This window comes from Maridesulfovibrio ferrireducens (assembly GCF_900101105.1).
Classification (GTDB): Bacteria; Desulfobacterota; Desulfovibrionia; order Desulfovibrionales; family Desulfovibrionaceae; genus Maridesulfovibrio; species Maridesulfovibrio ferrireducens.
Genome location: NZ_FNGA01000003.1, coordinates 634,386 through 691,010, shown reverse-complemented (window position 1 = coordinate 691,010; position 56,625 = coordinate 634,386). Strand labels below are relative to the sequence as shown.

Genomic DNA, 56,625 nt, shown 5'->3' with positions numbered 1-56,625 from the left:
TAAATATCAGCCCGCCGAGTACGTTTTCAGTCAAGTGCGACAATATTTCCTGCTGTGGAGAAAAAAGATAGCTCATGATTACGAGTAGAGGCGTGGCTGACGCAGCCGCAAGTGCTCCGGCAATGGCGAACCATGCCGGAGACTTGAGGCGAAAGATATTCCGCCGGAATGCCGGAGGTCGAATTCCGACTGAATTTCGGGAGTTCTTTAAAGACATGTTATTTGTATCCGGCTCTATCCATCAGCTTGATAGCTTCTGCCTGATATTCACCGTATTTGGATACGTTCATAGGATTACCTTTGAATTCTCCCCAAGTTTCAACAATCGGGTCTGGCTTAACTTCTGGGTTAACAGGGTATTCCATGTTCAGAGATGCAAATTTACCTTGAGCTTTGTCAGAGGAAAGCCATTCAAGCAGCTTAACAGCTTCTTTTTTGTGCTTAGCATTTGCAGTCACGCCTGCTCCGGAAACATTCATGTGAACGCCGCTTGTTTTCTGATTAGGCCAGAATATAGCGAGCGGGAGATCTGGATTCTTTTTAAGCAGACGACCAAAATAATATGTGTTGACTATTGCAACATCACCAACGCCAACTGCAACTGCTTCAAGAGCTTTGGTGTCGCTGGAGAAAGGGGCTACAGACAGATTCGCCACCCATGATTTAACAATTTTTTCCGTTTCAGCTTCACCTTTGTCGGCGATAATTGATGCTACGAGAGACTGGTTGTAAACTTTTTTAGATGTTCTGAGCAAAAGACGTTTATTCCATTTGGCCTCACCGAGCGCTTCATAGGTGCTCAATTCCTCAGGGGAAACTTTGTCTTTATTATATACGATAGTACGAGCGCGTACCGAAAGACCAACCCAGCGGTTCTGGGGATCTCGAAGATGCGAAGGTACGTTCTTTTCAAGAGTAGCAGAATTAATCGGGGCTAGAATTCCTTCTTCTGCAGCATGCCAAAGGTTTCCGGCATCTACTGTGATGAACAGGTCGGCTGAAGTGTTAGCTCCTTCCGCTTTGATACGCTCAAGAAGTGCTCCAGCTTTACCAGTAATGTATTTTACTTTTACTCCTGTTTCTGCAGTATATGCATCAAACAAAGGTTTGATGAGGTGCTCTTTACGTGCTGAATAAACAACTACGTCTGCAGCAAAGGCTGACACAGACCATGCTGCAACCATAATTGCGGTGATGGTAAGGGTGATAAGTTTTTTCATATTTTTCTCCGTTGTTTTACTTTTCGTCTTGTTGATGTTGAAAATGAGTTTCAATAACAAGTAGGGGTGGTATTTAGTTTTGTCAACAAAATATACTAAAAAGGTATGAATTTGTTAGAATGCAGATTAAAAAGGTTATAGAAAATCGAATTGTAACTCTTGCTATTAGTAGCAGTATTCCGGAATTTCCGGATAACTGAATCTTCTTCTAGTTCTTGACTTTTAAAGATGATTCTTAAGCCGCTGAGCCATAAGTTTTGAATGAGCTAGATAGACTCCTCTTCAAAGCTTACTTCAATGCTGCCTTCTCCAGCCTATGCGGTGAAGATCAGGAATAGGGTGTGCAATTTCTAATTTATAGTGATTTGGGCATATTTTGGTGTCTGGCGGTTAGCGGCCTTTGCAAGCGCATCTGACTTTGTTGCGGTTTCATCTGAAACGCGGGCGGTTACCGTGTTCGTGCAACATAATTATAGTTGCTGCATTGCTGGGGTAGTATATGTGTAGAGTGAAAATAAAGTTTTTCCGATTTAAGAATAGTTTGTCAAAAATAAACCTCTCCATGTATAATTGTCATCATACATGGAGAGGTTTATTATGGCGAAAAAGAAATATTCTTAAGATGAGAACAAAATAGCTCGATTTATTGCACAGAGTCTCTCAGCGTTTTCTGTATCAGTTTTCCAGCACTTCTCGCATTCGCTTGTACTCTTCATCATTGATTTCACCGTTAGCAAACTTCCGCTTGAGAATTTCCAACGAATCATTTCTGTCTCTGCTTCCTTCAGGGCGAATGACAAACCCTTGAAAAATTTTGTATATCACAACAACTACGGCGATGAGGATGAGCAGGTTAAAGATCATTCCGAATCCTCCCCCTCCCATAAACCAGCCAGTGCCATTCATGAATCCCATATTACAATTCCACATAGTATTTTCTCCTGATAAAAGTCTTTGACGAGAAGGAGCACGGGCTCCATCTCGTCGATTTGATTCACTCTACCAATTGCAACCGTAGCCATTGCGGTTACCATTGGAGCCCCTCATACCGCGCCCCCTCATGCTGCGCTTCATCATACCACTCCCCATCATGCCGTATGTCGGCAGGTTCAGTGTTGTGGCCTTCTGATTAAGCGTAGCAAACTTCTCGTTGATTTGTTCAGTTAGGGCACGAACTCTCGTGGCATCCGGTGTGGGGCTTGCCATAAGTGCTGCTATTTCGGCTCTGTCAGCATCGATTGTTGCACGAAGCTTTACAGTTGAATTCATAAAATCTTGATAGACTTGAGGGTCAACTTGGGAGTTAACCCCATTATTGTTATTCATATTGTAGCAGTTACCATTCCCACCGTTCATTCCCCACGCCATGGCATTGGTAGAAATAAATGCAACAGCTAGTACCAGTGTGAGTGTCATAATAGTCTTCTTCATGATAATATCCTCAGTTTTTTGGTTGGTGACGTTAAAACCTATAAGGCAATCTCCATGCCAAACAATCGATAATTCTTGCAAGTAATTGTTATTATGGATTTTTTGCTGGTGAAGTGTGTTATGCCATCTCTTTTATACTTGCCAATCAACTATATTGTGGTTAATTTTTAATCAGATTGAATGCCTAGTGTCTAAAAATTAACCAGCGACATCCCGCAGGCCTAGAGTGAAAATTCAAAAACGATTGTTAAGAAGTACCGCATCAATATGGCTCATCATAGGAATGACTGCGATTTTGACTCTGGTTATCGTCGCACTCGCTGTATTCAACTATAATCGTGAAGTGCGGTACATGGAGAAGGTACTTGGCGAAAAAGGGGGAGCTCTTATCAAATCCTTTGAGGCTGGAGCACGAGCTGGAAGGATGAGCAGATTTGGCACCGAAAGCAGGTTGCAGGCATTGATTGACGCAACAGCCGAGTTGCCAAACATCCTCTATATAACGCTCACAGATCAATCTGGTAAGGTAATTGCTCATAGTAATCCGGAACAAATTGGCGAAGTATTCCTTACCGAATCTCAAATTAAAGCCTTGTCTCCAACTCAAAATGCTCAATGGAAAATATTAGAGGACAACCATATCCCTAATTCATTCATAGTATTCAAAGAATTCATCACCCTCGACTCCGACAGGGATCAAATGCGGGGTTATATGATGGGGAACAGGATGCAGAATCGCACTCCTGATGGGGTAAAACGCCCAAGAGCACATATGGGTAGGATGCATACACAGCAATTTCAAGAAGGCATGACCAAACCTCTCATCTTCATAGGACTGGATATACAGCCGTTTGTTGATGCTCGCGAAGAGGATATCAAAATTATGGCTTCGACATCAGTAGTGCTGTTGTTAGTCGCTCTTGGTTGCATGGTCTCGCTGGTGTGGGTCCAAGCATATCAACGGTCTAATAAACAGTTGAAAGACACCCAGGCGTTTGCTTCGGAAATTGTCTCGAATCTCCCTGTTGGTTTAGTCGTGGTCGGCCCTGACGGAAGTATCACGCATTTTAACAAGGATGCCGCCTCTCTTCTTGGAGTTGAAGAAAAAGTAGTCATCAACCGATCTGTGGATGAAATTCTTCCTGCAAATATCATCAAACTTTCTGAAGATGGCGCAAGTATGGAAACCCCCATCACCAGAGAGCTTTCACTAAAGGCAGCCGGAAAGATTTTTCCTGTCAACATAAGCGTGGCTCCCGTGGTTACAGATGAAGGGCTTCATCTTGGGAAAATAATCATTTTGAACGACCTCACAGAGATCCATCGACTCCAATCAGAGATGAGACAACGTGAGAAAATGGCTGCTATTGGCAACCTTGCTGCAGGCATCGCACATGAGGTGCGCAATCCACTCAGTAGTATCAAAGGTTTTGCAACCTACTTTGCGGGTCTTTTTGATGAAGGAAGTGAGAATCAAAAGGCTGCAAAAGTGATGATCTCCGAAACTGAGCGGCTCAACAGGGTCATATCGGAGCTACTGGAATTTACCCGTCCTTCGGATTTCAAGCTTGAGAAAGCCGATATGAATGTCGTCCTAGATACTGTTTCCCGGTTGCTCCAACAAGATGCGATAAGTAAGGGCATTGAAATTGTAACCCAAGTTGATCAGGGCCTGCCACAAATTCAACTCGATGCAGATCGTATAGTTCAAGCTCTTCTCAATATCGGCCTTAATGGTATTCAGGCAATGGAGAGCGGGGGCCAATTGTCAATTAACGTACGAGCTTCTGGTTCTAGTGTACTGATCACAGTGTCTGACACTGGAGTTGGTATTCCTGAAGAGAACAAGGCTAATATTTTTGATCCGTATTTCACGACAAAAAATAAGGGAACCGGTCTCGGTCTCGCTGTCGTTAGAAAAATAGTGGAAGGCCATGGTGGAAGTGTCGACATATCAAGCTTGGAAGGCAAAGGCACGACATTCACAATTTCTTTAATATAAAATTTCCCCAAAGTGTGCAAAATGAAAGCAACAATACTTATTGTAGACGATGAAAAGGGCCACCTCGCGATGCTTGAAACTGTCCTTGGAGGCTGGGGCTATTCGACCTCTTCGGTCACAGATGGAGCAGAAGCAATTACTGCCGTTAAAGACCAGCCGTACGATGCCGTCCTTATGGACGTACGCATGGCGACGGTCAGCGGGATAGAGGCTTTGGAAGAAATCAAGGCATTCAATCCTGCCATCCCCGTATTGATAATGACGGCTTACTCATCGGTTGAAATAGCTGTTGAAGCCATGAAGCTTGGAGCTTACGACTATCTGACCAAGCCGCTAAATTTTGATGAACTCAAAATCATCCTTGAACGAGCTCTCGATCATAGGCGCCTGTCTGATGAAAATAGGTCCCTCAAGGAGGCCGTATCTCCTGAACAAACTCTTGGCGGCATTATTGGATCTAGTCCCGCCATGGCTGAAGTCACTGAGATGGTGAAAGTCGTTGCCCCTACTGAAGCAACTGTTTTGATTACCGGAGAGTCCGGGACAGGCAAGGAGCTCGTCGCTCGGGCAATACACTTCAATAGTAATAGAAAACATAAGCAACTCGTTACAATTAACTGTGCAGCCCTTTCCGAAACCCTATTGGAATCAGAGCTTTTCGGACATGAGAAAGGTGCTTTCACAGGTGCTGACAAAAGACGCGATGGTCGGTTTATGCAAGCCAACAAAGGGACAATTTTCCTTGATGAAATTGGGGAGATTCCCTTGCCTATGCAAGCAAAACTACTCAGAGCTGTTCAAGAACGAGAGGTCCAAAGGCTAGGCAGCGACACACCGCTACCTGTTGATGTTCGTATCGTTGCTGCAACAAACAGAGATCTCAAAAAGGAAGTAGAAAAAGGTAACTTTCGTGAAGATCTCTATTATCGTCTACACGTCATGGCCTTGAAAATGCCAGCACTCCGTGATCGTCAGGATGATGTTCCTTTGCTTGCAAATTTCTTCCTTAAACAATTTGCCGATAAAAACAGGAAAAAAATAATTGGGTTCACGCCTGTCGCCATGGATATGCTTATTCGTCATTCCTGGCCGGGGAATGTGCGGGAACTGGAAAATACGGTTGAACGGGCGGTTATACTTTCGATGGGAGAGTATGTGACGGAGAAGGAACTCCCCCCTTCTGTTGTCGAAAGTTATGAATTGAATGAATCAACAGGAGCAAATACTCTTCAACTTGGCGGGCAGCCGCTTGAGGCCATACAGAAACAGGCAATTCTTGCGACACTTGAAAAGACGTGCTGGAACAAGAGTGAAGCCTCAAAAATTCTCAATATTACAAGAACTACACTGAATAATAAGTTGAAAAAGTATGGTATGTAACCCTTGTTGTAAAAGTTTGGTGAAGAAGTATTGTCATTGACGTCTTCAGTAAGACAGGAACAATTATCCAAAATACAATTTGCTCTGATCTTACAGGTGATGCTTCTATCTGCTTTATGTATCTGTAAAACTTTACCAGCATAATCCCTGCCTTCTGACTGGTTGCTAATTATACAATAATCTCACTTGTCTCATGCAATAAGCACATCAATATTTTTGAGATGAATGGAAAACATTCAAAATATCCACAGCATCACCCTGAATGCGGTAAGGGATGATGTAAGGTGAGATAATAACTTCTCTTGTCATAGGGACTCGGCCAGGACGACCGCTTTCAGGGAATTGTTTGAGTCGTTGGCAGCCATCCCAGATGCGATGTGCTTCGGACTGCATTATCTCTTCATCTGACTGCTCGGCTAAGTAGCTTCGAATAGAGTTAAGGTCTCTAATTGCGTTCTTTGTCCAACGTATTTTAGTCAGCTTCAACCTTCAGCCCCCACTTTTCAAAAGCACTCTGCACTTCGAATGCTGTAGCGAATTCGCCGTTATTGGCTTGTTCTAAGCTATCTATAGTCTGGGCTATCTGCCATGATTGTTCTTCTAAAAAACGCTCAAGGGCACTTGCAACAAGGAAAGACTTGCTTCGGTTTGTAGCCTTTGCTAGGGCGTCTAATTTTGTTGCGGTTTCATCTGAAACGCGGGCGGTTACTGTGCTCATGATTAACTCCTTTTATACAATGTATTCATTGTATACATTGTAGTCAATCGATAACTAATCAAGTTTATGCTCCTATTTATAATTTTTTCGTAAGATGTGGAGTTCCTAGTATTTAATCTCTGAACGATGGCCTATCTTCCCCTCCCAACCTTCCGAAGGGGCTTTTTCTTAATCCTTCGCATTAACTTTTTCATTGCCTGAACAACATTTCCAACTCGCTCAAGACTCGCTCCAATTCGCTCAGCAAATCCCGGCAGCCTTGAATTTCCCTTTCCATCTTGGCTATCCGCTGATCTTGATCGTCCAGACGGTGACTCTGTTCTTTTTCCATTCGGCTCAATGTCTCCGATAAGGTCTTCTTTAATTCGTTCATGGCTTAATCCTTGAGTAAAATGGCGGGACGGTTTCCGACTTTCCATATCTGTTCCGTGTTCGTTCCTGGCGGAAGAACTAAGAATCTCCGGTGTTTTTCCTGATAGGTTGTTACTCCCCAGCTTTTGATTTTGTTCTCTATTACTTTCTGTCGTTCTATCTTCTGGGAAAGCTCTGAAAGGGTGCTGCCCTGAATGTTTATCCAGAACAAGGTTCCGCCCACCAAAACTAAACAACTTATTATTGTCATGGCCATGGAGATTGCTACGGGGAACTTTAAGGATTGGCGCATGTCTCGGATCAAGTTTTGCTGCAACTTCTTGACCTCGGATACATCCTTTTTCATAGCGGCTTCTATGGTATTCAGCTCTCGTTTTGCAGATATCTGCAACTCGTTGCTGAAGCACTTCAATCCTTTTTGAATTATCTCTTTGGAAATCTGCGCTTGCTCGTCCATCTGCTGTTTCATTTTCTCGGCTAAGCTCAGCGCGTTGTTTGAACTGTTCGGCTGTCCATGATTCTCCATAAAGCACTCCTTTTAGCCTAATACGGCGGTTCTTTCTCTTTTGAGAAACTGACATGTTTTCATTTTGTGGCTGCTCAATAGTTATATAATCCTTGCCCTTGCGGGGAACGGTAAAACCAAAATCCTCAAGTGTTTTAACAATGTCTTGCCGGTTATGAATAAGACCGGCTTCAACGCCCTGAACCAGAGCTTCAGTTACGGTCTTTCGGACTTCAGAAGCATTGCCAGCTTTGTAGCTCTGGATAGAACTTCCGGGGCTGACCAGACGCGCACGTCTCAATTCATCTGGACGTGCCCAGTTGTGACGGCGATTGTGAAGTTCACACCAAGGATTATATTGCTTGTCCCAACCGGGCGGACATGGGTTGAAAGCTTTATCTGTTCGCAATTCTGTGCGCGGGATTACAAAATGCAATTCATGATGTCCGGCGTGGCTGTGTCGTACCCATAGTATTGAATATTGGTCCGGTTCCATTCCTGCGAAAGCTATAGATTCAAAACCATCCATGAGCTTTTTCTCGTTTTCGGGCGTAACCTTGTCTTCTGGAGCCCATGAAAGAACGCCGGAGGTGTAACGCCATTTGCGGGAAGTGGTATCGATTAGATCACAAACTAAATCTGGATCACCGCGCAGAACTTCGGGCGGACTCTTTTCTCTTTTATTCTTGTCGGTAACGTAGCCGATGACTTTTGAGCCTCGTCCGACTCCATGTCTGAATACTTTCATAAGCATTTTAACTTCTCCTCAATTTCAAGAAGTCCAAGCACAACCTGTGCAGATTCGGCATTTTTTTTATAGGTATTTGCCCAGCGTGCAAGCTGGTTTAAATTATTGCCGATGCGGACAAGTTGAATGACTTTTTGTCTCTCCGCTTTTGTTTTTCTGACTCTTGGGCGATCCAGTTGCACGCGCACGTAATCGCCCAAACTCATGCCTTCGGTTTTAGCCTGAAGGGTGAGTATTGCCTTTTCTGTCGGAGTGACTCTTGTGTTCACGAAGGCTGTGCGTTTTTCGTCTTTTATATTCATTGGAGTCAAAACCTCGCAGAGGAAACCGTGCTTGCACGACTCTTAATCTTGTGTGGGATCGAAGGGAGAGAATCTCCCTCGCCAGTCCCAAATGTGCAACATTGGGTAAACTGGCTTGGACATCTACAGATTATTACTTCACACGATTCACCGACGATATTACCAGCGCGAGAAGGAGTCTCAGGTTTAACTCCATAAAGAAATATGGAAGCATTTAGGACAGGATTAGTGCTAACTCCTAAAGTACGTGTCATAGGTGTCATAGCCGTCATTTCTGTTGTAGGTTGTTGATTTTATGATCATTTTTAACAGTGACATCTGATGACGCCTTAAAAATAGGTGTCACCTTAGGTGTCATCGACTTATCACTCTGTAATTCTTCACTTTTGAATGGCTTAGTGACACCTATGACGCCTATGACGGGCTTTTCAGTAGAAAAATATTTTGAAAGCGTGCCGATGATTTCCGGGGTGAGTTTAGCGCCTCTTTCCTTGCTGTTGCGTCCTGTTTCAATGCCTAGTTTTTTGTAAGTCTTGCCGACAGCATCCGGTATGATGTGAAAAGATACTGGAAGATCGCGATTGAGAAATTCAACTATTTTTGAAGTAGGCAGCAGTGATAGATTGAGCTTAGTGGAAAGTTCTACGATGGCCTTTGCAACTCTGCGCTCAATGGCTGAAGCTTCTTGAAATTTGTTCCCGGCAGAAAGAAGGGTCCAGACTTGCCTTTGCTGTTCCTGAAGCCATTCCATCAAGATAATTGTTCGCTGGACGCTTTCATGATGCACTGGACACAGTTCAGATTTGCCCATGCTCCAGCAATCCAGCATATGAATGATCAAGCAAAGCTTGAAGAAAGCACCTCGCAATTTGGGGGCGAGTGCTTCGAACTGTTCGAGTTGAGGTTGATACCAATGAACAAGAACTTGGTTGTCGTACCAATCTTTCACGTCTCGTTTGGCTGCATCGGATAGTTTGATAATACAGGGTGAATTGTCTGAACCAAATGAAAGATCTAGAGCTTTATAAACAAGTTCATGAATGTGCTTGGCTGGCTCTCCGTCAAAGCTTTCTGATGTCCATAAGGGCGGGGCTTCCTGCTCACAGCGGATGAATAAGAATCTTGGAAGAAATCCAGAAACAGTGTCTTTGTGTTTAAACAGAGATGGAAGCAGGGCAGGTTGAACTGTTCCAAAAATTGAAACACAGGCGTGTGGTATGTGAAGAGCGTCTTTTGTGCTGCGGGACACCTTCCAAGGGCCGCAATCGTAAGCTGAAAGCAAGCGGGCTTTATCGCCTCCGTCACCACCTTTATTGTCGTACCTTCCGAGATCTGCGAGCATGCCGGACAGCTCATCTCTATACCAAAGTATACCACGGGGATTATTAGAGAGAATAGAGCCTACGGCTTGAGTTGTACTGTCTTCGACGTAAATTTGTTCCCAAGTTGGGTAGATTGGCTTTTCTGGGGGAGTATCATTCTTACGTTGAGCACGAGCAAAGGAGCCTTGCCATTCCCTTAATTCGAGTTCATATGTGTCTAATTCAATTTTGTGCTCATTAAATGAAGTGTTTTCTCGCTCATGAATAGGCTTCAAAATAGCATTCGAACAGGGACTTTTGCCCATTCCAGAACGGGCAACGAGTGCCCAGTATAAATTAGGATGAGTAATCCAACTTGGTTTTACTTCTAAGCCTCTGGTTCTGCCGACCGCCGCACCGATCACAGCAAGGAAGGTCACAGCTGGAACGGCAAAAGGAACCGTATAAGCAGAAGCTGCAACGGACAGCGACTCCTCAATTCTGGCTGGAAGCACTCCTTCGGGAAAAGAAGCCGGAGAGGGGAGCAGGTTACTCCCCTCAGAAGGCATTAACGCCATATCAGACATTGATTTCATCCTGAGTAGGAATGTCTTCAATGAGTTTGCGTATGTCGCATACACGCCATGCTGTGGTGCGTTCGGATAGTTTAACAGGCTTGGGATATCTGCCCGTTTGAATTCCTTTCCACCAAGTTGTTTTTGATACAGGAATGATCTTCAGGACATCAACAAGTCTGACAAAACCCGTATTAGGCAGTTGATATGAACTCTGGTTCGTCTCGGTTCTCATAAGCTTTCCTCCGTTTTTTGACGTTTGAGGAAAGCCTACAAGAATCGGTTTGATTTACTAGACGGGTAAAAGGGGTAAGAGGGGTAAAAAAGTGTTATTTTTTAATAAGTATCTGTTTTTAATGTTTATAATTATGTAGGTAAATTCATATTTAAGGAGTTAAATTGAAAATTTTACCCCATCAATATGATCAGTCGTCGAGTTTTACTGCTACAGGAATGCGTTTCCAAGCCTCGTCCATGGCTGTGCCGAAAGGTTTTCCCTTTAAGTTTTTAAAATCTGGATAGTGAGAGATTATTCGTGCATAAAAATCTTTTCTTTTTATTGTGACAAGATCTTTTCTGTGATTTGTGTTTTCGCGAATTGTATCTCCCATTGCAGAGCATGCAGGGATAAACCATTTCTTCCAGTTGTTTTTGTCTATGATTTCATTCGCTTCTACAAGCATTGCTTCGAGAGATTCAACCTTTTGCTCTAACGCATGAATATACTGTTCAAAAGTTAAACCATTTTCATGAAGTCGATTTGAAATGTTCTTTTTTTCTTTTTTATTACCTTGAGAGTTTAATATGGTTTTTCTTTCCAGCTTTCTTCCTTCGTAAACCTGCTCCAAGGTTCTGTGCAGCCATGCATCTTCGAATTTTCTATGCGTATATTTGCAAGCTAGTGCAAAACATCCTAGTAATATTATAGATATAGATATTTGCATAGGCATACTAAGATTTAAATGAATGGCGCCAAGAATTGATAGTGATAAAGTAAAACCGTAAACAATATTAAGTTCAAAAATTAAAAAAGTTAACGCAGTCATTCGAAACGCTTTTCTCATCATTTTTTTAATCATGACTAATCACCTTTTATGTTAGGTATTTTATTCCCATTCTTTAATGCTTCCAAATAATCAGCCCACCATTGCATCATCTTACGGCGTTCTGGCAGGTAGTCGGCGTGGTTATATGCAGCGCGGACACTGTTTCCTTCAACATGGGCGAGTTGTCTTTCAATAACATCAGGCTTCCAACCATTTTCATTCAGATTTGTTGACGCCATAGAACGAAATCCGTGTCCGGTGAGTTCCTCTTTGCTGTATCCGAGGCGGCGCAAGGCTCCGTTGATGGTATTTTCACTCATGGGACGTGATTTGCTGCGTACGCTTGGGAAAACATAATTTCCGTTACCAGTGAGCGGTTTAAGTTCGTTCAGTATTTCTAAAGCTTGTCTTGATAGTGGTACTATGTGAGGGCGACGAGCTTTCATCTTTCCGGCGGGTATACGCCATTCAGCTATTTCAAGATCTATTTCGTCCCACTGCGCATGTCGCAGTTCTCCGGGGCGGACGAATACCAGCGGGGCGAGCATTAAACCGTATTTGGTAATGTCTCCACCTTCGTATTCTTCGATATTGCGGAGCAGGGGGCCTATTTCTTTAGGTTCAGTGATTGCGGCCAAATGTTTTTCTTGGGCGGGAGGGATTGCGCCTTTTAGATCTGCGGAGGAATCGCGAGTGGCGCGGCCTGTTGCTACTGCATAACGTAGTATTTGACCGATGATGCTGCGTACACGGTGGGCCGTTTCAATAGCTCCACGGTTTTCAATGCGCCTGAGTACTTTTAAAATTTCTGGTGGATCAAGTTGATTGACCGGAGTCTTGCCGATCCAAGGGAAGCAATTAAGTTCGAGACGTCTAATGATTGTTTTGGCGTGGCCTTCGGTCCATGTGGGTTTGAATTTGCTATGCCACTCACGGCTGATTGATTCAAATTCATTTTCTCCACTAACAGCTGCCTTCTGGCCTTTCTTGTGATCTGATGGATCAATGCCACTCTCTAAGATTTTTCTTTGATCTTCTCGCTTGTTTCTAGCATCTTTTAAACTAGTAGCAGGGAAGGAGCCTAGTCCTATCATTTTACCCTTGCCGTTAAAACGGTAGCGAAATCTCCAGAGCTTTGACCCGTTTGGTTTAATTTCCAAGCAAAGTCCATTTGAGTCGGTGATGCGATAGATCTTATCTTTGGGTTTTGCCGCTTGAATTTGCTTAACGCTTAGAGCCATAAGAATTTCCTCATTTGTGTGAGTACGGTTTTTTTAAAAACATGAATAAACCCATCCGTACTCACATCATATCGCGGATGTCAACGGCGTTAACCAAACTATAACGAACGCAGAAAAAACAAAAAACCCTTGCTATTCTGTTGAATAACAAGGGTTTAAGTGACGTTAATAAACGTTATGGGACAGTATGAAATTGGGGTTATGGTGGAGGCGGGGGGAATCGAACCCCCGTCCGGGAATGCTCCACTAAGACATCTACAGGCATAGTTCAGGTATTGTTTCTCACTCTCATGGACGCCCCTGAACGGGCAACATGTGAGCCAGCGCGTGCTAGGTTCTCACTGCTTTCGGGACGTGCAACCGAAAACTAGCCAGCCTGATGGGTTTTGTGTCAATGCAGATATCAGACATCAAAGCAATGACATAGCGGCTTAATTAAGCTGCTAGTGCGTAATCGTAATTGTCGTTTGCAATTATGATTGTGCCGCTTTTTACGAGGCCAGCGGCGCCTCGACCTGCAGCCTCAGCTTCTCTCATCCCCGTCGAAACCAGTGCGCCCCCATTTCAAAGAACTCTTCCTAACTCTATTATAAGACATTTAGAAGAGGATGCAATAGCCCGGTGAAAATAAATAACCGGAATCTATGCGAGAAGTCGGTACGATTATACCATTGCTCAGTTAATGGCAAGAACCTTAACTGCTCAAAAAAATTATTCCCAGCCGTCTTTGCAAGGTCCACAAAGATGGGAGCAAAGAGAACTGGATATTGGATTAAATCCGCCTTTCTGTACTTGTCCGGTCAGGGTGTTGCGGCATGTATATTCTAATTCATATTCGCAGACCCAGTGCGCAAGAACATCGCCGTTAACATCAGCGCAAGTTACGGTTGCTGCTCCAAAATCTATGCGCTCTTCAATGCAGGCCGCTCCACCTTTGCATTTGTATGTGATTGTTTCCGCAAATGCGCATGCGGCCGTGATAATCATGATGGAAAGGCTCAACATTAATACCCGGCATATTAAACGTGACTGCATATAAACTCCTGTGCGAATTAATTTTAACATGAATACTTAACCTTTTATTAAGTCTATATCATTAGCCCTTTCATGTCATGTGACAAAGTGTTAATAGCAATCCATCAAATATAATTTTACTTTGGAGGAAATATGGAAAGCCCTTTTAAATTTTATGTCTATGAAGATTCTGCTTATATCTATGATCAAAATCAGAAGCGTATTTTTCAGATGGGAGTAAAAGAAAGCAGTGACGTTGAAGTGGACGTAGAAGCTCTTATCCTTGAGTCAGGAGAAGAAGTAAGCAAAGAAAAAGCTTGGGAAGTCTCAGGGTTAGATACACTCGGCTAAATTTAATTCTTTACTGTCCATTGGATTATCGGGAATCACAGATTTGAAGGTTTTTACGCATTCGGGACATAGCTGGAATTCTGAGTTTTGCGTAATGATATCCATTGCTTTGTTGTGAGCCATTGCCTTTCTATACGGACGGTCTGTTGTGAGTGCATCATACACATCGGCAACAGCGATTACGCGTGCCCAAATCGGAATTTCATTACCTATCAAACCATGTGGGTAGCCTTGACCGTTCATTTTTTCGTGATGATAAAGGACTGCCGGTATAACATCTTCCATACTTGGAATAGGGCGTAATATTTCGGCTCCCAAGCTAGGGTGTTGTTTGATTAAATTGAATTCTTCCGGGGTTAATGGACCTGGCTTTAAAAGAACATCATCTCTTATTCCGATTTTACCAAGATCATGCAGTCGTGCAGCAAATTCGATTCTTTCTAAATCGTGAGGGTTAAACGACATTTGTTTTGCAATTTTGACTGAAATAGATGCCACTGTGTCAGAATGTCCACGTGTATAGGGATCGCGTGCTTCGAGTGCTTGAATTAGGCTTGTTATGCTGCCAAGTATAAGATTTCTTTCTGTTTTTAAAAGTTCACGTTGTTGCAGCACCATTTTGAAATGGTCACTAAGTAGTTTTTCCGCAGTAATTACAAGCTGGTCAATATTGAAAGGCTTGACCAAAAAAGCGGAAGCTCCTTTATGCAGTAACTCGCGCATTGTTCTACGGTCGCCACCTGAACTCATTATAACAAAAGGGATACTTGAAAGGTCCGGATTTTTTTGAATTTTATCACAAAATTCAATTCCATCCATAACAGGCATGTTTATATCTGAAAGAATGAGGTCCGGAAGTTCATTGGAAGCAATTTCGTAAGCTTCTGATCCGTTTGATGCTGTTATAACATTAAATCCTGCGTCAGAAAGACCGGAATTTACAACTTTTAAAATGTATTTTGAATCATCGACTACTAAAATCAATCTATCTCTGAGTAGTTTAGATTTATCTAATATCTCTTGTACATAAGGAAAAAGTTCTTTGCCTGCTTTATTCTTGGTTATATAAGCCGCAGCTCCGACTTCAAATCCTTTTTCTATCTGTTCATTTTTTTCATTAGTGGAGAGAATGATAACGGGAGTAGATTTCGTTTCAGGATTATTCTTAATTTCAGTGCAAAGCTGATATCCATCCATGTTAGGCATGATTACATCGGTAATTACCAAATCGTAATGCCTTTTGCGAATGTGATTAAGCCCTTGAAGGCCGTCGACTGCTTCAGTTACATCAATACTCCGGCTTTTGAGCTGTGAGCTCAGGACAGACCGTATGGTTTTACTGTCATCGACAATTAAGACATGCGGGTTACGCATTCATACTCCATAGTATTATATCAAATAAAAAGCTGAATTTATTACTATTAACAAAGTAATGGCTATGTTTTCTAATTATATTATTAGTGGCCTAATAATGAAAAAAAGTAAAGGTCAGACCATCTGGTCTAACCTTTACTTTAGTTATATGTGAAATGTCTATTGATTCTGTTTGGCTATTTTTTTAAAAAACAATTTTTTAATTAATATGAAAACATTTCAATCCAAAGAACTGCTCCAAGTTCAACGGTTTTTCCTTTGATTTTATAGTCTGCATCATTGAGAGCTGCAAAACCCCACCAGCCGGATTTAGGACAAGCAAAAGTGAATACGCCATTAGCGTCGCAAAGAACTTCTTGAGTAACCATACATTCATATGGAGCTTTATATTTTGAGTCTTTGTTGTAAAGTTCAACTTCAACACGTGTGTAAGGAGCCGGCTTGCCATCGAGTAAAACTATTCCTTGAAATACGTTGCCGGAATAATTTCCCCAAGGACGGGTGAGAGGAACAATCTCAGTTTTAACACCTAAAGGTTTATTCCAGTCTTCACCTTCATTAAAAGCTGACACAATTGTTTTTGTATAGTGAATTATATAGTTGTCTTCAGCTGGTTCTGGATATGGAGTAGGCTCCATGAAGAATGTATACATTCCCGGACGTTTAAATTTAAAAGATGTTGTAAAACCATTATGACCGAGAAATTTGGACTTTTTTAAGGAACTCAAAAGATCTGTTTCTTTTCCTTCATGATAAACACTGAACTTTTTGGGCTTAACTAGATCCATTCCTGCAAGTTCGAAAGGATGTGCGAATGATAATTCCATGTTGATTGTTTTTTTCTCAGGAGAAACAATAGAAGTGTCAGGAATCAACATTCCGAAATGTGCATGTGCGCTTGCTGCCGCCGCAAATAATGCGATTGATGCAATTAAAGCGATTAAAATTTTTTTCATAACAACTCTCCATTTTTAAATTTAAAGTTTTACTTTTTTCTAGAAGTTAAAAATGCCGCAATCCCGAAAAAGCCAAAAATATATCCAATCCCTGAAAATATTTCCTTTATTCCTGGACCATCTTCTTGTTGATTTAAGATCAGTCTTTTTAAGGTATCTACCTTAGTGTTTAATTCTTGTATTTGAGCACTCAGCAAGGATGTATCCGTGTTCGTTAAAGTGGTTTTAACGTTGGATGTAATTTCTGTTTCTGTTTTTTGTGGCAGTTCAGATGACGTAGGCGAAGCATTCGGGAAAATATCTTCTGGAGTTAGAGTCCATTCGTTTCTATGACCTTCAGAAGCTATGAGAACAATTTTAAGTCCTGCGTGGTCAGAAGAAATTTCTTTTGGAATGGGAAAATTAAAATTGCCGTCGTCATCAGACGTTCCTGTCAAAATCTGTGCGCCGGTTGTCAAATTGAAAACTTCAATTTTGCCTTGATGCACTCTTTTTTTTCTCGAAAAATAGCTTTCAGTAAAAACTTCAGATCCTTCAACATATGCAAAGACTGAAACTCTATGAGCTTGTGCGGGGAGGGTAGAAAAAAACATCACTAAAACTAGAAACATTGTCGACAACAGCATACGAAATATTTTTTGAGGCATGATTAAAGACCTTTTAAGTTTTTATTACAAAATATTAACTGCAAAGTGATACACATTTGAAAAACGTATACAGCTGCAAATATGTCAAGTCAATCGTAATTTAAAAAAAAGAAGGTCAATTGATAATAAAAAGCAGGGGATTGAAGAATGAGGCAAGCAACAATTAAACGCATGCGTTTATTGGTCAGTCAAAGGTGTACCCGAAGTTGATAGTTGTGTTTAAAAAACCGTCCGGGTCATGTGCTTTTCTTCCGAAGGTTTTTAAATATCTTACATCTGAACCGATGGTAAAACCTGAATCAAATTCATAAAGGAAGCCTAAACCGCCTCCGGCAACAGGAGCGCCGTCGGAAATATTAAAATCTGTATTCGGGTAGCCGAAGAAAGAATAACCGCCTTGAGCCGCTATGTAAGGCGTAAATTTAGAGTCAGTATAGAATCTGTAAAGCAGAGAAGCTGTAAAAGTGTATGTGTTAAAACTTTTTGATTTATAATCGTAAGAAGTTCCGTTGGTTGCATTACTAGATGCCGCCAAAGAGCCGGATCTTCCTGAAGTTCCACTGATCATCATATCTCCGCCCAGTCCCAGCCCGGAAGGATAAAAGTGGCGGATAGTTAATCCTCCGGAAGGGCCAAACGAAGCATAAGGTACATCTGTTTTAGACTTTGTAGAGTATTGTGTCCCTACGGCCGCTCCAATAAATGTTTCTGATTTTTTCTTTGAAAGAAAAAAACCTTGATTCTTTTTTAAAGGTCTTCCTTTTTTAACTCTGATCGCAAGGTCATATTCTTCCTGAGCAATATCACCCGGCTGCCTGAAATCTGAAGGTGTTTTTGTAGTTGTAGCTATTGGCGCTGTTACAGATGGTGCAGCAGCTTGCGGCTGAATTATTTGAACAGGGCGGGCAGGCCAGAATCCTAACTGTTGAGGCTGTTGTTGAACTTGAACGTATCTAATGACAGGAGCTTGAGTTGGTACTGATTTGTATGATTGCTTGGGCGCTGGCGCGACGTATTGATGATCTGAACTTATTTGATCGTCGTTTGTAGACAGTTCTGAAATAATTTTATTTGAAGTAGGATTTTCGCTTATATTATCAGCAGGTGCGGCTACGGATTCTGATTTATCCGCATTTGCAGATTCAGGCTGTGGAGTTGTTGAAACGTTGCCAATTTGTTGAACAACGCCGATCTTAATCAGCTCTTGTGCAAGTGATTGTCCGTTAATAATCACGTCGGCTAAAATTGTATTTTCGTCGTTTTTTCCAGTTTCATTGATTTCTGCCTCTTTCATCAGAGCAATGCTGCTGCACTCCAGCTTACCTTTCGCTTTGTCAACTTCGGGCGAAGGAATTATTCCGGAAATTTTAATTTTTACAGGGTCTTGCCCATCTTTAAGAACTATTAAAGATGTGGAGCTATCAACTGCTATAATCTTTCCCTGCCATGCTTGAGCTGAAAGAGGGAAGATTAAAAGTAGTATAAAAAGTGTCAGTATGCGCATTTTTACCAGCCGCTTGTGTTTAAATTTTCATGCTCATAAAACAGATCGGCAATGATCAAATAATCTTAACGGTTTAAAAAATAAAAGTTGTAAACCAATGTATATTTTATTCTTTAAATTGATTGTTTTGGCCTGATAATGACATATTTAAACAAGCTGTAAAACCTTAATATAAAAATTATCTCCAACCGATTGGTTCATATCCTTTTTCAATTAGGCATTTTTCTACAAAATTACGGTATACAGCGTCTGTATTGTCTTGAACTGCTCCGCCAACAGCTCCTCCGGCAGATCCTCCCGCAGCTCCTGCAAGCGCGGATGTTCCCGGGCTGCCAGTCACAATGCCAATGCCTAAACCTATTGCGCCCCCGACTAAGCCTCCTTTGAGGCCAGTTTTAACGCTTTTTTTACCTCGTGATTCTTTACCGACATTGTCATCAGCAAGCTTCAAGCAGTATTGGATATCTTGATTTGTCTGGGCCTTACCGACTGCTTTAGAATGATCATTCGGGTATATTGCTGGTTTTTTTGCACAAGCCGGACACGCAAAAATAAAAACTAAAAATAAAAGGAACGAGATCGTTTTGTGAAACATATGTATGTACCGCTGTATTTAAATAAAGGATTAAATTGAGGGGATTTTGATTGAGAACTTTGTTCCTTTGTCGACTGCAGATTCAACTTCAAAAATGCCCTTATGGTTCTGGGTTATAATAAAGTACGAAACAGAAAGGCCTAAGCCGGTGCCAACCCCTGGTGCTTTTGTTGTAAAAAATGGTTCGAAAATTCTTTTGCGAATGTCTTCGGACATTCCCGGTCCATTATCTTCAACTTCAATTATAATAAAATCTTTTTTGTATCTAGTTCTTAATGTAAGTTTTGGAGTTCTTTTTTGTGCAGTTTCAGCCATGGCAAAAGCGGCATTTTTTATAAGGTTTAATAAAACTTGCTCAATTTCAGTTTTAAAACAACTTATCATGTATGAATTATCAGCGTATTCTTTGACTATTTGTGTATGTTTAAAATCATATTTCTTACGTAAATCATAGTCGCAGGAAACAATGTCAATGATTCCATTAAGTAAGTTATTTAAATTGCATGAGGTCTTTCCTGCATCACTACGACGACTGAATTCAAGCATGTTTTTAACAATTTCTGCGGCTCGTTCTCCAGAGACTTGAATGCCTTCGATCATACGTAATATGCCCCTTTCATTAAGGTAGCTGATAATTTCATCAAAGGAGCATTTTTCATCATTTGTTGTGATGAGATTTTTTTTATACTCAGGTGAAAGTCTACGTAGAATGTTCTGGGTGCCTTGCAGAATGCCGGCTAGGGGGTTGTTAATCTCGTGAGCCATGCCGGCAGCAAGGCCTCCTACTGAGATCATTTTTTCAGTTTGAATTAACAGGTCCTGTGTTTTAACTTTTTCAGTCATATCAATCAGGGATGCAACCCGGTCTGTTGAACCGCTGATTTTTTCAACATAAACACTAACATTTCTGATTTCACCGTTTGCGCGTAAGAATTTAAATTCATAAGCGCGTGGAGCCGTGCTTTCATTATCTGTTCTATCTAAGTGATATTGATGCATTTTAGCTAATTCATCAATAGTTACAAAATCAGTCCATTTTTTTTTGTTTTTAATTTCATCATTTTTAAGACCACATAAGTCTGCAAAATTGCTATTGCATCGTTTTATATAAAGATCATCTCCAACTATCACTGTTGCTGTGCCGGTATTATGAAATAAACTGCGGTAGTATTGTTCACTTTTTATTAATTTAGCTTCAATCTCTTTTCTTGTATCAACTTCTTTTTTTAATTTGCGAGCAAATATCATCATGAACAGTAGAACAAGCACGACGGAGGCAAATAACAATCCTGTATAGATTATGGTTTCTTTTGTTATTTCATAGCGACCGATATTAGGATCAAAAAAGAAATTATCTAAATTTCTATCATCGGAAACAAGTTCCAGCTCTTTAAAATTGTCAGCGATATGTTTCCATCTTCCAGGATTGATATGACCGATTGTAATTAAATCAGGCAGGATCAGTTTGTTAATTTTATTAGCTTCGTACAGTAAATGCTCTCTTGATTTCAATGAACCGAATTTATTAATGATTATTTCTGTGAGTTCTTCTGGATTATTCAAAGCGTATTTCCAGCCTTTAAGGCTGGCTTTGAGAAATTTTCTAACTCTTTCAGGATGGTTAACTACCTGATTTTGCGAAGTAAAAAGACTGTCACCATAAAAATCAATACCATATGTAGCAGGATATATGGTTGAGTAAGGGATGTTGTTTTTTTCAAGATAGTAGGGCTGGTTGGTGATATAGGCTGAAATGATATCAATATTGGGATCGAAGTAATCTTCAGGAGTGGCAAATCTATCTATTAAATCTAGTTTATTAAGAGGGATCTCTTCTCTATTCAGCATTGCTAAAAGCTCAATTTCTTGCGAAGCCGTGTTCATAAGAATTTTTTTGCCCAAAAAACTATGAGGACTATGAAGAGCTGGAGTTGTTTTAGAAATAAAAACCAGAGGAGAGTGTTGAAAGATGGAAGCTAAAAGAACAACGGGTTTACCTTTGAGGTAATGTAAGAGCATTTCAGAATTCGTTACACCGAAATCTGCCTTACCTTCAACAACTTGATCAATAGGACTAACTTTTAGATCTCGTTCAACAATTGTAACATCAAGGCCTTCGTCAGCATAAAATCCTTTTTCAAGTGCTGCATAATAGCCTGCAAATTGAAACTGATGGAACCATTTCAATTGCAGAGTTACTTTTTCAAGTTTGTCTTCTGCTAAAACTTCGTTCGGGGATGAGCAAACCGATATAAAAATGAAAAATAATATTAATATATTTGGCAACAGGTTTTCAAATGGCCAATTTAGAGCGCGATAAGGATTTATAAAATATTTCAATGCTCCATCCTAGCTAGGTGTATGTATTAATATTGAACATATTTTTAGAGTACAAAATGCCAAAACTTACCAGATGGCCCATCCTTCTCCATTTGGATCACATGTCAAAACTTCAACCCCGTCTGCCGTAATTGCTATCGAATGCTCAAAATGAGCTGAAGGCTTTCTGTCTTTGGTGCAGATGGTCCAGTTATCAGATTTAGTAAAAATTTTATGTGTTCCCATGTTTATCATAGGTTCAACAGCTATGACCATTCCTTCTTCTAATGTGAAATCAGGAATCGCGCGAGTAGAGTAGTTGGGTACATCCGGGCTTTCCCATAGCTCTCGGCCTATACCATGCCCGATTAGCTCTTCAACCACCGAATATCCGGCCTTTCTTGCTGAGTCGGCCATTACTTTGGCAATGTCTCTCCACTTAATTCCGGGCTTCATTTTAGTCAGGGCGATGTTAAGGCATCCTTCAGTTATATTTAATAAATCCTGAACTTCTTTAGAAACTGTTCCGACACCATAAGAACAGGCGCAATCAGAACACCAACCGTCTAATTTTACTCCGATATCAATACTTACGAGGTCGCCTTCTAAAAGAACTCTTGATCCGGGAATACCATGCACAACTTCTTCATTAACGGATATGCAGGTTCCCGCAGGGTAGGGTGTGACACCTTGAACGCCTTTAAATAGGGCTATGGCTCCATTTTGGGAAATAAAGGACTCCACGGCTTCATTGATTTCAGAAGTCGTCACACCGGGCTTAACCATGCTTCGGGCAACCATATGAGTTTTCTGAAGCAATAATCCGGCCTTACGCATTTTAGCGATATCGTTTTTTGATTTAATTGAAATTTTTGTTCTCATAATAATTAATCGTAAATCTAGAGGAAATGGAAGTCAAAGGAGAATTTAAACAGAAAAAGCCCGTAGTTCAGATGAACTACGGGCTTATACATTCGTGGTAGCGAGGAAGGGAATTGAACCCCCGACACTGCGGATATGAGCCGCATGCTCTAACCAACTGAGCTACCTCGCCACGTTTCGGCCTTCGCCGCCAACGAGAGAGAGTACTATACGCTCTCCTTCTCCTTGGCAAGTAAAAATTTAACTTTTTTTGATTTTTCTTAAAATAATGCTTTTACTTAGCAATTCTAGATTGTTGACCATTCAACTTCAGCTCCAGAAAAAAAGCACCAATGGAGCCAGCGCAAGCCTGTAATATGCGAAGGGGCGTAAGGTTAATTTGCTTAAAAGATAGATAAAACCTTTGACTGCAATCCATGCTGAAATAAAAGAGATTACAAATCCGACTGCAAGAAACGGCATATCTGCAACCGTAAATAATTTGTAGCTTTTGAGCATATCATATCCGGTTGCGGCAAACATAATTGGAACAGCGGCAATAAAGGAATACTCTGCGGCAATTTTTCGTTTTGCTCCTAAAATCATGCCTCCCATAATTGTAGCCGCAGATCTTGAAAATCCCGGCCAGAGAGCTAGACATTGAAAACATCCGATACCAAAAGCTAATTTAGGTGTAAGTTCATCCAATGTGAAACAGCTGGCTTTTCTTTCTTTTCTTTCAACAAAAAGAATCATTAAGGCACCGACTAAAAGCGCCCACGCGACAGTGTAAGGATTAAAAAGATATTTTTTAATGGCATCGTGTGCGAGAAGTCCGAGGACTGACGCTGGTAAACTTGTTAAAAATAAGAGGTAAAGTCCTCTGGTTCCGGAAAATCTTTGTCCATGAACCGGGAAAAATAATCCCCAGAAACGTGACCAATACAATAATACCACCGCAAGGATGGCCCCTAGCTGGATAGCAACTTCAAAAGAAGAAGCCTTATCCCCGGTGAAACCAAGAAGATGACCTGTAATGATAAGGTGACCTGTACTGGAGACCGGCAAAAATTCTGTAAGACCCTCAACAACTCCGAGAATTGCTGCTGCATATAGAGAAGGCATTTAAAACCCCTTGAAAATCACAGTTAAATATCCAAAAAAAATCAATTTAAATAGTCATATAGTTATGAATAAGCTAATTGAAGAAGGGAGAAATTCCCTTATTTAATCTTGTGAAGCCGTGACTTAAATATTCCAGCCTGCTCGAAGTTGCAAGGGGGGGCAAGCTGGTGTAGTAATATGAATTAATAACAATCGTCTTCGAAGGAATTAAATATATGACAACCATCGTTCCTCATTGTGAGCTTACTCGCAAAGCTATTAAGTGGATTTCTGAAAAGCAAATCGAAACAGGTAAGACTCATAGATTATTGCTTGAAGAAGCCGCAATGCGTTTTAATTTGTCACCTAACGATGTGGAATTTCTTAATCGTTTCTATAAAGAAAATTCTGACAAAAGTCCTGAATGTGACTAAACTTTTTTTATCCAAAACAAGACTTAACAGTCTGCAATTCCTTATGGAATCAATTTGAAGATTCTTCATCGTCAGATATTTAAGGAACTTCTTTCCATTTTCACGTTGAGCTTGTCCGGCTTCATGGGATTGATCTTGATTGGTAGACTTTTACAATTCAGAGATCTTTTCATGGGCCAAAGTCTCGGCGCTCTTGAAATGGGAAAGCTGTTCCTATACTTGTGTCCTTTTTTCCTGCTTGTGCTGACTCCTATTGCTACTATGTTGGCAATTTTTCTGACTTTTTTGAGAATGAATTCAGATAATGAGATCACAGCTCTTAAATCAGGTGGGCTCAGCCTTTATAAGCTTTTACCTGCGCCCATTATTTTTTGCATGCTTTGCACTGGAGCAGATGTCTTTTTTTCATTATACGGACTTTCGTGGGGCACAGAAAATTTCCGCAATGCTTTGATGGAGTTTGCGCGAACCCGAAGTCAATTAGCTATTCAACCCGGTGTTTTTAATAGAGATTTTCCGGGATTAGTTTTTTATGCCGAAAAAGTTGATACTAAAGACGGCAAAATGCACTCTGTCTTTGTGCGCGACAGCACGCGAAAAAGTATGACTGCAACGATTGTTGCGCCGCTTGGTGAGATCAGAACTGATTCCGCTCGTGGAAGAATCATGGTTCATCTTGAAAACGGACGGATATATCAGCAGCAAAAAGATCAGCTAAGCGTTCTTAAATTTAAAAATTATGATGTTAGAATTCCTCTTGGTAACCTTCTGAAAGGTTATGATGTTGATGACCTGCGTCCTAAAGAAATGTCATGGGAAAAACTCGTCCGCATCAGCAGAGGAGGTGACCGTGCCGGTGATCTTGATCCGAAGTTTTATCGCAAAGTTCAAGTTGAGGTTCAAAAAAGATTAGCATTGCCCGTAGCATGTCTGGTGCTTGGTATGTTTGCCATGCCTATTGCCTGTATTTTCAGAGGGCTGAAGCAGCAGTACGGGTTGATTATCTCAATGGGGCTTTTCCTTGTGTATTACACCATGCTTTCACTTGGTATAACCCTTGGAGAAAGCGGGACTTTGTCACCGGTTGTAGGCTTGTGGGCTCCTAATACAATCTTTGCGGTTATTTCAATTTTATTATTAAAAATGGCTGTGATGGAACGCTCGTTTCGAATTAAACTGTCATTTTTCAAGAAAAAACGCAGGGAGGCAGTATGATTCGTAAATTGCTTCCCGGATATCTGGCGACATATGTACTGAAACAGAATCTGTTTTTGATGATGGTCTGTCTTGGTGTCGGAACGGGGATTTATCTTCTTTCCGATCTCTTTGACAGGCTTGATGATTTTATAGAAGCCGGACTTGGAATAGGGTTAATTCTCCGCTATTTTCTTGTTAAAATGCCGCTTATTTTTTCACAGATATTACCAGCAGTCTTTCTTATTTCCATGCTGATACAACTTTGTGTAATGGCTAAAAATAAAGAAATGCTCGCACTTAGAACCGGAGGTCTTTCTCTTGGCTGGTTTGTGCGCTTTTTTATTATTTACGCAGTTTTTTGGAGCATGGGACAACTTATGTTTTCGCAGGTCATCGGAGTTTATGGAGAGCAGGAAGCTTTTCGTATCTGGAAAGAAGATGTGCGCAAAAGTCAACTGGATAAAAGGGTGCTCCACAACATCTGGTTCCGAGAAGGAAAATACGTTGTTGAAGCTGATGAAGTGATGCCTTTCGGTAATAAAGCGAAGGGTGTTACAGTATATGAATTTTCCGAAGATAATAATCAGATATTAAAGGTAATTACATCTGAAAGCGCTGAAGTCAGTGAAAAGTATGGCTGGAAGCTTGAAAATGCTGTGGAACTCAGTCCTGATAAATTTTCATCGCGGAAACATCCAATTTATACGATGCCTCTTAAGCTGAATCTGAAAGTATTTAAAGCAGTTGATCCGGGGGCAGATCCGGCTCAGCTTCCATTATGGCAGTTGGCGGAAGTAATTGATCAGCTCAAAACATCCGGTTCAAATGTTGATCGTTTAATAACCGCATGGCATTCCAAGTGGTCATATGCGTTTTCTCTTCTGGCAATGGCACTTGTTTCACTCGCTTTGGTTACAATTTCAGAAAACATTTATCTGAATATAGGGCTCGGGTTGGCGCTGACGTTTACTTATTATGCTTTGTTCATGATTGGAGCATCAGCGGGGCAGTCCGGGGTTTTGCCGCCAATTGTAGCGGCATGGATCGGTAATATTGTGATTAGTACACTTGCAGGGCTTCGCATCGCATGGGTTCTTATCCCTGAATCTGCCGGTAAATACATGGGTCGTAATAAAAGACTTAAATAGGCTGGGGCTAAAACTTTTCGAATATAAAAAAGACCAAACAATCCGTTTTATATAACGTGATGGTTTGGTCTTAAAAAAAATGACAATTACTTGTTTTTTATTCTAACTGACTATTCGTTTGTATTGCTTTCGACATCTTCTATGGAAACCGGAGCATGAGCTAATTCAGGCATTGCTGTTTTATCCAGAAGATTCCAGAGCTTGGTGCGGTTCATGCCGCTCTTACTGGATACACATAGAGGTTTGACATGTAAAATGTCCTGCCATTTATTCTGAATTTTGGCACGTTCACCTTGTTTAGTTTTGTCTGACTTAGTCAGAACCGGCAGAATTGGAATATTGCATTGTCTAAAATACGATATCATGTCGATATCATTTTTCTGGGGAGTCAACCGGCTGTCGAGTAACACGACTGCTGCGGCAACGTAAGCGTTTCCTTCTAGGTAGCGGTCAATAAGTTGCCCCCATTTGGCCCGCTCTGTTTTTGAACATTTGGCATATCCGTATCCCGGCAAGTCAACTATGTAGTAGCCATGAGGTACGACTTCGTAATAGTTCAAGCTTCTTGTTTTACCGGGGGTTGCGCTGATTTTCGCAAGTTTCTTTCTTTCAGCAAGGCAGTTGACCAGTGAAGATTTTCCTACATTGGAACGCCCTGCAAGAATGATTTGAGGAACAGGCAATTGTTCAAGTTGATCGATCTCGTAAACGGTTTGCATCAATTTGAGAGTATTATTCATTAGGAATGGTCCTTAAATATTATGTTTAAAGTAAGGAACACTGATCACCCATTTGTTTCAGTGAGTCAAGTTAGATAATCTTTCAAGAATACATTTTGGTCAACCTTGAAAAAATAAAGGAGTTTAGATGTACACCTTTTTAATACTGAACGGTCCGAATCTGGGGCACGTTGGCAAAAGACAGCCAGAAATATATGGTTCTGATAAAATTGAAGATATTCCTGATCTATTAAAAAAAAATATGGGCAAAAATGCTGATCAAATAAAATTTGAATTTTTTCAGGCTAATTCGGAAGGCGCGTTGATTGACCGACTTGAAAAAGCCAGAAAAGATAAAATTGATGGAATTGCTTTTAATGCCGGAGCGTATACACACACTAGCCTTGCCATTGCTGATTCACTCGCATGGATTGATGTCCCATGTGTTGAAGTTCATATCAGTAATATCTGGGCACGAACAGAAGATCCCGTTAGGCAGCATAGTTTCATGGGGAAACATTGCATTGGAGTAATTGCCGGATTTGGAATTCTGAGTTATGTGTTTGCCGTTCAGGCATTGTTTTGTCATGTGACAGCCGATTAAATTAAACTTTTTAAGCGGATGTTTATTGAACTTATCGGCTGTTATTGTGAAGAATCAATATAAACAACTAGTATACATTGATGATTCATGCTGTCTTAGCGCTGTAGCAGACAGCTCGGGATTAATATTTCGACGTACCTTTAAAGGCTCGTACACTTAATACTTAGCGGAGTTAAAATGATATCTACTAAAGATTTTAGACCAGGATTGAAAATTGAAATTGATAAAAAGCCTTATGACATTGTAGAATTTCAGCATTTTAAGCCGGGTAAAGGTGGCGCTTTTGTTCGTACAAAGCTTAAAAATATGCTTACAGGACGAGTTGTTGATCAAACTTTTCGCTCTGGAGAAAAAGTAGAAAAGCCTGATATGGAAACAAAAGAAATGCAGTTCCTTTATAAAGATGGAACCGCTTTTGTACTTATGGATCTCGAATCATATGAACAGATGACTGTTGCAGCTGAAATCATCGGTGATACCGGTGGATTTCTTAAAGAAGGCGAAAGTAACAAAGCACTTCTTTATAATGGAGAAGTTATTGGAATGGAATTGCCGGCTTCTGTTGTTTTGTTAGTTACGCAGACTGATCCCGGTGTGCAGGGTGACAGAGTCAGTGGCGCTTCAAAGCCTGCAACTCTGGAAACAGGCCTTGTCATCAATGTTCCTCTTTTTGTTAATGAAAATGATAAAGTAAAAGTAGATACACGCTCCAAAGAATATTTAGGCCGTGAAAAATAAGCCTTTTTTCCGCTGTATTAATGATTAGTATTTTCTCCGGGTGGTTAATTCTGCCCGGAGTATTTAAACCAGCTCCTTTTATATAAAAATGGAGCGAAACGGAGGATGAGACACTGCCCAGCGAAAAATTCGCAAAAGAAATTTCCGGCTTGTTCTGGATTTTTTTAGCCGCCTTTCTTTTTATAAGCATGTACTCGTTCCATCCGGGCGATCCTACTCTTAATCAAGCTGTAAGTTCGAACTGGAAAATAAAGAATTTAATAGGGCCAGCCGGATCATATGCCGCAGGTTTAATGATAGATATGGTCGGAATCGGTGCTTGGTTGATACCTTTTTATTGCCTGTATTTAGGTCTTGCATCTTTTCTCGTAGCTTTAAAGCAGCCTTGGTGGAGATGGGCTGGCTTAGTATTGCTCTATGTCTGTCTTCTCTCATGGTCGTCTCATCCTTGGTTGACTGAATATCAAAAAAATCTGCCGATTCACGAAGGCGGGTTTATCGGTGCGCTGCTTTCAAAGTGGTCATTCCGTTATCTTAAGCCTGTCGGAGCTTTCCTTTTCTGGATGTTCACAACTCTTGCCGGAATTCAGCTGACTCTTAATTTGAGCTGGGCTTCCATCTGCAAGAGAATCAGAACTATACTTATTGATTTCGGTCTCAAAAATAAAGAACGCTATGACCGTAGAGCTAAAAGAGTAAAAACTGAACGAGATCGCAAAAAAGCAGAAAAAAAAGAGATCGCTGTAAAGACTGATACAGCTTCTAAAAATTTCGAACCTAAAAAGAAAATTGAAGAACAGGAAAGTGATTCTGAAGTTGTTTTAAAGCCATTTAAAGAGGCTATCCCTAAGAAAAAAGTTAAACCTAAGCCGCAAAAGATAGATACAACCGCTCCTTTTCCTCCTCTTGATATGCTGGTGGAGCCTAAAGTTACCGGTATTAAGGTTGATCCGAAAGTATTAGAGAATAAAACTGAAAGTCTCGCAGTTTGTCTTAAAGATTTTAATATTGATGGCGAAATAAAGAATGTTATTCCCGGTCCAGTTGTTACAATGTTTGAATTTCGTCCTGCTCCCGGTGTAAAAGTCAGTAAAATAGCAGGACTGACTGATGATATTGCCCTTGCTCTGAAAGCAATTTCCGTCAGAATTGAAGCTCCGATTCCCGGCAAGAATTCAGTAGGGGTAGAAATTCCTAACGATCAGCGACAGGTTGTTTATCTGCGTGAAATTTTTGAAGCAGACTGTTTTAAGAATGCCAAATCACCTCTGACAATGGCGCTGGGTAAAGATATTCAGGGTGAACCTGTTGTCGCGGATCTTATAAAGATGCCGCATTTACTTGTAGCCGGAGCGACCGGAGCCGGGAAAAGTGTCTGTTTAAACGGACTTCTCATGAGTCTGCTTTATCGTGCCGGACCTGATGAAGTAAAACTTCTGCTTATAGATCCCAAAAGAATTGAACTTGCTGTTTATGCAAGTCTTCCGCATCTTGTTCATCCTGTTGTAACTGATATGGCTTTGGCAAAAAGTGCGCTTGAATGGGCTGTTCATGAAATGGACCAGCGTTATCAGAAGATGGCTCGCCTCGGGGTAAGAAATATTGCCAGCTACAATGAGAAGCTGATCAAGATGGAAGGCGAAATGCCGGAAGATTTGGCCGATCTTGAACATATGCCTTATTTAGTTATTGTTGTTGATGAACTTGCTGACCTTATGCTGACAGCCGGAAAAGACGTTGAAATCAGTATTGTGCGGCTTGCTCAGTTGGCGCGTGCTTCCGGAATTCATATTATTCTTGCCACACAGCGACCTTCTGTAGATGTCGTCACCGGCTTGATTAAAGCAAACTTTCCAACACGAATTTCCTTTCAGGTTACCTCAAAACATGACTCCCGCACTATTTTGGATATGGGCGGTGCAGAAAAGTTGCTTGGTAGAGGGGATATGCTGTTTAAACCGAGTGGAGCACAACTTCGCAGATTACACGGTGCTTTAGTTGAAGATGATGAAATAAAATTGGTTGTCGATTTCTGGAAAAAGAAATATCCGCAAGACTTTGAGCTTGATTTTACCGACTGGAAAGAGACTTCGTCCGGCTCCACTCAGGGACGTATGCCCGGAGAGTCTGATGATCCGATATATGGCGAAGCTGTTGAATTTGTTCTTACACAGGGTAAGGCGTCCATATCTCTATTACAGAGACGTTTCCGTATCGGTTTCAACCGTGCGGCTAGATTTATAGAACAAATGGAACAGGACGGGATTCTCGGGCCTCAAGATGGCAGTAAGCCTCGTATAATTCTCGTTACGAAAGATTAATCCCAATAAAATCTGAACGGACAGCATTTTCCTCCTTCAGCCAGAGTCGTTTCGCGAACCATACGCAGATTTTTGCTGTAACCTTTGGCGAATGGTTCGTCGCGGGAACAGGACAACAGTTTGCAAAGTTCATCCGGTAACCCCATATCATAGTAGGCTTGCTGATAATTGCAGCGAATGACGTCAATTTTGAGCAGGTTGTCTTCTATAGACATCTCTGCAACCTTAATGGCATCACCCGTTTTCCAAACTTCAACGATAGATGAAAAGTGTTTAAGATTAGGTTCGTTTTCGGCCGTTTTTGCAAAATTTTGTCCAGCCTGAAATGCGGATGTCTTAAGGTTTTCTCTTATTATTTCCAGTGCTTTTTCTTTGCCTGATTTATTTGATATTGTTTCGTAAAGCTGTCCATAAAGTTCAGCTTCGATTTTACGGCGGGAAATTGCTGCGACAGGTTGTTCTTTCATAATTCACCTAACGGGGTTATATTTAATGTGTAAATTAACATTAAAATTGATCCATGAGGAACGCAATGAATTTTAGGTTCTGCATACTTATACTTACAGTTTTATTATCAATCGGTTCAATTGCTTCGGCAGATGAGCTGACCACTGAAATACAAAAAACATATGATTCCATTAAAACTTTTAAAGCTGATTTCAGTCAGACTTTGACTAATGCCGCGAGTAAAGAGAGTGAAGTCCGGTCCGGTAAAATCACTTTTAAACAACCCTCTCTGTTGCACTGGGAATCAATTACGCCCGAAAAAGAATTGCTGATAGTTGGTGAGTCTATTGTGTGGGATTATTTCCCGGATGAGAAACTTGCTCTTAAATATCGCACCAAGCAGCTCTTTAATTCAAAAACTATGATTAAGTTTATTTCCGGTAAAGCTAAGCTGGAAGAAGATTTTATAGTAGAAAATCAAGGGGAAGAAGAGGGGCTGATCAAACTTAAGCTTATGCCTTTTGAACCTGAAACAGGGCTGGTCCTAGCTTATGTGTGGGTTGATCCTGATAAAAAAATGCTTACAAAGATTCTAGTTGTGGACTTTTACGGAAACGGAAATGAAGTGCTGTTGAGAAACATTGAGATTGATCCAGCAGTAGCTGATTCACTTTACGAATTTACTCCACCTAAAGGTGTGGATGTGGAAGATAATACTAAAAATTAATAGAAATATATTCTAAAAAAAAGGGAGTGCAGATTTAAATCAGCACTCCCTTTTCTCGTTTACAGTCCTACGTCTTTCTTTAAAGACTTAACCTCATCCGAGGTTAGCTCCCGCCATTTTCCAGCAGGCAGATCTCCAAGTTCTACTTTTCCTTGTCTTGATCTTTTAATCTTCAAAATAGTCGTGTCGAAATCTCTGAACATCCGTCTTATCTGACGGTTTACACCTTGATTAAGAATCATCTCAATCTTGGTCGTATCTTTACCTTCGCTTAGTATTTTCACTTTCACCGGTGCGAGCCTGTCACCTTCACATAAACACATTCCGGTTTCCATGATTGCTATATTTTTAGGCGAAACAGGGCCGCGCACTATAACTTCATATACTTTGGGTAAATGCCATTTCGGATGAGTCAACCGGTTGCAGAGTTCTCCGTCCGTGGTCAGAATCAGCAGTCCTTCTGAATAGAAGTCCAATCTGCCCACAGGAAAAACTCGTTTCTGCCTAAAATTTAACGGCAGAAGATCAAGCACGGTTTTGCGCTTTTGCGGATCTTTAGCTGTTGTTACAGTTTCGATCGGTTTGTTTAATAAAATATAAACATTCTCAGCCTGTGAGTCATGTTTTACGGGCTTTCCGTTAACTTCCACCAGATCATTTTCAGGATCAACCTGAACACCTGGAGAATCAACACGTTCGCCGTTTATCTTTACTTTTCCTTGATTAATCAGCTCATCTGCGCCGCGTCTTGATGTTATTCCGGCAGAAGCTATAAATTTATTAAGCCTGATTGTTTCGGGATTTTTTGTGCTGTCAGCCATATTGTCCTTTAAACAGAAAGATCGTTTATCTTTATAGTTGCAGCGTCAGAAACATTCCTGACAGCAACCAGACTTCTGTTTAAGCTTTAATGACTTTGCTGGCAAGTTGCAGACTTGTGACCACATCAAGCATATTGGTTGTTTCACCGACAGCTCTTTTATCAAGCAGGTTGAAATGATCCAGACAAGTTCCGCATACAAGGATTGAAACTCCTGATGTTTCCAATGCTTGCAGTGTCTCCAGACAGGTGTGTCCGGCTGTAGCAAGCTTGACCGCGCCGTTAACCAGAATGATGCGCCACAATGAATCACCAAGCTCTGAAAGCGTTGCGACAAAGTTAAACATCAGCTTAGCGCCCAGTTCATCGTCTCCGTGACCTAAGTAATCACTATTAAGGAAAATCAGTGTCTTACTGCCTATTTGCGCCAATTCATCATCGCTCATTATTACGCAGGTCTCACAAGTTGCAGCTGTAGGAATATTGTTTTCCGAAGATTTTTTACCTGTAATGGAAATTAATGAATCATTTTTTTCTGTATGGACTTCGTATCCTCTTGTTGTCATAAATCTGGATACATTTTCCATCGCGGCTTCATTATCGACAAGAATAATAATTTCTTCCGGATTATCAGCTTCAATGGCGTTTTTACATTTAATAACTGGCTGAGGGCAGGGTAACCCCTGACATTCTATTTTTACTGACATAGCTTACTATCCTCCTGAAACTATGTTCAATCACAGGGGGCGCAAGTGGTCAAATCGAATAATACTATCCATTAAGTCTTGATATATCGGTTATATCTATTACATGATAATCGGTGCTTGCGATTGATTCAAATGAGAAGTATGGAGAATATCGCATTCGGCTTTAAGCCCAAATAAAGGAGATTACTTTGCCCAAAGGCGATAAATATAATTACTTGAACAATAAACACCTTGTTAAAAGGTGTTTATCTTATTTTAAACAGTACAAATTCAGAATTTTCATAGCATTTATATCTATGGGATTTGTTGCAGCAGCTACAGCGGCTACGGCTTATCTTATTCAGCCGGCTATGGATGATATTTTTATTAATAAAGACCGCGAAGCTCTGTTTTTAATCCCTATCGCTTTTGTCGTAGTTATGCTCGTTAAGGGATTTTTTAGATTTTTCCAGTCCTATCTGATGAATACCACCGGATTACTTGTTCTGGAAAATCTTCGAAATGATCTTTTTCAAAAAATAGTATGTTTACCCATGAACTTTTTTGAAGAGAGTCAGGTGGGCATGCTTATGTCCAGAATACTTAATGATGTCATGGAAATAAGGCAAAGCTTACCGTCTTTTATTATGATGATTCGCGAAGTGATCACGATTATCGGTCTTATCGCATTGGTTTTTTATCGTGACGCTTATCTGGCCTTTTGGGCGGTGCTGGTTCTTCCTCTGGCTATTTTTCCTTTTTTCTACTTCGGCAGAAAACTGCGCAAGCTCGGCCGTAAAAATCAGGTGAAAATTTCAGATATCAATGCTCGTCTTCAGGAAGTTTTTAGCGGTGTTAAGGTTATTAAAATTTTTGCTAATGAAAAACTTGAATCTGAAAAATTTGATCTTGAAAATCATAGATTAGTTAAAATCGCGATTAATCAGGTTCTGCACAGTGAGCTTTCTTCTCGAATAATGGAAATTGTCGGAGCGCTCGGAATCGGTCTTGTTTTATGGTATGGAGGCGCGCAGGTTATTGATGGACGGTCAACTCCGGGTACTTTTTTCTCATTTATTGCGGCACTGATCATGCTTTATGAACCAATCAAAAAAATTAACAGTGCAAATTTAACAATTCAAAGAGCTTTTGCCGGCGCTGAAAGAGTTTTTGAAATATTAGATTCTCCTATTATTAATGTAGAGAAAGGAGGAACAAAGGAATTTGACCTTCCTTTTAAAGAACTTCATATAAAAGATCTTTCCTTCAGCTATACATCTTCCAACGAACCTGTCCTTAACAATATTAATTTAAAAGTTAAGGCCGGACAGAAAATTGCCATTGTGGGACCAAGCGGATCAGGAAAGACAACTCTTGTTAATCTTATTCCTCGTTTTTATGATCCTGAGAAGGGCAGTCTTAAAATTAATGGAAATCCGGTTCAGGATTATTCACTTAAATCATTGCGTTTGAATCTGGGTATGGTCTCTCAGGAAACTTTCCTTTTCAATGCTACTGTTCGTGAGAACATTGCCTATGTTCATCAGGATGCACCTTTTGAAGACGTTAAAAAGGCTGCCGAAACAGCATTCGCCCATGATTTCATTGAAGGACTGCCGGAAGGATATGATACAATTGTCGGCGAACGAGGAGTAAGGCTTTCAGGTGGTCAAAAGCAAAGACTCACGATTGCTCGCGCATTGCTTAAAAATCCTCCTTTGCTTATACTTGATGAAGCTACAAGCGCCCTTGATACAGAATCAGAGCGGGTAGTTCAGATGGCTCTTGAAAACTTGATGAAAGATAGAACCAGTATTGTAATTGCTCACAGGCTCTCTACCATCCTTACAGCTGATGTTATAGTTGTTATGGAAAAGGGTAATATTGTCGCAAAAGGCAGTCATAAAGAACTGCTCCAAAATTGTCCTTTATACATCAAACTATATAACATGCAGTTCCAGGATGCTTAGAAGGCTCAATGAAAATAAAAGTTAATCCGGCGCTTATTGCCGCTCCATTGGCATTTTGTTACAAGCTGATGGCAAAATCTCTTCGCTTTGAAGTTGAAGGTCTTGAAAATGTAACTAAAGCTTTAGACAGTAAAAAAACAATCATTATGGCTGTATGGCACAATGAGCTTCTAGCTTTGTCCGCATATGGCATTGTAAAAGATCTTCCTTATGTGACCATAGCCAGCGATAGTAATGATGGTCAGATTATTACCGATATTTTGGAACGCATAGGTTATGAGGTTGTACGCGGTTCTTCTTCAAAAGGCGGGCTAAAAGCATTGCTCGGCATGACTCGTGTAATGAAGAGAAAAGGGCGCGTAGGAATCATTACCATGGATGGTCCGAAAGGGCCCCGGCATAAGGTTAAGCCGGGGATTATGGCGATTGCTCAACGAACCGGTTCTCTTATTATTCCCATGAGAGGATATCTCAAAAACCCGATCGTTTTTGAAAAAGCATGGGATAAATTTGAACTTCCAAGACCATTTGACCGTTGCAAAATTTTTATGGGAACCCCGTTTCAGATTACCGATCAAAAACTCAGCTCTGAACAACTAAAACTGGAAGCTGATAAAATAGAAGATGAAATGAAAAACCTAGGTAGTGGATTTTAATCACAACCTTGATTTTGTCGTGAGCATACTTTATTTTTTTGTACGTATCGGTTACCGTGGTTCAAAGTAAATTATAGACTATTGCCGTGTTTTTTATCCGTTGAATATTAGGATTCATAACATTCAGTTTCAAGATACTTGAGTAGTTGCTATGAAGATAAAAGTTAAACCCTCTTTAGTTGCCGCGCCTATGGCGTTTTTTTATAAGGCTCTGACTAAAACTCTTCGCTTTGAAGTTGAAGGTCTTGAAAATCTCATTGAGATTATGGATCGCAAAGAGCCTGTCATGCTTGCTTTATGGCATAATGAGCTATTCGCATTGACATCCTATGGAATGACTAAGGGTTTTCCATACGTTACCATGGCTAGTGATAGTCGTGACGGTCAAATCATTACTGAGACTTTGGAACGCTTAGGGTTTAAAGTTGCAAGAGGTTCCTCAACACGTGGAGGGGTTAAAGCAATGCTCGGTATGACCCGCCTGATGAAAAGGGAAGGTTGTATAGGCATAATTACCGTCGATGGCCCTAAAGGTCCGCGTCATAAAGTTAAGCAGGGTATTTTAGCCATTGCGCAAAAAACAGACTCCCTTATTATTCCTATGCGCGGATATGTTGAAAATCCTATGGTTTTTAAAAAATCCTGGGATCATTTTGAGGTGGCAAAGCCTTTCAGCCGTTGCAAGGTATTCATGGATAAGCCTTTCAAGGTTACTGATCAAAAACTCAGTCCGGAAATACTGGAATCTGAAGCTTCCAAAATTGAGGCTGCAATGTACAATCTTGGAAACGGCTTTTAAACTGTCTGCCCGCCTGGTGAACTGAGTTTATCGATTAATTTTTCAAGTTCTTCTGCTGTTCTTGCCAGATAAGACTCTACGATTTCTCCCATACCTGACCGCAGTGTCATTATTGTTACAAATTGGAAATTTATGGTGTGAAATTTAATAATCATAAGCTTTAATTATGTCCAACATGTGGTTGACAATGAAAATCAACTTCACTAATAAATGTGCAGGCGATAATAAAAAAAATTACTATTTGAGCGTGAGGAGCTATGAAAGATATTATTGATATTGTTGGAGCACATGTTGAGTTACAAAAAAAAGAACAGGATATAGTTCACCTGACTGTTCATCAATTTGCTGAATCCCTTGGAAATGCAATTGATGCTAAAGATGCTTGTACAAGTTCACATTCAGAAGATGTAGCTGTAATCTCGCAGGCAATCGGAGTGCAAATGGGACTTACTTCAGATAGATGCAAGGCTTTGCACATTGCCGGACATCTTCATGATATAGGTAAAATTGGAATTCCTGATTCAATTTTAAAGAAAAAGGGATCTTTGACTGATGAAGAATATGAAGTGGTAAAGCTGCATCCAGTAACAGGCGCGGAAATTGTCGGTCCGGTTACTGTCTTTTCTGGAGATAACGGCATCGCAAAGATGATCTTACATCATCATGAAAGATTTGACGGTAAAGGATATCCTGCTGGATTAAAGGGGAATGATATTCCGTTTGGGTCGCGAATAATAGCGGTTGCAGATACATTGTCTGCTATGATGCAGGACCGCCCTTATAGAAAAGCAATCGCTTTTGAACATGTTTTGGGAGAAATTAAATGGTGCTCCGGGACACAGCTGGATCCGACTGTTGTTAAAGCTTTTATGAAGATTTCCGATAAGGTTGGAAAATATTTGTCTGATATGCGAACTTTGAATGAAGATGATTTAATTGCACATATTAAAACTGTATAACTCATTTAAAAGATAATATTTAAAGACTTTTGTGGCGATTCATCTTTTTTTCTAAAGCTCTTACTGCAATTGAGCACGGAAATGTCAGCAAAAAATATAGAACTATTACTACGGACCAAATTTCAAAAGTACGGTATGTGGCAGACATAAGTTCCTGTCCTGCAAAGGTTAATTCTTGTATCGAAATAACTGAAACTATTGAGGAATCTTTTATTGTAGAAATAAATTGTCCCGCAAGAGTCGGCAAAGATTGTGAAAATGCTTGCGGCAGGATTATATAAATGAGTTGTTTGCGGCGGTTGAATCCTAGAGCCTTAGACGCTTCCCACTGTTCGACGTCAATTGATTCAATTCCTGCACGTACAATTTCAGTGATGTATGCCCCTTCAAACAGGGACATGGTGAGTACTCCCGAAAGAAAGGCGGGGAGTTGTTCAATGGGACCGAATAAAAAAGTTAGAAACGGAAAATCTTTATCATCAAGAGAGTACGAAAGCTCTGTTATTCCCGTAAGGCTCATTAGTTGATCGCCTAGAAAATAATAAAAGATGAAGATTAACACCAATGGCGGAATATTGCGAATAAGTCCGACGTAAGAGCTTGAAATCATGCGATAGAGTGGACGCGGGCTTACTCTGAAAATGCCCATTACCGTACCGATAATCAGTGCAAAAATAATTGACCATACGGAAAGGCGCAGCGTCACCAAAAGTCCCTGCGTGAGTTGTCCAGCTTTCCACGTTTCTGTAACCTGATCATATCTTATGATATAATTGGGTATTACAGACCAGTTCCAATGGTAATTAAGCTGCGTAACAACATGATAGGAAAGAGTGGATAACACCCCTATGACAACTGCAAGAAGCAGTATATCAAGGGATGTTATCCTTTTTTGCGTATTATTCATTCTTAGTAAGTTACTCTACGAGGGATTCCCATTTGGCTGTTTTAAACCAGTAATTAAAACGCAATTCGAGCCAGCCTTCTGAGTTGGTAACTTTAATCCAATTATTGAGATAATTGAGAAAATCAGGGTCACTTTTCCTAATGGCAAAACCGATAGGTTCTTTCGTGAAGTCACCTTTAAGCGGCAGGTAAAGTTTACCGGGATATTTTTGAACTAGATTGGCAGGAAGCGGGTTGGATGCGATCAGGCACGCCACTCTACCGTTGAGAAGTTCCTGAATTGACGCAGCTTCATCACTGAATTTGAGAAGGGTAGCTTTTGGCAGAAAGTTTTGAGCAGCTTTTTCCGCCGTTGTCCCTAGACGAACAGAAACCTTTGTAGCCGGGTTATTGAAATCCGCAAGTGATTTTTTACCAGAAGCCGCGGATTTACTGGCAATAATGGACATTCCGGTGAATTCGTAGGGATCAGAAAAGTTAACTTTTAAGTTTCGTTTTGGAGTAATTCCCATTCCGCCGATAATTATATCAAATTTACCTGTGAGAAGGGCGGGAATAATACCGTCCCATTTTGTGGGAATAAACCTGATTTTTACGCCCATATCTTCTGCAAGGCGTTTGGCCACATCAATTTCAAAGCCAATAAAATCGCCGTTTTTATCTTTCATTGCCCACGGTTTGAATGTTGAAAATCCTACGCGCAGAGTTTGATTTTTTTGAATGGTTTCAAGTGTGCTTTCCTGTGCCAGATTTTGTCTGACATTCCCGGCCCATACCGCAGTTGAAACCCCTATGATCAGGATTACGGCTGCAAGCCCTGTGTTAATGGTTCTCCACAAAGTCATTAGAATTCCTCCATTTTAAGAATGATACTTACCATGCACTTTTGAAGCTTTGAGCAAGCCTGTCCAGCGTCCACGAAAGTAAAAGCGTTACAACAAGATATGCTGCCGCGACTGTAAACCAAATTTCAAAAGTTAGAAATGTTTCTGATATTATTGATTGTCCCTGCATTGTCAGGTCATAAATTGCGACAGTGCTGACAAGGGCTGAATCTTTGACAAGAGCTATGGCCTGTCCGGCAAGCGGAGGAGCTATTCGAGGAATTGCTTGAGGAAGAATCACATTCATATAGGCAAATTTTGTATCTCCTCCTAAGCTGAATGCAGCTTCCCATTGACCTTTATCAATTGAAGTAATTCCAGACCTGAAGATTTCTGACGCGTAGGCTCCTTCAAAGAGACTCAAGGCGATAACTGCGGACCAGAATCCGCTGATATTCAGTATCGGAGAAACGACAAAGTATATAAAAAAAAGCTGAATAAGCAGTGGAGTATTACGAACAATTTCGAGATACAGGCGGGCAATGCTGTTCCCCACAAAAGAGTCGGAAAGACGTAAAATAGCAGTTCCAAGTCCTATAATAAAAGTAAGAACAAATCCCAGTCCCGTAATTTTTAAAGTGACCATAAGTCCTTTTAACAAAGGGCCGGGGACAAATTCGTGATTTGAATATGTAAAGATAAAACCGGGAATTCTGAACCACTGCCAATTGTAACCCAGTTTTTCAGTTCCTTGATATAAAAAAAAGCTGCCTACAGCTAATAATAGAATAAAAAGAAAGAGATCCAAAAAAAATAGTCTTCTTTTTGGGGCACATTGAGTAGTGGAGTTGTTTTTGAACATATTTTTTATGATTACTATTAATTACAGTACAAATCTAGAGTTGATTTTTTTATAACTAATAAATAACGACAGTCTTAGGCAGCCACTGACGCTATTTATAGTGATTAAGAGTTGAATTTATCTATTTTACATTGAAAAGATGTAGCTTGGTTATTCTTTTTCAATAATTAATTATATTAATTTAAATCTTTAAATTAATAATACTACAGAATCAGAGGGCTTTGTGAATAATAAAAAAATAACCTTTATTCAACAATGTTTGAATAAAGATAACGCGAATTTAATTATTGATGGTATTGCAGGTCAGGCAACCATTTCCGCCATAAAAGCTGTTTTAGCTGTCGCAGAAGATTGGACAGAAAAAAGATGTTTAGTGGGATATATCCAATTTATTGCGACTCGCAGTGGGGTTGAATGTGGTCCGCTTGATGGCTATTGGGGAATTAAAACATCTTCTGCGTACGATTTACTTCTTTCTAAAAATGATAATGAAGAAAATTTTAAAATTCCAACTTGGCCCAATTCTTCGACGGAAGAGTTATTTCGTTATTATGGGCAGGTTGGAGAGAATCAAACCCGTATAACTCTACCATATCCTCATAAATTAGCGTGGAACACGGATAAGATTGTGAATTCATATTTATGCCATGAGAAAGTTCATGACAGTCTCAAAAGAGTGCTGACTCGTACATTGCTGCACTATGGAAATGAAAAAATTGACCAATTGAATCTAAATCTTTGGGGCGGCTGCTTAAATGTCCGGACAATGAGAGGCGGAGCTAAACCATCTACTCACAGTTGGGGAATTGCAGTTGACTATGACCCCGGTCATAACCAGCTTAAATGGGGCCGCGATAAGGCTTTATTTGCAAAGCCTGAATATGATGCCTGGTGGCGTTTCTGGGAAGAAGACGGTTGGACAAGTCTGGGACGCACAAAAAATAGAGACTGGATGCATATACAAGCGGCTAATTTGTAATAAATCCCCTCCAACTAAATAGTCGGAGGGGATTTTAATATCAAGTGATTAGCTTTAGAAGCTAGATCATATCAGAAACTTTTTTCATCAAACGGACAAGCTGATTGGAGAAACTGGCTTCATTATCATACCAGATGATGAGTTTCAGCAATTTACCGTCCATTACTGAAGTCAAAGGACCATCAACAACTCCACCGTGGGTGTCACCGAGATAGTCGGTGGAAACCAGAGGCATTTCTGTATAGCCCATATTTTCAGTGGCGGCTTTTTTAAGAACTGCGTTAACTTCTTCTGCTGTGGTCTCTTTTGCAAGGTCGCAGGTAAGATCAACAAGTGACACATTAGGAGTTGGAACGCGAACGGACATGCCGTCCAGCTTTCCTTTAAGTTCAGGAATAACCAGCGTTACAGCTTTTGCTGCGCCCGTGGTTGTCGGAACCATATTGACAGCGCATGCTCTTGCTCTACGGATATCAGAATGAGAACCATCCAGAACTCTCTGGCTCATTGTGTATGCGTGGATTGTAGTCATGAGACCACGTTCAATTCCGAAAGCATCATTTATTACTTTCGCAACCGGAGCAAGACAGTTGGTAGTACAGGAAGCTGCGGACACGATTTTATGCTCAGGCTTTAAGTCGCCGTCGTTAACGCCCATAACAACTGTTATGTCAGAATCGATTCCGGGAGCACTGATAACAACCCTTTTAGCACCGCAGGCCATAGCTTTTTCACAGCTTTCGCGATCGCGGAATTTACCTGTAGATTCAACAACGAGATCACATCCGAGTTCTCCCCAAATCCACTCACCGGGAGCACAGCGGGTCACTTTGATCTGTTTGCCGTTGATAGTAAATCCATCTTCATTTGCTACAACTTCAGCATTAAATTTTCCGTGTACGGAATCATGCTTTAGAAGAAGAGCAAGGTCTTCGTTAGAAGCGCGCGCATTTACTGCTACAAGGTCAAAATCTTTGCTATCGTGAATAAGTCTCGTGAGGTAGCGACCGATTCTTCCAAATCCATTAATACCAACTTTTACAGCCATCATTTACTCCTTCTAAAATATAAGCCGCCTTAATAAAGGCGGCTATAGTATAGTTTATGCTTTTCCAGAGCATCCCAGAACATTTGTGATTTTATGGCGAACCATTTCTTTCACTGCTTTGCGGGCTTCGCCGAGATATCCTCTGGGGTCAAATTCTGCGGGATTTTCAGCCAAAAATTTGCGAATGACCGCAGTCATCGCAAGACGGATATCCGTATCAATATTAATCTTACAAACTGCTTTGGAAGCTGCTTTGCGAAGGAGATCTTCAGGAACTCCTTTTGCTCCGCCTATATCGCCACCAAATTCGTTTGCCATTTTTACGAATTCAGGCACAACGCTTGATGCGCCATGCAATACTATTGGAAAACCAGGGATTAATGAAGCAATTTTATCAAGACGATCAAAGTCAAGTTTTGCTTCCCCGGTAAATTTATATGCGCCGTGGCTTGTACCTATAGCGATAGCAAGAGAATCGCAACCTGTGCGTTCTACGAATTCAACAGCTTCATCAGGGTCGGTATAAATATGTTCATCAGAGGAAACATCTTCTTCAACTCCGGCAAGTCTGCCGAGTTCAGCTTCTACCCATACGCCTTTATCATGTGCATATGTTACGACTTTTTTAGTCATGGCAATGTTTTCTTCAAACGGAAGATGTGAACCATCAATCATTACAGATGAAAATCCACCGTCAATTACTTCTTTACACATTTCGAAGTTAGGGCCGTGGTCAAGGTGGAGAACAACAGGCAGATCAGTTTTTTCAAGAGCGGCTTCCATCAACTTAATGATGTATCTCTGGCCTGCATATTTGCGGGCGCCTGCGGAAACCTGAAGAATAACAGGGGCGTTTTCTTCGCTACCCGCCTCCATAATACCCTGAATGATTTCCATGTTGTTTACATTAAATGCTCCAATGGCGTAACCACCGGCATAGGCTCCTTCGAACATCTCTTTAGGTGAAACGAGTGGCATAAACTCCTCCTTGGTAGAATGAATGAAGTAAAATCTTTGCAAAAATGGTAACGCTGAACTGAAACAGCAACTGCTATAATCTTAAAAATACAGAGTACAGAGCTTATGAATCAGAGAAATTTACCGCTTTTTGGTTCCAAATATTAAATATGTACACTAGGTAGAAACTAAATGTCTATAAACAGTTTAAAAGCATATCGATTATATGTCGAATGATTGTTCAAGAGTTACAATGGCTTCTCTGTCAGTAAAATCGAAATGAAGCGGGGTCATTGTGATATGACCTTTTGTAAGTAAATCCCGATCAGTACCGGGGCTTATATTTTCTTTCGGCATAATTCCGGCCAGCCAGTAATAAGGATGACCGCGCGGATCTTTCCGGACATCATACCAATCCTGCCAAGATACTCTGGTGTGTCTGCAAAATTGAATTTTACGTGTGTCAGCCATTGTCAAAGCCGGAAAATTAAGGTTCAAAACTGTTTTTTCAGCCAGTTTGGACCATGGAATTTTATTCAACATTTCAACACAACAGTCTGCCTGTTCAGTAAGATCTGTGGGATTAAAGCTGTCATAAGAAACAGCCAAAGCCGATATTCCCATGAGAGCTCCTTCCGTAGCGGCTGAAACTGTTCCGGAATAGAGTATATCAACACCGGTGTTGGCTCCGTTATTGATGCCGGATATGACAATATCCGGTTTTACATCAAGCAGGGTAGTCAAACCAAGTTTAACACAGTCAACGGGAGTCCCGTAGACACCAAACCCTGAAAAACCTTCCTCTTCAAACATTTTAACGCGAAGAGGGGAAGAAAGAGATACGGCATGTCCTACAGCAGATTGCTCTGTAACAGGTGCAACGACCTGAACATTCAGACCTGCGTTCTTCATGCTGCGGTATAAGGCTCTTAAGCCGACGGCTTGAATTCCGTCATCGTTTGTCAAAAGTATGTTCATAATATTTTTCAATTGAAAAAAAAATTGGACAGTCTTCTAATGGTTTGTCTATGAATACAAGTTAGAAGCAGTTTACATTATGCCAACAGCTACAGTAAAAAACAAACGCCTTGTGGCGAGGTATCAAAGCAACTCGGGAATAGCAAGAAGTGTCGCAAAAAACTACATATATTAAAGATCTTATTAATGGCTTAAGAATCAGAGATGTTTTTCTGGTTTCTGATGCTCAGATTAGGGAATCCAAGAATGGACCTTTCTGGAATCTAAAGTTGCAGGATAATTCCGGTTCAGTAGAAGCTAAGATCTGGAGTCCGCTAAGTCAGGCATTTGCAGGCCTTGAAGCGGGGATGTTTGTTGTTGCCGGAGGTATGGTCGGTTCATATAGAGATCAACCGCAACTTACAATTGAACAGCTTGAAATACTTGATCCTGATCAATCTGAGCTTGAAATATCGGACTTTTTACCTTCAAGCCCGCAAAAGCCTGAAGAAATGATGCAGGAATTAGATTACATGGTGGCAGAACATATGGTTCATCCACCGTGGAAAAGATTTTGCCGTAAGGTTTTAAAAAATGAAGAAATTCATAAACGACTACTTAGCGCAACAGGAGCAAAGACTGTCCATCATGCTTATGTCGGCGGTCTTTTAGAGCATACTCTTGCTGTTGCTAAACTTTGTATGTCCATCTGCAATAATTACCCGCAAGTTGACAGACAGGTTGTGCTTGCCGCAGCAATTTTTCATGATTTAGGCAAGGCTTGGGAACTCTCCGGCGGCTTGAAAAATGACTACACCGATGAAGGTCGTCTTCTTGGGCATATACATATCGGGGTTGAAGTTTTAGAACCTTTTCTCCAAAGATCTAAAGACTTGGACGAGAAGTTAAAGCTTCACTTTAAGCATTTAATTTTGTCTCATCACGGCGAATATGAGTACGGTGCGCCGAAACGTCCCAAAACTCCTGAAGCGTTCATTTTACATTTTGCCGATAATCTTGACGCTAAAATGAATACGATTTTTGCTGAACTTGATAAGTTGGAAGGAGTAGAAAGCAACTGGACCCCATATCAGCGTTTTCTTGATAGATATCTATATAGATCGGAAAAATCACCATGTGATAACAACACCCAATCTGACATTAAAAAATCGGAGGCTCAATGTTCATTACCTTTGAAGGCATAGAAGGAACGGGAAAGACAACGCAGATAAAGCGTTTGGTAAAATTTCTAGAAGAGTCCGGACATGGAGTAGATGTAACACTGGAGCCGGGCGGTAGCAGAATAGGTAAAGAGTTACGTAAGATTCTTCTTAATATGGATAGTACCGATATTACAGGACAGTGTGAGTTTTTTCTTTACCTTGCAGACAGAGCCCAGCATGTCAGCCAGGTGATTCGTCCAGCCATTGAAGCTGACCGGATTGTTATTTCTGATCGTTTTGCTGACTCTACTATAGTGTATCAAGGATATGGACGAGGTCTCGACCCAAAACTGTTACGTGAACTTAATGAAGTAGCTGTTTCAGGATGCTGGCCGGATTTAACAATACTACTTGATATTGAACCGGAATTAGGTCTTAAACGAGCTACAACCAGAAATTTAGATGAAAATAAAATTCAGGAAGAAGGTCGTTTTGAAGCTGAATCAATTGAATTTCATTCCAGAGTCAGAGAAGGGTATTTGACATGGGCAGCACTTAATAATGAAAGAATTTTTGTGATTAATGCTGATCAGACGCCAGATGAAATATTTTCTCAAATTAAAGACAAAGTTTTAGAAGTTATCGAAAAAGGTAAAAAATAATTATAAATTTAGTAATTTAATTATCCAATATATTTATTTTATTGAAGATTACAGTAGCCCTGCTCCTTGCTTAAGGAGCAGGGCTACTGTTTTTTTATCTAGTGACACGAATATGCCATGTGTAATATCTTTTTGCATGTTATTCTAAATATCAAGTGTTTTATTTTAGAGATAATAATTATCACAAACGTAATCCTTAATGCATAACAAATACAAATTAGTATTATATGGTGCTGTTTTTGTCTATAAAAGACGCATTAAGTCATCTAAATCCATAATTTTGCATTTATGGTTGACGCAGTCATAGTTAAATGGTTTATTTCTAATTGAAATATTCAATAGCTAAGCAGTTGCTTGGACTAGAGAACTGATTTTTGCATACGCATTACATCAAGTTGCAACTGTAAACTGATCACGGGGTTTGTATTCACGTTTTTAGGAATTGGATATGTTTCTAATTCCACCTTAAAAACTGTGTCGTCAGGGGGTAACTCTCACTGATTTTTAACTAGAGGATGGAGGTTTTTATGAAATTCTCTGTGGGACTCGGAAAGGATGGAGCGGAAAAACGCCTGGAGCAGAATGGTGTATCCCGCCGTGACTTTATGAAGTTCTGCGCAACAACTGCCGCTGTTATGGGTATGGGACCGGCTTTTGCTCCTACTATAGCTGAAGCTCTTACTCAAAAAAGGCGTCCTTCTGTTGTTTATCTGCACATGGCCGAATGTACCGGCTGTTCAGAAGCAGTTCTTCGTACGGTTTCTCCTTACATTGATTCTTTGATTCTCGACACGATTTCTCTTGATTATCATGAAACGATTATGGCTGCCGCCGGACATGCTGCTGAAGAAGCACTGCATGAAGCAATCAACGCACCAGAAGGATTTATCTGTGTAATAGAAGGGGGAGTTCCTACTATTGAAGATGGTGCGTGGGGTAAGGTTGCCGGTAAATCAATGCTTGAAATTTGTCAGGAAATAGTTCCTAAAGCAATGGCTACCATCTGTATCGGCACATGTGCCTGTTACGGCGGGGTTCAGGCCGCAGCACCTAATCCATCACAGGCAAAGGGCGTCAGTGAAGCTCTTGGCGGAATTACTACTGTAAATCTTCCAGGCTGCCCGACAAACCCGTATAATTTCGTAGGAACAGTTGTTCATTACCTGACCAAAGGTATTCCTGAACTTGATAAAGATGGACGCCCCGTCATTTTTTATGGCGAATCAGTTCACGACAACTGTCCTAGACTCAAACATTTTGAAGCTGATGAATTTGCACCATCCTTTAGTTCCGAAGAAGCTAGAAAAGGCTACTGTCTTTACGAGCTGGGCTGTAAAGGACCGGACACCTACAATAACTGCCCGAAAGTCAAGTTTAATCAGACTAACTGGCCTGTTGAAGCTGGACATCCATGCATCGGCTGTAGTGAGCCAAACTTCTGGGATGAGATGAGTCCGTTCTACGAACCGAGTTAATATCATCTTTCTATATGGAAGTTTGTTGAAGTTACATTCTATTTTCTGGAGGATTGTATATGTCTGGTTGCAAGTCAAAGTCGGGGCCTGCTGTAATGGCCACCCCCTTCGATAAGAACTACACTGGTCCCGTTACGGTTGACCCGCTTACTCGAATCGAAGGACATTTGAAAATCGAAGTTGAAGTTGAAAATGGTAAAGTCAGCAACGTTTGGAGTAGTGCTCAGCTCTTCCGCGGACTTGAAATTATTCTCAAAGGCCGTGATCCAAGAGATGCTCAGCATTTCACACAGCGTTCATGCGGTGTTTGTACTTATGTACATGCTCTCGCTTCCACCCGCGCTGTAGAAAATGCTATAGGCGTAGATAAAATTCTACCCGAAAATGCTAAAATTATCCGTAACTTAGTTATGGGTTCTCAGTATCTGCATGATCATATTGTTCATTTCTATCATCTCCATGCCCTTGATTGGGTTGACGTAGTCAGCGGCCTTCAGGCCGACCCTGTTAAGGCTGCAAAGCTCGCTAACAGCATGTCATCACGTGTGACCAAACCTGAAGATCTCAAAGCTGTTCAAGTAAAATTGAAAGCTTTTGTTGATTCCGGACAGCTTGGCATTTTCACCAATGCATACTTCCTCGGTGGTCATGATGCCTACTATCTGAAACCCGAAGAAAACCTCATCGCAACAGCTCATTACCTCGAAGGTTTGCATCTTCAGGTTAAAGCAGCTCGCGCAATGGCTGTTTTCGGTGCAAAGAACCCGCATCCGCAGTTTACCATCGTAGGTGGTGTAACTTGTTACGAGTCTTTATCAAAAGAACGTATTCAAGAGTTTAAAGATCTTTACAATGAAACTAAAAAATTCGTTGATGAATGCTACATTCCTGACCTGTTAATGGTAGCTTCCTACTATAAAGACTGGGCTGGAATCGGCGGAACCAGTAACTTCCTGAGCTTCGGTGAATTCCCGTCTGTTGAAAATGATATCGACAGCCGTTTCATTCCTCAGGGTGTAATCATGAATCGTGACCTTAAAAACGTTATGAATTTTGATCCTGCATCAATCAAAGAAGATATTAAACACAGCTGGTATAAGGGAGAGTCTTCACTCCATCCTTATGAAGGCGAAACTGATCCTCAGTATACTTCTTACGAAGACAGAGACCGCTACTCATGGATGAAAGCTCCTCGCTATAAAGGCGAATCCATGGAAGTTGGTCCTCTTGCTCACGTTCTCACAGCATACGCTAGAGGACATAAAGACTTCGTACCTGTTGTTAACAGCGTTCTCAGTCATCTTGGAGTCGGAGCAGATGCTCTGTTCTCCACTCTTGGACGTACTGCAGCTCGCGGTATTGAAACCACTGTTGTGGCTAACACCATGTCAGAATGGGTTAATAACCTCGAAGACAACATCAGTTCCGGCAACACAGACATCGCAGTTGAGTGGGATATGCCCGATGAAGCTGAAGGTGTCGGATTCGTCGGTGCACCTCGTGGTGCTCTTTCTCATTGGATTAAGATTAAAGACAAAAAAATCGAGAACTTCCAGCTTGTTGTTCCTTCAACATGGAACCTCGGACCCCGTTGTAATCAGAACAAAATGTCTGCGGTTGAAGAAGCCCTTGTTGGGACTCCGATTGCTGATCCTAAACGTCCGGTTGAAATCCTCCGTACTGTTCATTCATACGATCCTTGCATTGCTTGTGGTGTGCATGTTATCGATGCAAGAACGAATGAGGTTCATAAGTTCAAAGTAATGTAAGGCCCTGAGTTTCCGACTACTTAACGGGAATCCGGCTTTTCCGGGTTCCCGTTTTCTATTTAAAAGGATTAAGATGTCTGAAAGTAAAAAAATTTTAGTTCTAGGAGTTGGAAACATTCTTTTCACCGATGAAGGTATCGGTGTGAAGGTTGTAACCGATCTGCAAAAAGAATTTTCTTTTTCTCCCAACGTCACTCTTATGGATGGTGGAACTCTGGGAACCGTTCTTATGGGGCCTATAATGGAATGTGATATGCTTATAGTGGTAGATGCTGTGCTCGGAGACGGTGAGCCCGGGTCTGTTTATCGCTTGACAGGAGAGGATTTGCGTAGGAGTCTGGCATTTAAAGATTCCATGCATCAGACTGACTTACTTGATACATTAGTTTTATGTGATCTATGCGACAGCCGTCCTGATTGTGTTGTTGTAGGTGTTGAGCCTTTTGATTACGAGACTATGTGCGAGCATGTTTCTGATACTGTTAAAGCACAATTTCCTATTATGAAAGAAAGAGTGCTTGAAGAAGTTATCGCTGCCGGCGGTTCCTATAAAACAGCATAAGTCTGCACCAACCGTAAATAAGGGGTTTTTTCATGTGTTTAGCTATTCCTGTTGAAATTGAGTCCATTAACGACAAGGTTGCCCGTTGTCGCGTGGGTGAAGGTGAAACATATCTTGATGCTTCATTGATGCTTATGGCTGATGAAGTTAAGGTAGGGGATTATCTGATAGTTCATGCTGGATTTGCGTTAAGAAAACTGGAAACATCTGAAGCAGAAGAAACTCTTAAAATATTAAGAGAAATGCTTAGTCTGGCTGACGGAACAAAGCCAGAAGCTTGCGGTTTTTAAGTATAAAACTTTTTTGATTGATTTTATTCAAGATTCTTTCTGAAAGATAAAGCCCGTAATCTTATTTCTAAGATTACGGGCTTTATAATAACTGAAACAGTAATTTATTTTTTAAACTTTAGTCACGCGGAGCAGGATAAGAATCAAGGTGTGGCTTTATAGCTTTGCCAAGCCAGTTAATCGCCATTCCAAGATGATTCATATTGCGTAAACCTTCCGCATCATTTAGCACATCACCTTTTTCTCTGCCATAGCCCATGTTCCAGTAAACCGACCCGGGAACAATCATCTGACTCATGAGAAACATATGGTTAATAGTGTCATAAACATGAGTTGCTCCGCCGCGACGAACAGCAACAACAGCTGCTCCGATTTTACCACGTAGAATCTGATCATTTGCAATGGATACAATCCCAGCGCGATCTAACACTCCTTTAAGCTCAGCCGAAACATCTGTGAAATATGTAGGTGATCCGAAAATCAGGGCATCAGCTCTCATAATCTTTTCAAAGATCTCATTGAAATTATCTGTTTTTATCACGCATTTATTGTCTTTATTTTCCATGCATTTATAACATGCCATACATCCATGCATAGGTTTCCCGCCCACACGAACAAGTTCAGTTTCCCAACCTGCTTCTGTTAATGGTTCCAGAGCGGTGTTCAGTAATATTTCAGTGTTTCCTCCTTTACGAGGACTACCGTTGATAGCTAAAGCGTACATTTGATTTCTCCTTATTGATTTTCAAAGATTAAAAACAATACCTCATTCTTATTTTTTTACAAGTACCAACTTTTTTGTTATGTACTTACACAAAAGATAGTATAAAGAGGTTTTATTATGACGTGCAGTATGAAAGATCTTAACGGCAAAGAGTATAAATGCTTTTTTGAGCTTACTTTACTTGTTATTGGTGGCAAATGGAAACCTATAATTTTATACTTCTTGTTTCGAGAGAAAGTTTTGCGCTTCGGAGAACTTAGAAAAAGAATTCCGGAAGTAACTGAACGAATGCTGACAAAACAACTCCGTGAACTTGAATCCGATGGTCTGGTTCATCGCGAAGTGTATAAGGTCGTCCCGCCTAAAGTTGAATATACGCTAACTCCCATAGGAGAACGTTTGATTCCGGTCTTAGAAAGTATGCGGGAATGGGGAGTGGAGTATGAAGAGTTTCTGTATGATGGAGAAGTGTTAAAAGGCGAAGGATATGAAAAAAAATAAGCCGTTATTTCTCTTGTTCATTTTAAAAGATTAATGATAATTTTGCATATCATAAATATTTAGACTCAAAGTTGGTACAATATGATTAATAGAGATAGAATTTTAAATTTATTTTTAGATTTGGTTAAAATTGATAGTCCTTCCCTCAAAGAAAAAGATGTTGCAGATTATCTCTGCTCTTTGATGCAGGATAAAGGATATGACATCATAAAGGATAATGCCGGAAAGGCTTGCGGCGGAAATACCGGGAATATCTTTGTTCGAATTCCTGCAACGGGTGACGGAGAATCGATTGCCTTTTCTGCTCATATGGATTGTGTAAATCCGTGTTGCGGAGTTGTTCCTGTTGTTAAAGACGACGTTGTGTACAGCTCGGGTGACACTGTTTTAGGCGGCGACGATAAAGCAGGGCTGGCGGTAATGATTGAGGCATTAAAACATCTTGAAGAAGAGTCCATTCCTCACCCAGAAATTTATTTAATGTTTTCTATTTGTGAAGAGTCCGGCATGCACGGCGCAAAAAACATGGACGCCACTTTATTGCCTGCTAAAAATGTTATTGTGCTCGATTCAGGCGGAGCGGTTGGTACCATTGTTATTAAAGCTCCCGCTAAGGCTGGAATTAAGATTGTTTTTAAAGGTAAATCAGCTCATGCGGGCATCACTCCTGAATCAGGAATAAGTGCTATCCAGATTGCAGCTGAGGCTGTCACTCATATGAATCTGCTTCGCATCGACAAAGAAACTACAGCCAACCTCGGAAGTATTGAAGGCGGCGGATCGACAAATATTGTAACTGAGCAGGTTACGCTTTCTGCTGAAGCCCGTTCCACAAACGAAGAATCCTTACAGAGTCAACTTGATCATATGAAAAAATGTTGTGTGGATGCAGCTGACAAATTTGGTGGAGCTTGCGACTTTGACTATGAAATTTCATATCCGGCTCTTCATGTAGACGAAAGCAGCATGCTTTTGGCTAAAGTGGAACAAAGCTGTAAGAATATAAGTCTTGCTTCCAGTCGCGTTTCAACTGGAGGCGGCAGTGATTCCAATATTCTTTATGGAAAAGGGTATGGAGTTTTGACGCTCGGAATTGGTATGAGCAAGGTGCACACTGTCGAGGAATTTATTAAAATTAAATCCATGACCGATTGCGCGGAATTGGTTGCAGAAATTATGAAGAGCTAGTTAAAGCCAGTTACTTTTTTTTATTTTAAACAGATAAAGCCCTCCGTTTATAAAACAGAGGGCTTTATCTGTGAATAAATATTTTAATAAAATTGTAACTATAAGCCTAAAGAAGCGAGTAAATCGTCAACTTCCCCTTGATCACTTTCTTCTGTTGGACCTTGTAATTCGCTCATCTGAGTTTCGGCCAATTTATCCAATTCTTCAAGTGATTTTTCCGGAGTCTTTTCGCGAGCTTTAATTTTGAGTCCGGTAGACATGTACAAATCTAAAACGATTTTTTCGACGCTTTTAATGGTATCAACAATAATTTTGATTCGTTGTCCTGTGAGATCTTGAAAACTGAGCGTTGTCATAATGTTCATGAGATCTTCGCCAAGAGTATGATTAATCTTACCAAGCTCTTCACGTTGTTCTTTTTTTACTCCGCCAGATTCAAAGCCTTTAACAATGGCTGCAAGGGCGAACTGCATATCCTGAAGTTTTTCAACAATATCCATTATATCCTGAGTGGCTTTTTCCGTTGTTCGCATGATGGCATCCAATTGATCGGATGCTTCGTTGAACAAATCGTCGGGGTTCGCATCAACTGAAACTGATATAGATGATGTTGGACCTTTCTTAGCTTTTGCGACTTCCTGATAAATATCTTTAAGTCCGCTTTGAAGATCTTCGTTAATTCGACGATAAAATTCCCCTTCAAGAAGTGTTTTAGACATGCTTTTGGAAATTTCTTTCTGGATCGCTAATGTAATGCTTTCTTTCAAGCTTTTAGTCAGGTCCGCAGAAACTTTTTCCATCATGTCTCGCACGATTTGATCATCGTTAACCACAGTACACTCCTTCGGGGATCTCGTTTTTAGGATATTTTATCGGTCCGAATTCGTTCGCGTTGTTCACTGAACACGAATTTAATTATAGCCTCAAGGTCATGTTCTTTTATGTTTTTAAATTTCATAGACCATGTGTCTGCATTCTGTCCTGCTTCAGCTATTCCTTTTGTACTGACCATACGCAGAGGGAATTTATCCAAGACAAGAACAACCTCCATGACACATTTGGGCTTTAATTTGGAATCCGTTCTAAATGTTATTCCGTTACCGGAAATTTCCAGAACTTCAATATCAATTGGAAAATCTTGAGAAATATCTTTTACACTCTGAACACCAAGAAGTTGATCAAGTTTTCGATCAATTTCAATAAGATAAACCCTCAACCATTCTGGAACCTTAGAGTCATCAAGATCTTCAGCTGGATGTTTTTTCCCACCCCCGAATCCTCTAAAAAGAGGCTGATTGCTAAGGGACGCAGAGATTCTTCCGTATCCTTTGATCCGGGTTTTTATGCTTGAATAATTAGTGGTGTGGTCCATTATGTAGTCCTATTTTCTTTCTCCTGCGGATCAATTTCCATTGCTCTGACGGGGCATATTTTGGTGCACAATCCACATGCAGTACATTTTTCAAGTTCAAAAAGAACTTTGCGAGACTGCATATCCAATGAAAGAGCTCCGGTAGGGCACATGGCAAGACACATTCCACAGTGCATACATGATTCTTCGTCTCTGGATATTTTTTGTGTAACCGGTATGATTTTAATTCTATTTTCTTTCAGGTAATTTATTCCCTTATGAAATTCTTCTTCAGGTCCGGTAATTTCAAGAGTCATATTCCCTTCATGGCGAGGGTTTATGTCTGCTTTTAAAATATTAAAACTTAAATCATATAATTTACCAAGGTTACAGATAACAGGGCGACCTGAAACGGTTGGAGGGAATGACAAGTGGACTATTTTATTGAAATTTTTGTTTTCAGTCATTTTATTTGTTCCAATTAAAAGATTTATAAAGGTATGCTATTTTAGGTTCTTGATAACGTCTTTCGCTCTTTTAGCTTCTGCTGATTCAGGAGCTTTTTTTACAAGGTCTTCCAAAATATATTTACCGGATTTTGTTTTTCCTAATTTAATAAGACAAATTCCTTGTTTAAGCATCGCCGATTTAAACTTGTTGCTCGATGGATACTTAGCGATAACAACTTGATATTTTAATGCGGCGTTAGGATAGTCTTTAAGTTGGTAGTAACACTCTCCTTCCCAAAATATAGAATTCGGTACAAGGCTATTTTTAGGAAAGGTTTTAGTGAACTCTGACCAATCTACAATCGCTTTTTTATACTCTCTAGCTTTAAAGGATTCAAGAGCCTTGTTATAGAGAGCTTGAGCGGGATCAGCCGTTTTTTCTTTTTTAGTAGAAGAAGCCAGGACTGCCGCGATTCCAGTTGCTTGACTTATTGTCGCTGAAACCGATGCAGGATGTTTCTTTTCATTATGAGGTTTAATCAGGTTTAAGTCCATATCAAGTTGGCTTTCAAGGGCCATGCGCATATGGCTAAACTGCTGAGAAAGTTCACGAAGTGAAATAGTACTGTTAGAGTCTCCACCATTAATTTCTTGAACGGTGAGAGTAAGAGAATCTAACGATCCTTGTAATTTGGCGACATCCATCTTTAAGGAATTAACTTCAACCCAGATGTTTGCCTGACGGGTCTGCATTGGATTATTGGATGTTTTTATCTCATTTCGAATAGACTTATCCGCTTGATCCATTTGTTGATCAAGGGAGTCAATTTTTTTATTAAGCTGACTTCTATTTTGTCTTACTTCCATTCTGAGGCTTTCCATATCAGAAGTGGTGACACATCCGCTCATCCCCGTAATTACGGAAAGAGTCAAAATCGAAATAAGCAGGCGATGTATAAAATTATTTTTCTTCATATTTCTTCCCCCTGTTTCGTCCGAGAATAAAGTATGCCAGACAGCCCAAAAAAGGAATAAAAATTACAAGCTGAATCCATCCTACTTTTTCCATATTTGAAGGGAATTCTCTTTTAAATGCATCCCATATTGCAAAAAGGGTAAGTAGTGCAAAAAAACCGACACTGCCGAGGATAATCATCCATGTTTCGGCTGGAAGGGTTGGTATATTTCCCAAAAACATTATGCGCTCCTGTGCTTATGTATAAATAACAGATAAATTCCAATTGAAAAAAAGATCAAAGTGAAAAACTGAGTTAAGCTGAAAGGGCCTAGTTCGCCTCTGTAATCAGCTCTGAAAAATTCAATAATAAATCTGCACACTGAAAACAATATAAGAAATAAACCTGTTAATCCGCCTTCACTTTTTATAAAATTCTTAGCTATAAGAAGAATAACGAATGTTAATAACCCGGCCAGACTATGGTATAATTGAGTCGGGTGCAATAAATGTCCTATCGGCGCAAGTGAGCCGGGATCGGAGAAAGTAACACCCCACGGAAGAGATGTTGTTTTTCCGTAACAGCATCCCGCAAAAAAACAGCCTAGACGTCCAATTGTCTGCCCAAGAGCTACTCCCGGAGCAATGCAATCCAACCATTGTAATAAAGGTTGTTTTTGAGATTTCAAGAAAAGCAACCCGCTGAGTGATCCGAATAAAAAAGCCCCTGAAAAAACAAGTCCACCTTGCCATATGTATAAAATTTCAACAGGATTATGAATGAACTCCTGTGAATATAGAGCCACATAAAGAGCACGCGCCCCGACAAGTCCGCTGACAATTGCAATAATTCCGGCAACGGGAGCCATTGTGAAGGGCAACTCTTTGAGACGAGCTTCTCTCATTGTCCACGCCATTGCCATCAAACAGCCAGCTGTGAGATATACGCTGTAGCTGTATATCGGCAGTGATCCAATGTTAAACAGTATCGGGTGCATTAGACTTGTTCCGGTAAATTGAAATAATCATGGCTAAAGCTCCAAGGCAGATAGCAATGTCTGCGACATTAAATGCCGGCCAATGATATGTCCCGACATAAATATCCAGGAAGTCCGTAACTTCACCGTAGAGAATTCTATCAATTAAGTTTCCGATCGCTCCGCCAAGTATAAAGCCAAGACCTGATATCTGAAAAAAATCTTTATCATTTGT

At 40.6% G+C, this 56,625-nt stretch carries 62 protein-coding genes, 1 tRNA gene and 1 other RNA gene (2 of these 64 running past the window's edge); 23 read left to right on the top strand and 41 right to left on the bottom strand.

Annotation, left to right across the window (positions count from 1 at the left end; all coding sequences use genetic code 11):
• The 4 genes from BLT41_RS12490 to BLT41_RS12475 all read right to left on the bottom strand — a co-directional run.
• Positions 1-217, bottom strand: partial view of an ABC transporter permease gene (locus BLT41_RS12490; protein ID WP_092161591.1) — the 5' end (the start) only. Its footprint begins 1,445 nt before the window's first position; only the first 217 of its 1,662 coding nucleotides appear in the window; the start codon lies at positions 215-217; the stop codon falls past the left edge of the window.
• Position 218: 1 nt separating this feature from the next.
• On the bottom strand, positions 219-1,220 hold the full coding sequence (locus tag BLT41_RS12485; RefSeq protein ID WP_092161590.1) for an extracellular solute-binding protein: 1,002 nt from the start codon (positions 1,218-1,220) through the stop codon (positions 219-221).
• A 675-nt stretch (positions 1,221-1,895) separates the two neighbouring features.
• A complete protein-coding gene (locus BLT41_RS12480; protein WP_092161589.1) occupies positions 1,896-2,150 on the bottom strand; it encodes an SHOCT domain-containing protein in 255 nt (84 codons plus the stop codon).
• 69 nt (positions 2,151-2,219) lie between these two features.
• Positions 2,220-2,651: a hypothetical protein gene (locus BLT41_RS12475; RefSeq protein ID WP_092161588.1), complete on the bottom strand. Its 432-nt coding sequence runs from the start codon at positions 2,649-2,651 to the stop codon at positions 2,220-2,222.
• Between the two features lie 226 nt (positions 2,652-2,877).
• On the opposite strand from BLT41_RS12475, the gene BLT41_RS12470 reads away from it, so the two are divergent.
• Both BLT41_RS12470 and BLT41_RS12465 read left to right on the top strand, forming a co-directional pair.
• Entirely contained in the window at positions 2,878-4,653 is a 1,776-nt protein-coding gene (locus tag BLT41_RS12470) for an ATP-binding protein (RefSeq protein WP_092161587.1), read from the top strand.
• 21 nt (positions 4,654-4,674) lie between these two features.
• Positions 4,675-6,033, top strand: coding sequence for a sigma-54-dependent transcriptional regulator (locus BLT41_RS12465; protein WP_092161586.1), 1,359 nt, complete (start codon positions 4,675-4,677; stop codon positions 6,031-6,033).
• Positions 6,034-6,240: 207 nt separating this feature from the next.
• On the opposite strand, the gene BLT41_RS12460 is transcribed toward BLT41_RS12465, so the two are convergent.
• The 10 genes from BLT41_RS12460 to BLT41_RS12415 form a co-directional block, all read right to left on the bottom strand.
• On the bottom strand, positions 6,241-6,519 hold the full coding sequence (locus tag BLT41_RS12460) for a type II toxin-antitoxin system RelE/ParE family toxin (RefSeq protein WP_092161585.1): 279 nt from the start codon (positions 6,517-6,519) through the stop codon (positions 6,241-6,243).
• A complete protein-coding gene (locus tag BLT41_RS12455) occupies positions 6,506-6,751 on the bottom strand; it encodes a CopG family ribbon-helix-helix protein (protein ID WP_092161584.1) in 246 nt (81 codons plus the stop codon). Before BLT41_RS12455 ends, BLT41_RS12460 begins: the two co-directional genes overlap by 14 nt.
• A 131-nt stretch (positions 6,752-6,882) precedes the next feature.
• Positions 6,883-8,382: a relaxase/mobilization nuclease domain-containing protein gene (locus tag BLT41_RS12450; protein ID WP_092161583.1), complete on the bottom strand. Its 1,500-nt coding sequence runs from the start codon at positions 8,380-8,382 to the stop codon at positions 6,883-6,885.
• On the bottom strand, positions 8,373-8,678 hold the full coding sequence (locus tag BLT41_RS12445; protein WP_092161582.1) for a MobC family plasmid mobilization relaxosome protein: 306 nt from the start codon (positions 8,676-8,678) through the stop codon (positions 8,373-8,375). Before BLT41_RS12445 ends, BLT41_RS12450 begins: the two co-directional genes overlap by 10 nt.
• Positions 8,679-8,946: 268 nt before the next feature.
• Positions 8,947-10,566, bottom strand: coding sequence for a DUF3987 domain-containing protein (locus BLT41_RS12440; protein WP_170830365.1), 1,620 nt, complete (start codon positions 10,564-10,566; stop codon positions 8,947-8,949).
• Positions 10,559-10,789, bottom strand: coding sequence for a helix-turn-helix transcriptional regulator (locus BLT41_RS12435; RefSeq protein WP_092161580.1), 231 nt, complete (start codon positions 10,787-10,789; stop codon positions 10,559-10,561). The genes BLT41_RS12440 and BLT41_RS12435 overlap by 8 nt, the downstream gene beginning before the upstream one ends.
• 190 nt (positions 10,790-10,979) lie before the next feature.
• Positions 10,980-11,633: a hypothetical protein gene (locus BLT41_RS12430; protein WP_092161579.1), complete on the bottom strand. Its 654-nt coding sequence runs from the start codon at positions 11,631-11,633 to the stop codon at positions 10,980-10,982.
• A gap of 2 nt (positions 11,634-11,635) precedes the next feature.
• On the bottom strand, positions 11,636-12,841 hold the full coding sequence (locus BLT41_RS12425; protein ID WP_092161578.1) for a tyrosine-type recombinase/integrase: 1,206 nt from the start codon (positions 12,839-12,841) through the stop codon (positions 11,636-11,638).
• A 202-nt stretch (positions 12,842-13,043) separates the two neighbouring features.
• Positions 13,044-13,402: a transfer-messenger RNA gene (ssrA, locus tag BLT41_RS12420) on the bottom strand.
• Between the two features lie 150 nt (positions 13,403-13,552).
• Positions 13,553-13,876, bottom strand: a complete 324-nt coding sequence (locus tag BLT41_RS12415; RefSeq protein ID WP_092161577.1) for a hypothetical protein — start codon at positions 13,874-13,876, stop codon at positions 13,553-13,555.
• 132 nt (positions 13,877-14,008) lie between these two features.
• Here BLT41_RS12415 and BLT41_RS12410 point away from each other — a divergent pair, with 132 nt between their 5' ends.
• A complete protein-coding gene (locus BLT41_RS12410) occupies positions 14,009-14,206 on the top strand; it encodes a hypothetical protein (protein WP_092161576.1) in 198 nt (65 codons plus the stop codon).
• Here BLT41_RS12410 and BLT41_RS12405 read toward each other — a convergent pair.
• From BLT41_RS12405 to BLT41_RS12365, 9 genes are all read right to left on the bottom strand, one after another.
• Entirely contained in the window at positions 14,189-15,580 is a 1,392-nt protein-coding gene (locus BLT41_RS12405) for a response regulator (RefSeq protein WP_092161575.1), read from the bottom strand. The two genes, BLT41_RS12410 and BLT41_RS12405, sit on opposite strands and share 18 nt — an antisense overlap.
• A 203-nt stretch (positions 15,581-15,783) precedes the next feature.
• The gene (locus tag BLT41_RS12400; RefSeq protein WP_092161574.1) at positions 15,784-16,536 is read right to left on the bottom strand and encodes a DUF4198 domain-containing protein; all 753 of its coding nucleotides are present in this window, start codon (positions 16,534-16,536) and stop codon (positions 15,784-15,786) included.
• A 29-nt stretch (positions 16,537-16,565) separates the two neighbouring features.
• On the bottom strand, positions 16,566-17,183 hold the full coding sequence (locus BLT41_RS12395) for a hypothetical protein (protein ID WP_092161573.1): 618 nt from the start codon (positions 17,181-17,183) through the stop codon (positions 16,566-16,568).
• 184 nt (positions 17,184-17,367) lie between these two features.
• The gene (locus BLT41_RS12390) at positions 17,368-18,687 is read right to left on the bottom strand and encodes a porin family protein (protein ID WP_092161572.1); all 1,320 of its coding nucleotides are present in this window, start codon (positions 18,685-18,687) and stop codon (positions 17,368-17,370) included.
• 178 nt (positions 18,688-18,865) lie between these two features.
• Positions 18,866-19,282, bottom strand: a complete 417-nt coding sequence (locus BLT41_RS12385) for a hypothetical protein (RefSeq protein WP_092161571.1) — start codon at positions 19,280-19,282, stop codon at positions 18,866-18,868.
• 30 nt (positions 19,283-19,312) lie between these two features.
• Positions 19,313-21,622 (bottom strand): ABC transporter substrate-binding protein, encoded by a 2,310-nt coding sequence (locus tag BLT41_RS12380; protein ID WP_244512268.1) that lies wholly within the window; start codon positions 21,620-21,622, stop codon positions 19,313-19,315.
• 66 nt (positions 21,623-21,688) lie between these two features.
• The gene (gene map / locus BLT41_RS12375; protein WP_244512267.1) at positions 21,689-22,483 is read right to left on the bottom strand and encodes a type I methionyl aminopeptidase; all 795 of its coding nucleotides are present in this window, start codon (positions 22,481-22,483) and stop codon (positions 21,689-21,691) included.
• 95 nt (positions 22,484-22,578) lie between these two features.
• Positions 22,579-22,655 (bottom strand) — tRNA-Met (locus BLT41_RS12370).
• Positions 22,656-22,792: 137 nt separating this feature from the next.
• Entirely contained in the window at positions 22,793-23,587 is a 795-nt protein-coding gene (locus BLT41_RS12365; RefSeq protein WP_092161570.1) for an undecaprenyl-diphosphate phosphatase, read from the bottom strand.
• Between the two features lie 215 nt (positions 23,588-23,802).
• On the opposite strand from BLT41_RS12365, the gene BLT41_RS12360 reads away from it, so the two are divergent.
• From BLT41_RS12360 to BLT41_RS12350, 3 genes are read left to right on the top strand one after another with little or no spacing between them, the layout of a single operon-like run.
• Entirely contained in the window at positions 23,803-24,000 is a 198-nt protein-coding gene (locus tag BLT41_RS12360; RefSeq protein WP_092161569.1) for a hypothetical protein, read from the top strand.
• A 54-nt stretch (positions 24,001-24,054) separates the two neighbouring features.
• On the top strand, positions 24,055-25,215 hold the full coding sequence (lptF, locus tag BLT41_RS12355; RefSeq protein ID WP_092161568.1) for an LPS export ABC transporter permease LptF: 1,161 nt from the start codon (positions 24,055-24,057) through the stop codon (positions 25,213-25,215).
• On the top strand, positions 25,212-26,345 hold the full coding sequence (locus tag BLT41_RS12350; protein WP_092161566.1) for an LptF/LptG family permease: 1,134 nt from the start codon (positions 25,212-25,214) through the stop codon (positions 26,343-26,345). The genes lptF and BLT41_RS12350 overlap by 4 nt, the downstream gene beginning before the upstream one ends.
• A 110-nt stretch (positions 26,346-26,455) precedes the next feature.
• Here BLT41_RS12350 and yihA read toward each other — a convergent pair whose 3' ends face one another.
• Complete coding sequence (gene yihA, locus BLT41_RS12345; RefSeq protein WP_092161565.1) at positions 26,456-27,085, bottom strand: ribosome biogenesis GTP-binding protein YihA/YsxC; 630 nt, start codon at positions 27,083-27,085, stop codon at positions 26,456-26,458.
• A 127-nt stretch (positions 27,086-27,212) separates the two neighbouring features.
• Here yihA and BLT41_RS12340 point away from each other — a divergent pair, with 127 nt between their 5' ends.
• The 3 genes from BLT41_RS12340 to BLT41_RS12330 all read left to right on the top strand — a co-directional run bounded on the left by BLT41_RS12340 (position 27,213) and on the right by BLT41_RS12330 (position 30,727).
• Positions 27,213-27,668, top strand: coding sequence for a type II 3-dehydroquinate dehydratase (locus tag BLT41_RS12340; RefSeq protein ID WP_092161564.1), 456 nt, complete (start codon positions 27,213-27,215; stop codon positions 27,666-27,668).
• A 177-nt stretch (positions 27,669-27,845) separates the two neighbouring features.
• Positions 27,846-28,406, top strand: coding sequence for an elongation factor P (gene efp / locus BLT41_RS12335; RefSeq protein WP_092161563.1), 561 nt, complete (start codon positions 27,846-27,848; stop codon positions 28,404-28,406).
• A gap of 149 nt (positions 28,407-28,555) precedes the next feature.
• The gene (locus BLT41_RS12330) at positions 28,556-30,727 is read left to right on the top strand and encodes a DNA translocase FtsK (RefSeq protein WP_244512266.1); all 2,172 of its coding nucleotides are present in this window, start codon (positions 28,556-28,558) and stop codon (positions 30,725-30,727) included.
• Here BLT41_RS12330 and BLT41_RS12325 read toward each other — a convergent pair.
• On the bottom strand, positions 30,724-31,194 hold the full coding sequence (locus BLT41_RS12325; protein ID WP_092161561.1) for an L-2-amino-thiazoline-4-carboxylic acid hydrolase: 471 nt from the start codon (positions 31,192-31,194) through the stop codon (positions 30,724-30,726). The genes BLT41_RS12330 and BLT41_RS12325 overlap by 4 nt on opposite strands.
• A 65-nt stretch (positions 31,195-31,259) precedes the next feature.
• On the opposite strand from BLT41_RS12325, the gene lolA reads away from it, so the two are divergent.
• A complete protein-coding gene (lolA, locus tag BLT41_RS12320; protein ID WP_092161560.1) occupies positions 31,260-31,901 on the top strand; it encodes an outer membrane lipoprotein periplasmic chaperone LolA in 642 nt (213 codons plus the stop codon).
• A 59-nt stretch (positions 31,902-31,960) separates the two neighbouring features.
• Here the strand turns inward: lolA and BLT41_RS12315 are convergent, their stop codons facing one another.
• Positions 31,961-32,722, bottom strand: coding sequence for a pseudouridine synthase (locus BLT41_RS12315; protein ID WP_092161559.1), 762 nt, complete (start codon positions 32,720-32,722; stop codon positions 31,961-31,963).
• 79 nt (positions 32,723-32,801) lie between these two features.
• On the bottom strand, positions 32,802-33,428 hold the full coding sequence (yedF, locus tag BLT41_RS12310; RefSeq protein ID WP_092161558.1) for a sulfurtransferase-like selenium metabolism protein YedF: 627 nt from the start codon (positions 33,426-33,428) through the stop codon (positions 32,802-32,804).
• Between the two features lie 188 nt (positions 33,429-33,616).
• Between yedF and BLT41_RS12305 the strand changes: the two genes are divergently transcribed.
• From BLT41_RS12305 to BLT41_RS12290, 4 genes are all read left to right on the top strand, one after another.
• Entirely contained in the window at positions 33,617-35,377 is a 1,761-nt protein-coding gene (locus tag BLT41_RS12305) for an ABC transporter ATP-binding protein (RefSeq protein ID WP_092161557.1), read from the top strand.
• 8 nt (positions 35,378-35,385) lie between these two features.
• Positions 35,386-36,033 carry a lysophospholipid acyltransferase family protein gene (locus tag BLT41_RS12300; RefSeq protein ID WP_092161556.1) on the top strand — a complete coding sequence of 216 codons (648 nt, stop codon included), beginning with the start codon at positions 35,386-35,388 and terminating at the stop codon, positions 36,031-36,033.
• Between the two features lie 151 nt (positions 36,034-36,184).
• Entirely contained in the window at positions 36,185-36,832 is a 648-nt protein-coding gene (locus tag BLT41_RS12295; protein WP_092161555.1) for a lysophospholipid acyltransferase family protein, read from the top strand.
• Positions 36,833-37,089: 257 nt separating this feature from the next.
• Entirely contained in the window at positions 37,090-37,791 is a 702-nt protein-coding gene (locus BLT41_RS12290; RefSeq protein WP_092161554.1) for an HD-GYP domain-containing protein, read from the top strand.
• Between the two features lie 19 nt (positions 37,792-37,810).
• Here the strand turns inward: BLT41_RS12290 and BLT41_RS12285 are convergent, their stop codons facing one another.
• From BLT41_RS12285 to BLT41_RS12275, 3 genes are read right to left on the bottom strand one after another with little or no spacing between them, the layout of a single operon-like run.
• On the bottom strand, positions 37,811-38,698 hold the full coding sequence (locus BLT41_RS12285; RefSeq protein WP_092161553.1) for an amino acid ABC transporter permease: 888 nt from the start codon (positions 38,696-38,698) through the stop codon (positions 37,811-37,813).
• Between the two features lie 10 nt (positions 38,699-38,708).
• A complete protein-coding gene (locus tag BLT41_RS12280) occupies positions 38,709-39,542 on the bottom strand; it encodes a transporter substrate-binding domain-containing protein (RefSeq protein ID WP_092161552.1) in 834 nt (277 codons plus the stop codon).
• Positions 39,543-39,570: 28 nt separating this feature from the next.
• Entirely contained in the window at positions 39,571-40,383 is an 813-nt protein-coding gene (locus BLT41_RS12275) for an amino acid ABC transporter permease (RefSeq protein ID WP_092161551.1), read from the bottom strand.
• A 223-nt stretch (positions 40,384-40,606) separates the two neighbouring features.
• Between BLT41_RS12275 and BLT41_RS12270 the strand changes: the two genes are divergently transcribed.
• Complete coding sequence (locus BLT41_RS12270; protein ID WP_092161550.1) at positions 40,607-41,362, top strand: hypothetical protein; 756 nt, start codon at positions 40,607-40,609, stop codon at positions 41,360-41,362.
• A 61-nt stretch (positions 41,363-41,423) separates the two neighbouring features.
• Here BLT41_RS12270 and gap read toward each other — a convergent pair whose 3' ends face one another.
• The 3 genes from gap to surE form a co-directional block, all read right to left on the bottom strand.
• On the bottom strand, positions 41,424-42,410 hold the full coding sequence (gap, locus tag BLT41_RS12265; protein ID WP_092161549.1) for a type I glyceraldehyde-3-phosphate dehydrogenase: 987 nt from the start codon (positions 42,408-42,410) through the stop codon (positions 41,424-41,426).
• 54 nt (positions 42,411-42,464) lie between these two features.
• A complete protein-coding gene (gene fba / locus BLT41_RS12260; RefSeq protein WP_092161548.1) occupies positions 42,465-43,388 on the bottom strand; it encodes a class II fructose-1,6-bisphosphate aldolase in 924 nt (307 codons plus the stop codon).
• A gap of 201 nt (positions 43,389-43,589) precedes the next feature.
• On the bottom strand, positions 43,590-44,345 hold the full coding sequence (gene surE, locus BLT41_RS12255) for a 5'/3'-nucleotidase SurE (RefSeq protein WP_092161547.1): 756 nt from the start codon (positions 44,343-44,345) through the stop codon (positions 43,590-43,592).
• Positions 44,346-44,494: 149 nt separating this feature from the next.
• Between surE and BLT41_RS12250 the strand changes: the two genes are divergently transcribed.
• The 6 genes from BLT41_RS12250 (at position 44,495) to BLT41_RS12225 (ending at position 50,245) form a co-directional block, all read left to right on the top strand.
• Complete coding sequence (locus BLT41_RS12250) at positions 44,495-45,529, top strand: 3'-5' exoribonuclease YhaM family protein (RefSeq protein WP_092161539.1); 1,035 nt, start codon at positions 44,495-44,497, stop codon at positions 45,527-45,529.
• Positions 45,505-46,149, top strand: coding sequence for a dTMP kinase (tmk, locus tag BLT41_RS12245; protein WP_092161537.1), 645 nt, complete (start codon positions 45,505-45,507; stop codon positions 46,147-46,149). Before BLT41_RS12250 ends, tmk begins: the two co-directional genes overlap by 25 nt.
• Positions 46,150-46,676: 527 nt before the next feature.
• Entirely contained in the window at positions 46,677-47,624 is a 948-nt protein-coding gene (locus BLT41_RS12240; protein WP_092161535.1) for a hydrogenase small subunit, read from the top strand.
• Between the two features lie 59 nt (positions 47,625-47,683).
• Entirely contained in the window at positions 47,684-49,393 is a 1,710-nt protein-coding gene (locus BLT41_RS12235; protein ID WP_092161533.1) for a nickel-dependent hydrogenase large subunit, read from the top strand.
• A 73-nt stretch (positions 49,394-49,466) separates the two neighbouring features.
• A complete protein-coding gene (locus BLT41_RS12230) occupies positions 49,467-49,955 on the top strand; it encodes a HyaD/HybD family hydrogenase maturation endopeptidase (protein WP_092161531.1) in 489 nt (162 codons plus the stop codon).
• Positions 49,956-49,987: 32 nt separating this feature from the next.
• Entirely contained in the window at positions 49,988-50,245 is a 258-nt protein-coding gene (locus BLT41_RS12225; protein ID WP_092161529.1) for a HypC/HybG/HupF family hydrogenase formation chaperone, read from the top strand.
• Between the two features lie 118 nt (positions 50,246-50,363).
• On the opposite strand, the gene BLT41_RS12220 is transcribed toward BLT41_RS12225, so the two are convergent.
• Positions 50,364-50,969 carry a flavodoxin family protein gene (locus BLT41_RS12220; RefSeq protein ID WP_092161527.1) on the bottom strand — a complete coding sequence of 202 codons (606 nt, stop codon included), beginning with the start codon at positions 50,967-50,969 and terminating at the stop codon, positions 50,364-50,366.
• Positions 50,970-51,086: 117 nt separating this feature from the next.
• Here BLT41_RS12220 and BLT41_RS12215 point away from each other — a divergent pair, with 117 nt between their 5' ends.
• Entirely contained in the window at positions 51,087-51,470 is a 384-nt protein-coding gene (locus BLT41_RS12215) for a winged helix-turn-helix transcriptional regulator (RefSeq protein ID WP_092161525.1), read from the top strand.
• An 81-nt stretch (positions 51,471-51,551) separates the two neighbouring features.
• On the top strand, positions 51,552-52,658 hold the full coding sequence (locus BLT41_RS12210) for a M20/M25/M40 family metallo-hydrolase (RefSeq protein ID WP_092161523.1): 1,107 nt from the start codon (positions 51,552-51,554) through the stop codon (positions 52,656-52,658).
• A 98-nt stretch (positions 52,659-52,756) separates the two neighbouring features.
• On the opposite strand, the gene BLT41_RS12205 is transcribed toward BLT41_RS12210, so the two are convergent.
• The 7 genes in view from BLT41_RS12205 to lspA are tightly spaced (at most 36 nt apart) and all read right to left on the bottom strand, a layout consistent with a single transcriptional unit that may run on beyond the window.
• On the bottom strand, positions 52,757-53,491 hold the full coding sequence (locus BLT41_RS12205) for a protein phosphatase CheZ (RefSeq protein ID WP_092161521.1): 735 nt from the start codon (positions 53,489-53,491) through the stop codon (positions 52,757-52,759).
• A gap of 26 nt (positions 53,492-53,517) precedes the next feature.
• On the bottom strand, positions 53,518-54,030 hold the full coding sequence (locus tag BLT41_RS12200) for a PilZ domain-containing protein (protein WP_092161519.1): 513 nt from the start codon (positions 54,028-54,030) through the stop codon (positions 53,518-53,520).
• Complete coding sequence (locus BLT41_RS12195; RefSeq protein WP_092161517.1) at positions 54,030-54,476, bottom strand: 4Fe-4S dicluster domain-containing protein; 447 nt, start codon at positions 54,474-54,476, stop codon at positions 54,030-54,032. Before BLT41_RS12195 ends, BLT41_RS12200 begins: the two co-directional genes overlap by 1 nt.
• Before the next feature lie 36 nt (positions 54,477-54,512).
• Positions 54,513-55,433, bottom strand: a complete 921-nt coding sequence (gene ybgF / locus BLT41_RS12190) for a tol-pal system protein YbgF (RefSeq protein WP_092161515.1) — start codon at positions 55,431-55,433, stop codon at positions 54,513-54,515.
• Complete coding sequence (locus BLT41_RS12185; protein ID WP_092161513.1) at positions 55,420-55,656, bottom strand: PLD nuclease N-terminal domain-containing protein; 237 nt, start codon at positions 55,654-55,656, stop codon at positions 55,420-55,422. Before BLT41_RS12185 ends, ybgF begins: the two co-directional genes overlap by 14 nt.
• Complete coding sequence (lgt, locus tag BLT41_RS12180) at positions 55,656-56,411, bottom strand: prolipoprotein diacylglyceryl transferase (protein ID WP_092161511.1); 756 nt, start codon at positions 56,409-56,411, stop codon at positions 55,656-55,658. Before lgt ends, BLT41_RS12185 begins: the two co-directional genes overlap by 1 nt.
• Positions 56,392-56,625: the end of a signal peptidase II gene (gene lspA, locus BLT41_RS12175; protein WP_092161673.1), read on the bottom strand. 258 nt of this gene lie beyond the right edge of the window; 234 of the gene's 492 nt are visible here — the last part of the coding sequence; its start codon lies off the right edge, out of view — the gene reads right to left on this strand; the stop codon is at positions 56,392-56,394. Before lspA ends, lgt begins: the two co-directional genes overlap by 20 nt.

Excerpts from the sequence above, each read along its gene's own strand:
- BLT41_RS12280 (WP_092161552.1), bottom strand. The coding sequence starts at position 39,542 with ATGACTTTGTGGAGAACCATTAACACAGGGCTTGCAGCCGTAATCCTG.
- BLT41_RS12235 (WP_092161533.1), top strand. The coding sequence starts at position 47,684 with ATGTCTGGTTGCAAGTCAAAGTCGGGGCCTGCTGTAATGGCCACCCCC.
- BLT41_RS12360 (WP_092161569.1), top strand. The coding sequence starts at position 23,803 with ATGACAACCATCGTTCCTCATTGTGAGCTTACTCGCAAAGCTATTAAG.
- map (WP_244512267.1), bottom strand. The coding sequence starts at position 22,483 with ATGAGAACAAAAATTTCAATTAAATCAAAAAACGATATCGCTAAAATG.
- BLT41_RS12295 (WP_092161555.1), top strand. The coding sequence starts at position 36,185 with ATGAAGATAAAAGTTAAACCCTCTTTAGTTGCCGCGCCTATGGCGTTT.
- BLT41_RS12440 (WP_170830365.1), bottom strand. The coding sequence starts at position 10,566 with ATGTCTGATATGGCGTTAATGCCTTCTGAGGGGAGTAACCTGCTCCCC.
- yedF (WP_092161558.1), bottom strand. The coding sequence starts at position 33,428 with ATGTCAGTAAAAATAGAATGTCAGGGGTTACCCTGCCCTCAGCCAGTT.
- BLT41_RS12430 (WP_092161579.1), bottom strand. The coding sequence starts at position 11,633 with ATGATTAAAAAAATGATGAGAAAAGCGTTTCGAATGACTGCGTTAACT.
- lgt (WP_092161511.1), bottom strand. The coding sequence starts at position 56,411 with ATGCACCCGATACTGTTTAACATTGGATCACTGCCGATATACAGCTAC.
- BLT41_RS12455 (WP_092161584.1), bottom strand. The coding sequence starts at position 6,751 with ATGAGCACAGTAACCGCCCGCGTTTCAGATGAAACCGCAACAAAATTA.
- BLT41_RS12325 (WP_092161561.1), bottom strand. The coding sequence starts at position 31,194 with ATGAAAGAACAACCTGTCGCAGCAATTTCCCGCCGTAAAATCGAAGCT.
- surE (WP_092161547.1), bottom strand. The coding sequence starts at position 44,345 with ATGAACATACTTTTGACAAACGATGACGGAATTCAAGCCGTCGGCTTA.
- tmk (WP_092161537.1), top strand. The coding sequence starts at position 45,505 with ATGTTCATTACCTTTGAAGGCATAGAAGGAACGGGAAAGACAACGCAG.
- BLT41_RS12450 (WP_092161583.1), bottom strand. The coding sequence starts at position 8,382 with ATGCTTATGAAAGTATTCAGACATGGAGTCGGACGAGGCTCAAAAGTC.
- BLT41_RS12395 (WP_092161573.1), bottom strand. The coding sequence starts at position 17,183 with ATGCCTCAAAAAATATTTCGTATGCTGTTGTCGACAATGTTTCTAGTT.
- BLT41_RS12445 (WP_092161582.1), bottom strand. The coding sequence starts at position 8,678 with ATGAATATAAAAGACGAAAAACGCACAGCCTTCGTGAACACAAGAGTC.
- BLT41_RS12315 (WP_092161559.1), bottom strand. The coding sequence starts at position 32,722 with ATGGCTGACAGCACAAAAAATCCCGAAACAATCAGGCTTAATAAATTT.
- BLT41_RS12415 (WP_092161577.1), bottom strand. The coding sequence starts at position 13,876 with ATGCAGTCACGTTTAATATGCCGGGTATTAATGTTGAGCCTTTCCATC.
- BLT41_RS12290 (WP_092161554.1), top strand. The coding sequence starts at position 37,090 with ATGAAAGATATTATTGATATTGTTGGAGCACATGTTGAGTTACAAAAA.
- BLT41_RS12275 (WP_092161551.1), bottom strand. The coding sequence starts at position 40,383 with ATGTTCAAAAACAACTCCACTACTCAATGTGCCCCAAAAAGAAGACTA.
- efp (WP_092161563.1), top strand. The coding sequence starts at position 27,846 with ATGATATCTACTAAAGATTTTAGACCAGGATTGAAAATTGAAATTGAT.
- BLT41_RS12195 (WP_092161517.1), bottom strand. The coding sequence starts at position 54,476 with ATGACTGAAAACAAAAATTTCAATAAAATAGTCCACTTGTCATTCCCT.
- BLT41_RS12350 (WP_092161566.1), top strand. The coding sequence starts at position 25,212 with ATGATTCGTAAATTGCTTCCCGGATATCTGGCGACATATGTACTGAAA.
- gap (WP_092161549.1), bottom strand. The coding sequence starts at position 42,410 with ATGGCTGTAAAAGTTGGTATTAATGGATTTGGAAGAATCGGTCGCTAC.
- BLT41_RS12435 (WP_092161580.1), bottom strand. The coding sequence starts at position 10,789 with ATGAGAACCGAGACGAACCAGAGTTCATATCAACTGCCTAATACGGGT.
- BLT41_RS12225 (WP_092161529.1), top strand. The coding sequence starts at position 49,988 with ATGTGTTTAGCTATTCCTGTTGAAATTGAGTCCATTAACGACAAGGTT.
- BLT41_RS12200 (WP_092161519.1), bottom strand. The coding sequence starts at position 54,030 with ATGGACCACACCACTAATTATTCAAGCATAAAAACCCGGATCAAAGGA.
- ybgF (WP_092161515.1), bottom strand. The coding sequence starts at position 55,433 with ATGAAGAAAAATAATTTTATACATCGCCTGCTTATTTCGATTTTGACT.
- BLT41_RS12220 (WP_092161527.1), bottom strand. The coding sequence starts at position 50,969 with ATGTACGCTTTAGCTATCAACGGTAGTCCTCGTAAAGGAGGAAACACT.
- BLT41_RS12410 (WP_092161576.1), top strand. The coding sequence starts at position 14,009 with ATGGAAAGCCCTTTTAAATTTTATGTCTATGAAGATTCTGCTTATATC.
- BLT41_RS12215 (WP_092161525.1), top strand. The coding sequence starts at position 51,087 with ATGACGTGCAGTATGAAAGATCTTAACGGCAAAGAGTATAAATGCTTT.
- BLT41_RS12480 (WP_092161589.1), bottom strand. The coding sequence starts at position 2,150 with ATGTGGAATTGTAATATGGGATTCATGAATGGCACTGGCTGGTTTATG.
- BLT41_RS12475 (WP_092161588.1), bottom strand. The coding sequence starts at position 2,651 with ATGAAGAAGACTATTATGACACTCACACTGGTACTAGCTGTTGCATTT.
- BLT41_RS12210 (WP_092161523.1), top strand. The coding sequence starts at position 51,552 with ATGATTAATAGAGATAGAATTTTAAATTTATTTTTAGATTTGGTTAAA.
- BLT41_RS12405 (WP_092161575.1), bottom strand. The coding sequence starts at position 15,580 with ATGCGTAACCCGCATGTCTTAATTGTCGATGACAGTAAAACCATACGG.
- BLT41_RS12485 (WP_092161590.1), bottom strand. The coding sequence starts at position 1,220 with ATGAAAAAACTTATCACCCTTACCATCACCGCAATTATGGTTGCAGCA.
- BLT41_RS12285 (WP_092161553.1), bottom strand. The coding sequence starts at position 38,698 with ATGAATAATACGCAAAAAAGGATAACATCCCTTGATATACTGCTTCTT.
- BLT41_RS12230 (WP_092161531.1), top strand. The coding sequence starts at position 49,467 with ATGTCTGAAAGTAAAAAAATTTTAGTTCTAGGAGTTGGAAACATTCTT.
- BLT41_RS12385 (WP_092161571.1), bottom strand. The coding sequence starts at position 19,282 with ATGTTTCACAAAACGATCTCGTTCCTTTTATTTTTAGTTTTTATTTTT.
- fba (WP_092161548.1), bottom strand. The coding sequence starts at position 43,388 with ATGCCACTCGTTTCACCTAAAGAGATGTTCGAAGGAGCCTATGCCGGT.
- BLT41_RS12465 (WP_092161586.1), top strand. The coding sequence starts at position 4,675 with ATGAAAGCAACAATACTTATTGTAGACGATGAAAAGGGCCACCTCGCG.
- BLT41_RS12400 (WP_092161574.1), bottom strand. The coding sequence starts at position 16,536 with ATGAAAAAAATTTTAATCGCTTTAATTGCATCAATCGCATTATTTGCG.
- BLT41_RS12300 (WP_092161556.1), top strand. The coding sequence starts at position 35,386 with ATGAAAATAAAAGTTAATCCGGCGCTTATTGCCGCTCCATTGGCATTT.
- BLT41_RS12240 (WP_092161535.1), top strand. The coding sequence starts at position 46,677 with ATGAAATTCTCTGTGGGACTCGGAAAGGATGGAGCGGAAAAACGCCTG.
- BLT41_RS12185 (WP_092161513.1), bottom strand. The coding sequence starts at position 55,656 with ATGTTTTTGGGAAATATACCAACCCTTCCAGCCGAAACATGGATGATT.
- BLT41_RS12340 (WP_092161564.1), top strand. The coding sequence starts at position 27,213 with ATGTACACCTTTTTAATACTGAACGGTCCGAATCTGGGGCACGTTGGC.
- BLT41_RS12365 (WP_092161570.1), bottom strand. The coding sequence starts at position 23,587 with ATGCCTTCTCTATATGCAGCAGCAATTCTCGGAGTTGTTGAGGGTCTT.
- BLT41_RS12390 (WP_092161572.1), bottom strand. The coding sequence starts at position 18,687 with ATGCGCATACTGACACTTTTTATACTACTTTTAATCTTCCCTCTTTCA.
- lolA (WP_092161560.1), top strand. The coding sequence starts at position 31,260 with ATGAATTTTAGGTTCTGCATACTTATACTTACAGTTTTATTATCAATC.
- yihA (WP_092161565.1), bottom strand. The coding sequence starts at position 27,085 with ATGAATAATACTCTCAAATTGATGCAAACCGTTTACGAGATCGATCAA.
- BLT41_RS12425 (WP_092161578.1), bottom strand. The coding sequence starts at position 12,841 with ATGGCTCTAAGCGTTAAGCAAATTCAAGCGGCAAAACCCAAAGATAAG.